This is a genomic window from Photorhabdus tasmaniensis, assembly GCF_011189505.1.
Taxonomy (GTDB): Bacteria; Pseudomonadota; Gammaproteobacteria; order Enterobacterales; family Enterobacteriaceae; genus Photorhabdus; species Photorhabdus tasmaniensis.
Map to the genome: position 1 here is coordinate 1 of NZ_PUJU01000028.1, position 57,671 is coordinate 57,671.

The window sequence follows — 57,671 nt, forward strand, 5'->3', positions numbered from 1 at the left end:
ATCCCCCACCGCGCGTTGGGTGTTTCTGGCCTTTGAAGGGATCAGCACCTTTGAATTTCAAGAACATAAAATGGTGACAGGAATGCAATCTTACCACCATGAGCTTTTGAGTTTATTAGGTGCACAATATAAAGCGGTTTATTCCTGAATTAGGTGCGGAATGAAGGATAAATAGTTATCTGTCAAAATACATATAATAAAACCGGGAGAATATTAATTCTTCCGGCCTTATTCATGATCTATCTTGGCGAATACCCATGATAAGCCAGCGCTGATTGGAGTTTACTAATGACATACTTAATCTAATACGCTTCCTCGTCATTCACCGCACAGGCCTGTATTTCAAACCAACACAGCCGCTTAACCCGTTGGGCCAGTACCAGCACTTCAATGCTGGTCAACTGGAAGTAACAAAAACATGAGATTATATTAAAACATTTAACAGAGTTAACCGCATAGCAAAAAAATAACAGCAGCGTTTATCGGTATTAAAAATGATTAAAGAAATGGACTTTGATTTTAATATCATTAGTATATCCATTACCCCCTTTGGTTCTAAACCAAAAAATCAAATACAGGAAAAACAGGAAAACGCTTGGAATAAGAATGGCTTTACTCGACATCACCCTTTTAACAGTGGTCGGATTTAACTATAAGTGCAGTTCTTTAAAAAGACATTAATCAAATTTAATCGAAATCCATTAACCATTAACAGAAAATTGAAAAAATCAGTGAAAAAAGAAAAGAGGGTGACTTATGAAAACTGTTTAAAATTTCCAGTAAAACAGCATCAGAAAAGATAAAAAGCAAGTATGATTAACGTTGATTAAACGTAAAACATAATATACCTGATGATTAAACTTAATGAAAATCAGGTGTTAAAAATAGTGAAAACAATGGTTAAAACATTATTATACTAATCAAAATCATCGATTAAAAAATGGTTTTTAATCACTATTTAAAACCTACCCATTATAAACCAATCTGTGAAAAATGAAAAAAATCGGCCTGATTAATGCTTATATACCGCGTAAAAAAATAAATAAAAATATGGAATAAGTTAATCAGACAATGTATTTTAAAAAAGGATCCGACTTTAATAACGTTTTCAACCGAGGAATAAATTTTTTCATCAGCCAATTAAATAATCGTTAATGAAAAAATGGAATAATATACAGACTAAATAATTTATTAATTGAATTAATATTAATTCTATAATCTCTATTTTTCATTGAAATAATTAGTGGCGATAATTATGGGAAAATGATAAATATAATCCTTTTTATATATTTTACTAATATCTTAAAATTGAATTATGTTAAATGGATGATCTATTTTTACTACGCGATATTAAATATCACCGAATGTCATATAAATCACATTGTTTTATTATTTAAAAATGATATATAATTTATTTATTTGGTTTTAAATTGTTTATTGATGGTGTTAAATATAGTGGAAATTATATTTTATTATAATCTAATTATTACGAGGCAATATGTCATCAAGTCATTTTTAATTTGTATTTTCCTGTTTATGATATTTGATCTGGCGGTGTTTTTTCTATTTAAAACAATGTGTTATGAATTATTTTAATCTGATGTTATGTTTTACATAATTAAATTTATAGGATTGTATTGTCAATGTTGAATAAGTTGTATTTGGCGTTTCGCATCCGTTAACTCTTGGCAAAAAAGGTCTATTATATAGGCGATTATCAAAGTAATTTTTTGATAATTTAAGATGAATTATTTTGCCTTTAAAAATGCTTAATGTTTTTTTGAATAATTTTAATTTGGTATTAATGTGAGAGGGTGAAATATAACATTAATTTGGTATTTATTTAATAATAAATGCAGTTAACAATTCAATTTTAATTGTTGAGTTCAATATCAGCTAATAAGAGCTGTAGAAAACCAAAGGCGCTTACCTTAAAATAGAAATGAGAAATAATATCTTATTCCGGCTCATAAGATGAATTATTTACTCTATTGTCAAGGAAATTAGTGCCAAAGAATTGCTAATTATATGGCTATTAACCGGGCTATGACATCCCGTATCCAAGTATATTGAATTAATGTTTATTTCTTGAGGGTAAGAAGTAAGAGAACAACATTGATGGTAACTGTCGGCAATGACGGTTTTTCAAATTTCTAACAGATTCGTTGAGGTAAATAGATGAAAGATAACGTTGCTAAAATGGGAAGTGCTTGTAAAGTGGAACTCCTCTCTCAAACGTCAGAAAACATAACCGACGCGCCACAACCGACTCAAAATACAGACAATATCCTCCAGGCGTTCACCCTCAGTGAATCATTTTGGTATGAGCGTCTTGCCGCTTTGCAGCCATTCCAGTTACCTTTCGAAATAACCGGGGATCAGGCAGAACCCAGATGGATCATGAGTGCCTGGCAGTCTCCGTTGCTAAAAAAAGGTGAAGAGAACCCATTACAGGTACTATTACAGGCATTCGTTATCTATCTTGCGCGTTTGACTCAGCAGACCGAATTCCAAATCGGTTGGGGAGTGAATACGTTAAATGAGACACCGGCAGATTTGGCACCTGTGGTGCCTATGGCTGTTGAGGTGGCATTTGATAAGCCGTGGGGGGCGGTTGCTGACTGGATTAATGACGAGCTTGCCCGGCTGGTGCAGCACCGGACATTTAGTCATGATCTCCTTACCCGCTTGCCTTCATTGCAGGCTATCCCGGCGCTGACAACCCACCGGCCGTGGCAGATCACCGTCTCGGCGATACAGGGTGACAGACAGGATGAGCAGGCGATACTCGGTGAATTGTTGACGCTCCAGGTGAATACACAGGGCGGTTTTCGCTGGATATACGATGCAAACCGTCTGAGCGAGGAGGTGGTTCAGCGGATGGGTGAGCATTTACAGGTATTAGTCTCGTCAAAAAGAGGGGATGAAATCCCTGTCTGGCAGCTAAATTTATTGCCAGAGGCTGAACGTACATTATTGCTGGAAACCTGGAACACCACAGAAACTCCGTACCCTGATGCGTTATGTATTCATCAGCTGTTTGAACAACAGGTAGAGCAAGCTCCACAGGCGACGGCATTGGTGTATCAAGAGCAGATCCTCAGCTATGCCGAATTAAATGCTTGCGCCAACCGTCTGGCCCATCAACTGATAGCGCTGGGTGTCACTCCGGATCAGCCGGTGGCAATTTGTGTGGCACGCTCCCCGACAATAGTGGTGGCTTTGCTGGCGGTGTTGAAAGCCGGCGGTGCTTATGTGCCGCTGGATTCAACCTATCCGGCAGAACGGCTGGCGTATATCCTGAATGATACAGCTCCATCCGTGGTGTTGGCTGATGTGACTGGCCGGATGGCGCTGGGCGAGGAAGCGCTGGCCGGGTTGACGGTACTGGATCCGCATACCCTGCCAGACCAGTCGGTCAGTAACCCACAGCTCCCGGCGTTGACCCCCCAGCATCTGGCTTACATCATCTATACCTCCGGTTCAACCGGCCAGCCGAAAGGGGTGATGGTCGAACATCAGGCGATTTATCAACGTTATCTGGGTTTTAATGAGACTTACACCGTCACCGCACAAGACCGGCTGTTGCAGTTTTCCACTTTTGCCTTTGATGTTTCCGTAGAAGATTTCTTCTCGTCATTATGCAACGGGGCCACGTTGGTGATGCGGGATGATAGTTGGTTGGCTTCGGTGCCAACGTTTATTGCTTTAACCCGGCAATATCGCATTACGGTAATGTCACTGCCGACCTTATTCTGGTCTGAACTGGCAGCCAGAGATAATGAATTACCGTTACCAGATTGTCTCCGGCTCATTATTATTGGCGGTGAGGCGGTCAAAAAGAACGCGGTTCAGGACTGGTTTACCCTGGAAGGCCACCAGCCCCGGTTATTGAACGCGTATGGCCCAACGGAAAATACCGTGACGGCGACCTGTAAGGAAATTTTGTCCCTGGAGGATGCCCGTTCCATCGGCTGGCCGCTGAAGAATACCTGTATCTATCTGTTGGACAGAGAGGGTCAACCGGTACCAATAGGTTGTGTTGGCGAAATGTATATTGGTGGCGTCGGGGTGGCACGGGGTTATTTGAACCAGCCGGCGTTGAGTGCGGAACGTTTTATGTTGGATCCCTTTAGTCCGGTAGAGGGTGCACGGATGTATCGCTCCGGGGATTTGGCCCGTTACCTGCCGGACGGCGATCTGGAATTCCTGGGCCGTAACGATGAGCAGGTGAAAATCCGTGGTTTCCGGGTGGAGCTGGGGGAAATTGAAACCCGGTTGATGGAACATCCGGCGGTGCAAGAGGTGGCGGTATTGGCGCTGGATGGCAGGCAAAGCAAACGTTTGGTTGCCTATGTGGCAGCGCAAGTGCATGAGGGATTGGCTGCCGATTTGCGTGCACACTTGAGTGCCATTTTGCCTGACTATATGGTGCCAGCGGCTTTTGTGCATCTGAATACCTTTCCGCAGACCCCAAGTGGCAAGTTGGATCGTCGGGCATTACCGGCACCGGGGGAAAACGATTTTGCCCGTCAGATCTATGAAGCCCCGCAAGGGGAAGCCGAGATAACTCTGGCGGCTCTCTGGCGTGAGTTACTGGGCATTGAGCAGATCAGCCGGCATGACAGCTTCTTTGCGCTAGGCGGGCACTCACTGCTTGGCGTGCAGATGATTGAGCGCTTGCGTCACTTGGGGTTGACCCTGGCGGCGCGTGATCTGTTCCAGTCGCCGGTACTGTCAGATTTGGCCCAAACGTTGGGGCAGCATCAGGCCGTGATAGTACCACCTAATGTTATGACCCCGGCAACCACGGTGCTGACGCCTGAGATGTTGCCGTTGATTGATTTGACTCAGGCTGATATTGACCACATTGTCGAGCAGGTACCGGGCGGGATCACCCATATTCAGGATATCTATGCGCTGTCGCCGTTACAGGACGGTATCCTGTTTCACCACGTGTTGGAACAGGAAGGCGACCCGTATCTGGTGCTCTATCCGGTGGTCTTTGCTAACCGCGCTCTGCTGGATCGTTATTTGGCGGCAGTGCAACAGGCGGTTGATCGCCACGATATTTTGCGTACCGCCTTTATCTGGCAAGGATTGTCTGTGCCGGCGCAGGTAGTCTGGCGTCAAGCAACCTTGCCAGTGACGGAACTGACGTTGGACCCGGTTGATGGCCCGGTCATTGACCAGTTAACCCGGCGTTTTGATCCGGGGCAATATCGTATTGATTTGAGTCAGGCTCCGTTACTGCATTTTGTCGTCGCCCAGGAAACCGATGGCCGCTGGTTTTTACTGGAATTACAGCATCACTTGATCGGCGACCATGAAACGATGGAAGTGATGAAACATGAAGTTCAGGCCTGTTTTTCCGGGCAGGCGGAGAGCCTGCCGGTCCCGGTGCCGTTCCGCAATCTGGTGGCACAGGCCCGGTTGGGAGTGAGTTGGGAAGAACACACCCGTTTCTTTACCGACATGTTGGCCGAAGTGGATGAGCCGACGCTGCCGTTCGGGCTGACGGCGGTGCATCGTGATGGCTCGCGGGTGACGGAATCCTTCAGGCTGCTGACACCGACGTTAAATGATCGCCTTCGCCATCAAGCCCGGCGTTTGGGGGTCAGTCTGGCGGCGTTGTGTCATTTAGCTTGGGCACAGGTCCTGTCGCGTACCTGCGGACAGGAGCAAGTGGTGTTTGGCACCGTACTGTTTGGGCGGATGGCGGCGGGAAATGGCGCGGACAGTGGGATGGGGCTGTTTATCAATACTTTGCCGCTGCGGTTGGATATGGATGAGACCCCGGTCCGAGACTGCGTGCAGGTGGTGCATCTGCGGCTGGCCGGGTTATTGGCGCATGAACATGCTTCACTGGCGCTGGCCCAGCGGTGCAGTGGCGTTGCCAATGGGACGCCCCTTTTTAGTGCCCTATTAAACTACCGGCATAATAAGCAGCCGGATCTACTGGATGAAACGATGGTCGGGATTGAATTCCTGGGCGAACAGGAACGGACTAACTATCCGTTTGGGCTGTCGGTGGAGGATGGCGGTTCTTCTTTGGGGCTGACTGCTTATGTAGTGCAGCCGTTTGATCCGGAAAGAATATGCGGTTATATGCAACAGGCGCTGGAGAGTTTGGTCGCGGCGCTTGAGAAGGCCCCGGAGACCCCGGTACGGGCGCTGAATATCCTGCCGGAAACGGAACGCACGTTGTTGCTAAAAATCGGGAACACGACGGAAACCCCTTATCCTGAGCCGTTATGTATTCATCAGCTGTTTGAGCAACAGGCAGAGCAAACCCCGAATGCCACTGCGTTAGAGTATCAAGATCAGATCCTCAGTTATGCGGAATTAAATGCCCGCGCTAACCGGCTGGCTCATCAACTGATGGCGCTGGGGGTGACACCGGGCCAGCGAGTGGTGATTGGTGTGGCCCGTTCACCGGTGATGGTGGTGGCGCTGCTGGCGGTGCTGAAAGCCGGTGGCGCTTATGTGCCACTGGATCCGGCTTATCCCAGAGAGCGGCTGGTGTATATCCTGAACGATACCGCCCCGTCGGTGGTTCTGGTTGATGAGACTGGCCGGAAAGCGCTGGGTGAAGAGGCGCTGGCCGGGCTGACGGTGCTGGACCCAAATATCTTGCCGGACCAGCCAGATCGCAATCCAACGCTGATTGGATTGACGCCACAACATCTGGCGTATGTGATTTACACCTCCGGTTCAACCGGGCAGCCGAAAGGGGTGATGGTCGAACATCAGGCGGTGTATCAACGTCATCTGGGGGTGAATGAGGCCTATACCATTACGGCACAAGACCGGGTGTTGCAATTTGCCTCTTTTGCCTTTGATGTTTTAGTCGAAGAATGTTTCTCGTCATTGTGTCGTGGTGCCACGCTGGTGATGCGGGATGATAGCTGGCTGGCATCTATGCGGGAATTTATTGACTTATCCCGGCAATACCGTATCACCGTGATGTTTCTGCCAGCGTCGTTTTGGTCCGAACTGATGATCGCAGATGATGCGTTGTCGCTGCCGGATGGGCTCCGTTTGATGGTTTTTGGTGGTCAGTCGGTCAAAAAGAGTGCCATTCAGGCATGGTTTACCCAGGAAACCCACCGGCCCCGACTATTGAACGCGTATGGCCCGACAGAAAATACGGTGACGGCGACCTGTAAGGAAATATTGTCTCTGGAAGATGCGGGTTCTATCGGACGGCCACTTAAGAATACCTGTGTCTATCTGTTGGACAGAGAGGGGCAACCGGTACCATTAGGCGGCATTGGCGAAATGTATATTGGTGGTGTCGGGGTGGCTAGGGGTTATCTTAACCGGCCAGCGTTGAGTGCAGAACGTTTTATGCCGGATCCCTTTAGCCCGGTATCCGGAGCGCGTATGTACCGCACCGGGGATTTGGCCCGTTACTTGCCGGATGGCGACCTGGAATTCCTGGGCCGAAACGACCATCAGGTGAAAATCCGCGGCTTCCGGGTTGAACTGGGGGAAATTGAAACCCGGTTGATGGAATACCCGGCAGTGCAGGAAGCGGTGGTGCTGGCGCTGGATGAAGGACGAGACAGACGGTTGGTCGCCTATGTGGCGGTAGAAGCAAATGACGGGTTAGTTGCCCGTTTGCGCGAACACCTGAGTGCAGTTTTACCTGATTATATGGTACCGGCGGCTTTTGTGCGTCTGGATGCCCTTCCGTTGATGCCAAACGGCAAGTTGGATCACCGGGCGTTACCGGCACCGAGAGAAGAAGATGTTGCCCGTCAGATTTATGCCGCCCCGCAAGGAGAGGCTGAGATGGCCCTGGCCGCCATCTGGGGTGAGTTATTGGGCATTGAGCAGGTCAGCCGGCATGACAGTTTCTTTGCGTTGGGCGGTCATTCACTGCTCGCCGTGCGCATGATTGAACGCTTGCGTCATCTGGGGTTGACCCTGACGGCGCGTGATCTGTTCCAGTCGCCGGTGCTGTCTGAACTGGCGCAAACATTGGGGCGGCATCACGCGGTGAGGGTACCTGCCAATGTTATTACGCCAGCCACCACGGTGTTAACACCGGCGATGTTGCCGCTGATCGATCTGACTCAGCCAGAGATTGACGATATTGTCGGGCAAGTGCCGGGTGGGGTTGCCAATATTCAGGATATCTATGCGTTGTCACCGTTGCAGGACGGTATTTTATTTCACCACTTACTGGCAAGCGAAGGTGATCCGTATTTATTAGCCGGTCAGATGGCTTTTGCTGATCGGTCTCTGCTGGACCGTTATCTGGTCGCGGTGCAACAAGTCGTTGATCGCCACGATATTCTGCGTACCGCCTTTATCTGGCAAGGATTGTCTGTGCCGGCGCAGGTGGTCTGGCGTCAGGCCCCTTTGTCAGTGACTGAATTGACACTGGACCCGGTTGATGGGCCGGTTTGTGATCAACTGGCTCAACGTTTTAATCCCTGTCATTATCGCCTTGATTTGAGCCAGGCCCCTTTGCTGCGTTTTGTGATTGCTCAGGAGACCGATGGCCGCTGGTTTTTACTGGAATTGCAACATCACTTGCTTGGCGACTATACCACAATGAAAGTGATGCACCGTGAAGTGCAGGCGTATCTTGCCGAACGTGAGGACAGTCTGCTTTCCCCGGTTCCGTTCCGTAATCTGGTGGCACAGGCTCGGCTGGGAGTGAGTCAGGAGAAGCATACTCGTTTCTTTACCGACATGCTGGCGGCGGTGGATGAGCCAACGCTGCCGTTCGGGCTGGCGGAGGTGCATCGTGATGGCTCAAGAGTAACGGAAGCCTACCGGATGCTGACGGCTGGGATAAGTGATCGTCTGCGCCGTCAAGCTCGGTGTTTAGGCGTCAGTCTGGCAGCGTTGTGTCATCTGGCCTGGGCACAAGTCCTGTCGCGAACCAGCGGGCAGGAGCAAGTGGTGTTTGGCACTGTGCTGCTTGGGCGGATGGCGGTGGGAGAAGGGGCTGACAGTGGGATGGGGTTGTTTATTAATACTCTGCCGCTGCGGCTGGATATGGATGGAACCCCGGTACGGGACAGCGTGCGGGCGGTGCATCTGCGGCTGGCCGGGTTGCTGGAGCATGAACACGCCTCACTGGCGCTGGCCCAGCGATGCAGCGGGGTTGCCAGCGGTACACCCCTCTTTAGTGCCCTGTTGAACTACCGGCATAATGAGCAGCCGGATCCACTGGATGAAACGATGGCCGGGATTGAATTCCTGAATGAACAGGAGCGCACTAACTACCCCTTTGGCCTGTCGATAGAGGATGATGGCACCACATTGGGGCTGATCGCTCATGTGGTACAGCCGTTTGAACCGGATCGGGTATGCGGTTATATGCAACAGGCGCTGGAGAGTTTGTTGGACGCCCTGGAGCAGGCCCCGGAGACCCCGGTACGGGCGCTGAATATCCTGCCAGCAACGGAACGCACGTTGTTGCTAAAAATCGGGAACACGACGGAAACCCCTTATCCTGAGCCGTTATGTATTCATCAGCTGTTTGAGCAACAGGCAGAGCAAACCCCGAATGCCACGGCGTTAGAATATCAAGATCAGATCCTCAGTTATGCGGAATTAAATGCCCGGGCTAACCGGCTGGCTCATCAACTGATGGCGCTGGGGGTGACACCGGGCCAGCGAGTGGTGATTGGTGTGGCCCGTTCACCGGTGATGGTGGTGGCGCTGCTGGCAGTGTTGAAAGCCGGTGGCGCTTATGTGCCACTGGATCCGGCTTATCCCAGAGAGCGGCTGGTGTATATCCTGAACGATACCGCCCCGTCGGTGGTTCTGGTTAATGCGACTGGCCGGAAAGCACTGGGTGAGGAGGCGTTGGCCGGGCTGACGGTGCTGGACCCCAATATCTTGCCGCACCAGCCAGACCGCAATCCACCGCTGACTGGATTGACGCCTCAACATCTGGCGTATGTGATTTACACCTCCGGGTCAACCGGTCAGCCGAAAGGGGTGATGGTCGAACATCAGGCGGTGTATCAACGTCATCTGGGGGTGAATGAGGCCTATACCATTACGGCACAAGACCGGGTGTTGCAATTTGCCTCTTTTGCCTTTGATGTGTTAGTGGAGGAGTGTTTTTCGTCATTATGTCGTGGTGCCACGCTGGTGATGCGGGATGATAGCTGGCTGGCGTCTATGCGGGAATTTATTGACTTATCCCGGCAATACCGTATCACCGTGATGTTTCTGCCCGCGTCATTTTGGTCCGAACTGATGACCGCAGAGAATGCGTTGTCACTAGCCGATGAGCTCCGGTTAATGGTTTTTGGGGGGCAAGCGGTCAAGAAGAACGCTATTCAGGCGTGGTTTACCCAAGAAACCCACCGCCCCCGGTTATTGAACGCGTATGGCCCGACAGAAAATACCGTGACGGCGACCTGTAAGGAGATCTTGTCTCTGGAGGATGCCCGTTCCATCGGCCGACCGTTGAAGAATACCTGCGTCTACCTGTTGGACAGAGAGAGTCAACCGGTACCATTAGGCGGCATTGGCGAAATGTATATTGGTGGCGTCGGGGTGGCGCGCGGTTATCTTAACCAGCCGGCATTGAGCGCGGAGCGTTTTATGCCGGATCCCTTTAGCTCGGTATCCGGTGCGCGTATGTACCGCACCGGAGATTTGGCCCGTTACCTGCCGGATGGCGACCTGGAATTCCTGGGCCGTAACGATCATCAGGTGAAAATCCGCGGCTTCCGGGTTGAGCTGGGGGAAATCGAAACCCGGTTGATGGAACATCCAGCGGTGCAAGAATCGGCAGTGCTGGCGTTGGATGATGGGCAGAGTAAACGGCTGGTGGCCTATGTAGCTGCGGAAGAGAAAGAGGGGTTGACTGTCCGTTTGCGCGAACACCTGAGTGCAGTTTTACCTGATTATATGGTGCCGGCGGCTTTTGTGCGTCTGGATGCCTTCCCGTTGATGCCGAACGGCAAGTTAGATCACCGGGCGTTACCGGCCCCGGGGGAAGAAGATGTTGCCCGTCAGATTTATGCCGCCCCGCAAGGAGAGGCGGAGATGGCCCTGGCCGCCATCTGGGGTGAGTTATTGGGCATTGAGCAGATCAGCCGGTATGACAGCTTCTTTGCGTTGGGCGGTCATTCATTGCTTGCCGTGCGCATGATTGAATGCTTGCGGCGTATCGGTTTGGGCATATCGGTACAAACGCTATTTCAGCATCCAACACTCTGTGTTCTGGCGCAGTCTCTGGTTCAGCACAATGAAATTCTGGTGCCTGATAACCGTGTTACCCCGGATACGGTGGCGTTGACCCCGGACCTGTTGCCGTTGATTGATCTGACCCAGCCTGAAATTGATCTCATTGTTGGGCTGGTGCCTGGGGGGATCAATAATATTCAGGATATCTATGCGTTGTCGCCGTTGCAGGATGGCATTTTGTTCCACCATTTGCTGGAGAGTGAAGGCGATCCGTATCTGTTGATCAGTCAGATGGCTTTTGCCGATCGGACGTTGCTGGATAATTATTTGACGGCGGTTCAACAGATAATTGATCGGCACGATATTTTACGTACCGCCTTTATCTGGCAAGGATTGTCCGTGCCGGCGCAGGTGGTTTGGCGTCAGGCCCAATTATCCGTCACTGAATTGACGCTGGATCTGGCCGACGGGCCGATCAGTGACCCGTTAATCGGGCATTTTAACCCAGGTCATTATCGTCTTGATTTGGGCCGGGCACCTTTGCTGCATTTTGTGATTGTGCAGGAAGGCGTTGGGGGACGCTGGATCCTGTTTGGATATCAGCATCATCTGATTGGTGACCATACCACGCTGGAAGTGATGCACCGTGAAGTGCAGGCGTATCTTACCGGTCAGGAGGCGAGCCTGCCTGCGCCGGTGCCGTTCCGCAATCTGGTGGCGCAGGCCAGATTCGGTATCAGTCAGGAAGCGCATACCCGTTTCTTTACCGAGATGTTATCGGAGGTCGATGAACCCACCCTGCCGTTCGGGTTGACGGAGGTGCATCATGATGGCTCGCAGGTGACGGAATCCCATCGGATGTTGACGAGCACACTGAATGACCGTTTGCGTCGTCAGGCCCGGTGTTTAGGCGTCAGTCTGGCAGCGCTGTGTCATCTGGCTTGGGCGCAGGTGTTATCGCGTACCTGTGGTCAGCAGAAAGTGGTGTTCGGCACCGTACTGTTTGGGCGTATGCAGGCGGGAGACGGTGCTGACAGCGGGATGGGATTGTTTATCAATACTTTGCCGTTACGGTTGGATGTGGATGAGACCCCGGTACGAGATAGCGTACAGGCAGCCCATAACCGACTGGCTGGATTATTGGCTCATGAACATGCCTCACTGGCGCTGGCCCAGCGTTGCAGTAGTGTGTGCGGTGAGATCCCCTTGTTTAATAGTCTGTTGAACTATCGACATAATGCCTTGCCGGATACGTCGGATGAACTGATCAGCGGTATTGAATTTATTAGCGGACAGGAGCGGACCAACTATCCATTAGCGCTCTCGGTGGAGGATTTTGGTGGATCCTTGGGGCTGACGGCTCAGGTAGTGCAACCATTTGATCCGGACAGGATATGCGGTTATATGCAGCAGGCGCTAGAAAGTCTGATCGAGGCGTTGGAACAAGCTCCGGAGACCCCGGTACGGGCAATGAATATTTTGCCGGAAACGGAACGCACGTTGTTGCTGAAAACCTGGAATACCACGGAAACCGCGTATCCTGAGCAGTTATGCATTCATCAATTGTTTGAACAGCAAGCGAAGGAAAACCCAGAAGCTACGGCTTTGGTGTATGAAAACCAGCCCCTCAGTTATGCCGAACTGAATGCCCGGGCTAACCGGTTGGCTCATCAATTGATGGCGCTGGGTGTAGAGCCGGAACAGCGGGTGGCGATTTGTGTGGCCCGTTCCCCGGCAATGGTGGTGGGATTGCTGGCGGTATTGAAAGCCGGTGGCACTTATGTGCCACTGGATCCGGCCTATCCGGGTGAACGTCTGGCAAATATTCTGATCGATGCCACACCGGTTATCTTGTTGGCGGATAATGCCGGATGTGTCGTACTGGGTGAGAAAGTACCGGCAAGTCTGACGGTACTTGACCCGAATTTACAGCCAGACCAGCCGGACAGTAACCCACAGCTACCGGCATTGACCGCACGACATCTGGCGTATGTGATTTACACCTCCGGTTCGACTGGCACGCCAAAAGGGGTGATGGTTGAGCATCATAGTGTGGTTAATCTGGCTTTGGCACAAATTGCCCGGCTTGACGTGAGTGTAACCAGTCGGATCTTGCAATTTGTTTCCTTTGGTTTCGATGCCAGTGTCGCGGAAATGATGACTGCATTGGGCGCTGGGGCCAGCTTGGTTATTCCTGCCGACACGGTTCGTCAGGATCCGTTACGCCTTTGGCATTATCTGGAAGAACAGCAAGTGACGCACGCTTTCCTGACATCAGCTCTGCTCCAGGAAGGGGGCGATTTACCGGCGATGACGATCAAACCAACATTGATACTGGGAGGTGAAGTACCCAGCACAGCGCTGTTCCAGAAATTGTGTGGTTGGGTGAATCTGTTTAATGATTATGGTCCGACAGAAAGCACGGTGTGCGCCACCGCCTGGCATTGTCCACCAGACTATGCGGATACAGGGGTTCCTATCGGTCGCCCGACAGCCAACACACGGGTTTATCTGTTGGATGCCTTCGGTCAGCCAGTAGCACTGGGAGCGGTGGGGGAATTGTATATTGGCGGCGCGGGTGTGGCGCGGGGTTATCTAAACCGCCCTGACTTGACGGCGGAACGTTTCCTTCTGGATCCGTTTAGCGATAAACCGGGTGCACGGATGTACCGAACTGGGGATTTGGCCCGCTACCTGCCGGACGGTAATCTGGTATTTGTTGGTCGTAATGACCAGCAGGTTAAAATCCGTGGTTTTCGTATTGAGCCGGGAGAAATCGAAGCGCGGCTAACAGAGCACCCGGCAGTACGTGAAGCGCGGGTATTGGCGTTGGATGATGGGCAGGATAAACGGCTGGTTGCTTATGTGGTGGCACCAGAGGAAAACGGGCTGGTTAACAGTTTGCGTTGCCATCTGAGTACAATTTTGCCTGACTATATGGTGCCATCGGCCTTTGTGCGTTTGGATGTCTTCCCATTAACCCCGAACGGCAAGCTGGATCACCGGCTGTTTCCGGCTCCGGGAGAGGGGGCGTTTGCCCGTCAGATTTATGCCGCCCCGCAAGGGAAGATAGAAACAATGCTGGCGGCAGTCTGGTGTGAGTTGCTGGGAGTTGAACAGGTTAGCCGGCATGACAGTTTCTTTGCGTTGGGTGGTCATTCACTCCTTGTTGTACGGATGATTGAACGATTGCGGCGTATCGGTCTGGGCGTATCGGTACAAACGTTATTCCGGCATCCAACACTTCATGTTTTGGCACAGTCTTTGATTCAGCATGATGAAATTCCGGTGCCAGATAACCGTATTACACCGGATACGGTGGCGTTGACCCCGGACCTGTTGCCGTTGATTGATCTGACTCAGCCTGAAATTGATCACATTGTCGGGCTGGTGCCTGGGGGGATCAATAATATTCAGGATATCTATGCGTTGTCGCCGTTGCAGGATGGCATTTTGTTCCACCATTTGCTGGAGAGTGAAGACGATCCGTATCTGTTGATCAGTCAGATGGTTTTTGCTGACCGGACGCTATTGGATAATTATTTGACGGCGGTTCAACAAATAATTGATCGGCACGATATTTTACGTACTGCCTTTATCTGGCAAGGATTGTCTGTGCCAGCGCAGGTGGTTTGGCGTCAGGCCCAATTATCCGTCACTGAATTGACGCTGGATCCGGCCGATAGGCCGATCAGTGACCCGTTAACCAGCCGTTTTAACCCAAGTCATTATCGTCTCGATTTGAGCCGGGCACCTTTGCTGCATTATGTGATTGTGCAGGAAAGCACTGAGGGCCGCTGGATCCTGTTTGAATATCAGCATCATCTGATTGGTGACCATACCACGCTGGAAGTGATGGATCGCGAAGTCCAGGCGTATCTTACCGGTCAGGAAGCGCATTTGCCTGCGCCGGTGCCTTTCCGCAATCTGGTGGCGCAGGCCCGGCTCGGTATCAGTCAGGAAGCGCATACCCGTTTCTTTACCGAGATGTTATCGGAGGTCGATGAACCCACCCTGCCGTTCGGGTTGACGGAGGTGCATCGTGATGGCTCGCAGGTGACGGAATCCCATCGGATGTTGACGAGCACACTGAATGACCGTTTGCGTCATCAGGCCCGGCGTTTGGGGATCAGTCTGGCAGCACTGTGTCATCTGGCCTGGGCGCAGGTGTTATCGCGTACCTGTGGTCAGCAGAAAGTGGTGTTCGGCACCGTGCTGTTTGGGCGTATGCAGGCAGGAGACGGTGCTGACAGCGGGATGGGATTGTTTATCAATACTTTGCCGTTACGGTTGGATGTGGATGAGACCCCGGTACGGGACAGTGTGCAGGCAGCCCATAACCGACTGGCTGGATTATTAGTACATGAACATGCCTCACTGGTACTGGCCCAGCGTTGCAGCGGTGTACGGGGTGAGATCCCTTTGTTTAATAGTCTGTTGAACTATCGGCATAATGCCTTGCGGGACACGTCGGATGAACTGATCAGCGGTATTGAATTTATTAGCGGACAGGAGCGGACCAACTATCCATTGGCGCTATCAGTGGAGGATTTTGGTGGATCCTTGGGGTTGACGGCTCAGGTAGTGCAACCGTTTGATCCGGACAGGATATGCAGTTATATGCAACAGGCGCTGGAGAGTTTGGTCGTGGCGCTTGAGCAGGCCCCGGAGACCCCGGTACAGGCGCTGAATATCCTGCCTGAAACGGAACGCACGTTATTGCTGAAAACCTGGAATGCCACGGAAACCGCGTATCCTGAGCAGTTATGTATTCATCAATTGTTTGAACAGCAAGCGGAGGAAAACCCAGAGGCTACGGCTTTGGTGTATGAAGAGCAGACTTTTAGTTATGCCGAATTAAATGCCGGTGCCAACCGGCTGGCACATCAGTTGATCGCACAGGGTGTCGTACCCGACCAGCGGGTGGCAATTTGTGTGACCCGTTCCCCGGCAATGGTGGTGGGATGGCTGGCAGTATTAAAAGCCGGTGGCGCTTATGTGCCATTGGATCCGGCCTATCCGGGTGAACGTTTGGTGCATATTCTGATGGATGCTGCGCCGGCTATTTTGTTGGCGGATAATATCGGGCGTACAGCGTTGGGTGAGAAGGCACTGACAGAGCAGGTTTTGCTTGACCCGAATAGCCTGTTTGACCAGCCGGACAACAACCCACAGGTACCGGCATTGACTGCACGACATCTGGCGTATGTGATTTACACCTCCGGTTCGACCGGCAAGCCGAAAGGAGTGATGGTCGAGCATCATAGTGTGGTTAATCTGGCTTTGGCACAAATTGCCCGGCTTGACGTGAGTGTAACCAGTCGGGTATTGCAATTTGTTTCCTTCGGTTTCGATGTCAGTGTCGCGGAAATGATGACTGCATTGGGCGCTGGGGCCAGTCTGGTCATTCCAGCCGACACGGTTCGTCAGGATCCGTTACGCCTTTGGCATTATCTGGAAGCACAGCAAGTGACGCACGCTTTCCTGACACCGGCTTTGCTCCAGGAAGGGGGCGATTTACCAGCGATAACGATCAAGCCAACATTGGTATTGGGGGGTGAAGCGCCCAGTACGACGTTGCTCCAGGTGTTGTGTGACCGGGTAAATCTGTTTAATGATTATGGCCCGACAGAAAGCACAGTGTGCGCCACCGCCTGGCATTGTCCACCAGACTATGCGGATACAGGGGTTCCTATCGGGCGTCCGACAGCCAACACGCGGGTTTATCTGTTGGATGCCTTCGGTCAGCCAGTAGCACTGGGAGCGGTGGGGGAATTGTATATTGGCGGCGCGGGTGTGGCGCGGGGTTATCTAAACCGCCCTGACTTGACGGCAGAACGTTTCCTTCTGGATCCGTTTAGCGATAAACCGGGTGCACGGATGTACCGAACCGGGGATTTGGCCCGTTACCTGCCGGACGGCAACCTGGTGTTTGTTGGCCGTAATGACCAGCAGGTTAAAATCCGTGGTTTCCGTATTGAGCCGGGAGAAATTGAAGCGCGACTAACAGAACACCCGGCAGTACGTGAAGCGCGGGTATTGGCGTTGGGTGACGGGGCGGATAAACGGCTGGTCGCCTATGTGGTGGCCCCGGCGGAGGACGGGCAGATTGACAGCCTGCATTCCTGCCTGAGAGCTGCTTTGCCTGACTATATGATACCGGCGGCTTTTGTACGCTTGGAGGCTTTTCCGTTAACTCCTAACGGTAAGCTGGATCGTCGGGCATTGCCGGCTCCGGGGGAAGAAGCCTTTGCCCGTCAGCGCTATGAAGTCCCGCAGGGGGAAGCTGAAATTGCGCTGGCCGCTATTTGGCGTGAGTTGCTGGGGATTGAACAGATTGGCCGGTATGACAATTTCTTTGCGCTGGGTGGCCATTCGCTGCTGGCGGTGCGGATGATGAACCGGGTAGCGGCGTTAGGTATCGAACTGCCACTGAACACGTTATTTGAAGCCCCCACTTTAATCGCCTTTGCTGAGGTAATGCGTGCCCAGTTTGATGAACAGCACAAAGTATTGCCTGTCATCATGCCGATATCCCGTGAGGGGGGGCTACCGCTATCATTTGCCCAACAGCGTCTGTGGTTCCTTGCCCAGTTTGAGGGGGTTAGTGATACCTATCATATTCCGATGGTACTGCGCTTGTGTGGTCAGTTGGATATCGTTGCCTGGCAGCAGGCGCTCGACACGTTGTTTGCCCGCCATGAAGCGTTACGTTCGGTCTTTGTCTCCGTTGACGGTCAGCCACAAGTACAACTGTTGGCGGCGGATCGTGGCTTGCCGTTGTCTCAATATGACCTGCGTGGGACACCGGATGCTGAAACCGTGCTTGAACGCCTGAGTGTCGGGGAAGTCCGCACGTCATTTGACCTCTGTCATGGTCCGCTTATTCGTGCTTCTCTGATCCGACTCACCGATGATGAACACCAGTTCTTGCTCACCCAGCATCACATTGTGTCAGACGGCTGGTCTGTAGGCGTGTTGATGAGTGAGTTAAGTGCTCTCTATACCGCTTTTCTTGCTGGGCAATCTGACCCGCTACCGCCATTGGCGATCCAATACCCTGATTACGCTGCCTGGCAGCGTCAGTGGCTGTCAGCTGAACGGGTTCAAGTCCAATCTGACTATTGGCGTACCATGCTGGCTGACGCGCCGGTGTTGCTGGATTTGCCAACCGATCGACCACGTCCTCCCCGGCAATCATTTGCGGGGAATATGGTGCCCATCGATCTGGATGCGGAATTGACGCAATCCCTTAAGCGCTTGAGCGAACAGCAAGGCGTCACGTTATTCATGACGCTGTTGTCAGCCTGGGCGGCGGTCCTGTCGCGCTTGTCAGGTCAGGAGGATGTGGTTATTGGCACACCGAGTGCAGGCCGCAGTCGCCAAGAGGTGGAATCCCTGATTGGTTTCTTTGTCAATACGCTGGCTTTACGTATTGATTTATCGGGGGCACCAAATGTGATTGAGTTGCTGGCGCGTATGCGGCAAACCGCATTGGCGGCACAAGAGCATCAGGATTTACCGTTTGATCAGGTGGTGGAAATTGTACAACCACCGCGCAGACTGGCACATACCCCGCTGTTCCAGGTGATGTTTGCCTGGCAAAATAATGAGAGCCCGGCATGGGAACTGCCCGAGTTAGCTGTCTCATCGGTTGATCCGGTTCTTGATATAGTCAAGTTTGATCTGGAACTGGAACTGTCTGAGGAGGAAGAGCGGATTGTGGGTACACTGAGTTACGCTACCGCCCTGTTTGATCAATCCACAATCGAGCGCTATGTGGGGTATCTGCACACGGTACTGCGAGTCATGGTGGCTCATCCTCAACGGCCGGTTGGGGAAATCGATATTTTAGCTCCGGCAGAGCGCAGGCTGCTGATGGCAACCTGGAACGCGACTGAAACAGCTTATCCTAACCTGTTGTGCATTCATCAGTTATTTGAACAACAGGCAGAGAAAACGCCAGATGCGACGGCACTGATGCATGAAGACCAGACTCTCAGCTATGCCGAACTGAATGCCCATGCTAACCGGCTGGCACATCAACTGATGGTGTTGGGCGTGGAACCGGATCAGCGGGTAGCGATTTGCGTGTCACGTTCCCCGGCAATGGTGGTGGGATTGTTGGCAGTATTAAAAGCCGGTGGCGCTTATGTTCCATTGGATCCGGCCTATCCGGGTGAACGTTTGGTGCATATTCTGATGGATGCTGAGCCGGCTATTTTGTTGGCGGATAATATCGGGCGTACAGCGTTGGGTGAGGAAGCACTTACAGGATTCACTGTGCTTGACCTGAATGCATTACCAGCCCAGCCGGACAACAACCCACAGGTACCGGCATTAACTGCACAGCATCTGGCCTATGTGATTTACACCTCCGGTTCGACCGGCACGCCGAAAGGGGTGATGGTGGAGCATCATAGTGTGGTTAATCTGGTTTTGGCACAAATTGCCCGGCTTAACGTGAGTGTAACCAGTCGGGTATTGCAATTTGTTTCCTTCGGTTTCGATGTCAGTGTCGCGGAAATGATGACTGCATTGGGCGCTGGGGCCAGTCTGGTCATTCCAGCCGACACGGTTCGTCAGGATCCGTTACGCCTTTGGCATTATCTGGAAGAACGGCAAGTGACGCACGCTTTCCTGACACCGGCTTTGCTCCAGGAAGGGGGCGATTTACCGGCGATAACGATCAAGCCAACATTGGTATTGGGGGGTGAAGCGCCCAGTACGACGTTGCTCCAGGTGTTATGTGACCGGGTAAATCTGTTTAATGATTATGGCCCGACAGAAAGCACGGTGTGTGCCACCTCTTGGCATTGTTCACCAGACTATACGGATACAGGGGTTCCTATTGGTCGCCCAACGGCCAACACGCGGATTTATCTGTTGGATGCCCAGGGTCAACTGGTACCTTTGGGGAGCATCGGTGAGCTGTATATTGGTGGCGCGGGTGTGGCGCGAGGTTATCTAAACCGCCCTGACTTGACGACGGAACGTTTCCTCTTGGATCCATTTAGCGATAAACCGGGCGCACGCATGTACCGAACCGGGGATTTGGCCCGTTACCTGCCGGACGGTAATCTGGTATTTGTTGGTCGTAATGACCAGCAAGTTAAAATCCGTGGCTTCCGTATTGAGCCGGGAGAAATCGAAGCTCGGCTAACAGAGCACCTGTCAGTGCGTGAAGCGCGGGTGTTGGCGTTGGGTGATGGGCGGGACAAACATCTGGTGGCTTATGTGGTGGCGGAGGTGAATGACAGATTAGCAGCCAATTTGCACGCCCATCTGAGTACACAATTGCCTGATTATATGGTGCCAAGTGCTTTTATGCGTCTGGATGCCTTCCCGCTGACCCCGAATGGCAAGCTGGATCGTCAGGCATTACCGGCACCGGACGAAAAAGCTGTTGCCCATCAGGTTTACGTTTCTCCGTATGGGGAAACAGAAACGGCATTGGCGGCGATTTGGTGTGAATTGCTGGGGGTTGAGCAGGTCAGCCGGCACGACAGCTTCTTCGCACTGGGCGGTCACTCACTGCTTGCCGTGCGCATGATAAATCTTGCCGCCAGTCAGGGGATGATTTGTACATTGAATGCCGTGTTCCAATGCCCGGTATTGTCAGAATTGGCGGCGAAGATCACCTCAGATTTGCAGTCTCAGTCACAAAGCAGTGCCATACCGGTGCGAACAGGTGGAACAGAGTTGCCGTTGTTCTTTGTGCCCAGTGGAATGGAAGACTATTCTTATGTCTTCACGCTGGCTCAACATATCCAGTCAGGCTATCCGATTTATACGGTATCCTGGTCGTCCATCAGTGATGAAACGGTGCCAACGATGGAAGAGCAGGCGGCCAGCATGATCAACTTGATGAAAGCGGTTCAATCGGCAGGTCCGTATCGGATATGTGGTTACTCTTCCGGCGGTATATTGGCTTATGCCATTGCCCAGCAGCTTTTGCATACTGGTGAGACGGTGAACTTCCTGGGATTGATTGATACGCCAGCACCTCATTATGTCAGCGAACAGCCTGTGCAGCCTAAACATCAGTTCTTTGCTCAGTTGGCAAAGCAGTCTGGGGAGGAACGCCCAGAAGAGGTTGCGGCGTTGTACCGGCGAATTGATGAACTGAATTTGGTGCAATTTATTGCAGCAGCGCAAGAATTAGCATTATACCCCGCCAATCTGCGCCCTGATTTAGTTGCAAAAAGTTGGCAGCAGATAGAGCGTTATGCGCAAATAGTCGGAAATTATGAGCCGCAAGGACTAGCGGTAACGCTGCATCAGTTTTATGCGACGGAACTTCCCCGTGCGAGTCCTTTTGTTACGGATGAAAAACCGAAACTGTTAACTGTCGATCGATCATTAGGTTGGGGACAATTCATGCCTGATTCTTTACTCCAATTGATTGCTGTTCCGGGTGACCATTTTAGTTTATTGGAGAATAAGGCGCATAGAATTGCTTTAGCTCAAGCGTTGAATAAGGTGTTGGCAATCGGTTGTGATGAGGAGACACTGTAATACGGGTATATTAAGGAATATTGAATAATTTAACGTTGGTGTGATAATCCGGTATACATTGTTTATACCGGATTTTTTCGAGTTAGAACAGAATAGGGAAAGGGATCATTTCCATAAATAATTGTCTTTGGATCGTCTCTTATCTGTTTTTCTACCCAAGTAAATCATTAGGATAAAGCAGAATATGATCAAGTTGTTACAAATAATCCAGCCAGACAGTGATCTGTTATTGCTTGAAATCCAAGAAAGTTCACACATGGCTAATCTTCTTGGCAGGATAGTTAATTTTGTATTAAGTTGTCGTCAGATTGTTCACTTATTTTGATGATAGATTCCCCCGGTTTTTACAAAATTAAATTCCGTCAAATTTTATTTTACATTTGAGTAGATAAATTTCTGGCGTTATTAATGAATAATTATTTATTTATTTTTTTCAGCTATATGTATCAGGTCTAATGTATTCACTATTTATTCATTTATTATTCACTTAATGTGCATAAATTGTGCATAAAAATACTTATTGGAATTTTGAACGAGATCAAAAAGTATTTTTTTTGTTTATAACTTGTATTGACTTTGTTAAGCGTGAGCAACAGTATCTGTCCAATGGTTGAGCAACTATTTTTCGAAAATAGTGATGAGGATTAATAAGAATAATACTAACGAGATCCTGTAATTTTATTATTTTTAAGGTTTTTTAGGTTTCAACTCAGTAAGCCTTTTATCTCGGCATTCATTAATAATTTGTGTAAGTATGAGATGAAAAATGGTGCGGGGCATATTGCTTTCACTCATCCGAATACGCTCTATTTTAAGGGGAAATGATCTATGTCAGAAAATATTCAGAGAAGTTGGTTTGATCACTATATGGTACCTTGTTTTTCTCCTGCCAAGTTCATACCTGTTCGGGCGGAAGGTTCGAGAGTATGGGATCAGGATGGCAAGGAATATATTGATCTTGCTGGTGGAATTGCGGTTAATTCATTAGGTCACGCCCATCCCGAATTAAAGGCTGAGTTAATTTCTCAGATTGAAAAAATATGGCATATAGGAAATGGTTACACTAATGAGCCGGTGCTGAAATTAGCAAAGAAACTCGTGGAAAATACGTTTGCTGATAAAGTGTTTTTCTGCAATTCAGGGGCAGAAGCTAACGAGGCGGCATTAAAATTAGCCAGAAAATATGCCGCTGATAAATATGGAAAAAATAAGAACGAGATTATCTCATTTAAAGATTCTTTTCATGGCAGGACATTATTTACTGTTACGGTAGGAGGACAACCAAAATATTCACAAGATTATGCTCCTCTTCCTCAAGAAATTACGCATCTTCCTTATAACGATGTGTCTGCGATCAGAGAACACATTTCTGAACATACTTGTGCGGTTATTGTCGAGCCGATTATCGGTGAAGGCGGCGTTATTCCCGCCGATCCTGCATTTTTGCAGGAATTACGTACATTATGTGATCGTTTTCAAGCGCTGCTCATTTTTGATGAAATTCAGACTGGCATGGGTCGTACCGGCTATCTTTATGCTTATCAGGAATATGGTGTTGAGCCTGATATTCTTACCAGTGCCAAAGGTCTCGGAGGGGGGTTCCCTATCGGTGCCATGTTGACAAAACAACCTATTGCAGAAGTTTTTCAACCTGGAACACACGGCACGACGTTTGGCGGTAATCCTTTGGCCGCCGCTGTTGCCAATAAGGTGTTTTCTATTATTAACCAGACAGAGCTCCTCACCGGAGTTCAGCAGCGTCATGAATATTTCATGGATAAGTTATCGAAATTGAATCAGCGCTATCAACTATTCAGTTGTTTGCGGGGCAAAGGGTTGCTTTTAGGCGCTGAATTGAATCAAGCCTGGCAGGGTAAGGCGAAACAATTAACCAATATAGCCGCAGAGGAAGGATTAATTGCCTTGATTGCCGGCCCGGATGTATTGCGCTTTGCGCCGGCATTAAACATCGAATTTGCTGATATTGATGAAGGTCTGGTTCGCCTTGAAAGCGCCATCATGCGGTTCGTGGGTTAATGGTAAGTTGAAGGTGACGTTATGATGCTTTTCCGAACTGTCCGGCATAGTGACTTAAATGGTATTCAGTCCTTATCTGAACGCGCTGGTATAGGTCTGACATCTTTACCAAATAACCTGGAGCAATTACGTTCACGTATTTCTCGTAGCGTGGATACTTTCGATGGAAAACTGACCAGGGCCCAGCATGGATTCCTTTTTGTGCTGGAAAATACCCGCGAGAATCGTGTCGTGGGTGTCAGCGCCATAGAAGCGGCAGTAGGGCTGGAGGAACCGTTTTATAACTTTCGTGTACAAAGAACCATTCGTTCGTCACGTGAGTTAGGAATCTATAAAGTTATTGAAGCGTTATCGCTGGAACAAGATCAGACCGGTAACAGCGAATTATGTACCTTGTTCTTGGATCCGGAATATCATAAAGGGAAAAACGGCACGTTTCTTTCTAAAGCGCGTTTCCTGTTTATTGCGGCATTCAGGGATCTATTTTCTAAAATAATATTCGCTGAAATGCGTGGCGTCGCAGATGAGAACGGAAATTCACCTTTTTGGAATGCGCTGGGACAGCACTTTTTTGGTATTCCTTTTTCCCAGGCAGACTATTTAACGGGTATTGGATCGAAAACCTTCATTGCCGAATTGATGCCCCTTCATCCTGTTTATATATCCCTATTACCCGCTGAGGCACAGCGGGTAATAGGGCAGGTTCATGAAAAAACGGTCCCGGCCCGTACGATCCTTGAAAAAGAAGGTCTGGCCTATGAAGGCCATATCGATATTTTTGATGCGGGCGCTTTACTACAAGCCGAGATTGACCGGATACGCGCAGTAAAAGAGAGCCGGCTTGTTCCTGTCAGCCGGGTTAAGTCAATTGCCAGAACCGGTGGGGTACCTTGCATCATTGCTAATCAACGCTTTAGTGACTTTCGGGCGCTATTACTGAATGTTGCGTATGACAGCGATGAGATTTCTTTAACATCAGCGGAAATGGATGCACTCCAAATCAATGACCAAAATCAGGTACGACTCGTCACTCTTTTTCCAAGGGAACACTAAGATATGAATCATAAAGTACATTACATTGGGGGCGAATGGGTTAAGGGACAAGGTGAGTTGATGACTAAATTCGCCCCAATAGATCAGAAAATTCTGTGGCAAGCTAACAGCGCTGATCCTTCTCAAGTTAGAGCAGCTTGCCAGTCTGCCCGTAAAGCGTTTTATTCGTGGTCACATTTGCCGGTTAGCGAGCGAATTAAGATTGTCCAGAAGTTTGCTGCTTTGCTCAATGACGAGACAGAGGCTTTGGCGCGGGTTATCAGTCAGGAAACCAGCAAGCCATTATGGGAAGCGCGTACTGAAATACAATCTATGATAGGTAAGGCGGCGATTTCTATCGAAGCATGGGAACAACGCACCGGAGAGTCAGAAATCATTATGCCGGACGGCCGGGCCTTACTGCGCCATCGCCCTCACGGTGTAATGGCGGTTTTTGGTCCGTATAATTTTCCGGGTCACTTACCGAATGGTCATATTATCCCTGCGCTTATTGCCGGTAATACGCTGGTGTTTAAACCGAGTGAACTGACACCGATGACTGCGGAAGAGACGGTAAAACTGTGGGAAAAAGCCGGTTTGCCCGCCGGTGTGCTTAATCTGGTTCAAGGGGCACGCAATACCGGCACGGCGCTGCTGGAGGACAAACAGATCGATGGGGTACTGTTTACCGGGAGCGCCAATACTGGCTTTCACTTTCACCGCATGTTTGGCGGTCAGCCAGAGAAAATGCTGGCCCTTGAAATGGGGGGGAACAACGCACTGATCGTAGATGCCTGTGATGATATTGATGCTGCTGTTTACACCATTGTGCAGTCAGCATTTATCTCCGCCGGCCAACGTTGCACTTGTGCCCGCAGATTACTGGTAAAAAATGGCGTGCACGGGGATGCGGTGATTAAGCGTCTGGTGGCGGTGACTGAACAGATTGTTCCAGCTCATTGGGATGCACAACCCCAACCTTTTATGGGTGGCGTCATTTCTTTACAGGCGGTTCAGAATCTGTTGGAAGCGCAAGATCAGCTGCAAAAACTCGGTGGGATTTCGCTGGTTTCGTTGGAACAACGCGATCCTCAATCAACGTTGCTGACACCCGGAATTATTGATGTTAGCCAGGTCGCTGATGTGCCTGATGAAGAGTACTTTGGCCCGCTACTCACTCTTATGCGTTATGACACGTTTGATGAAGCACTGGCAATGGCGAATAACACCCGGTTCGGATTGGCTACGGGTTTGATTTCGCCGGATGCTTCGCTGTTCCAACGCCTGTCAGAAGATGCGAGAGCCGGAATTGTCAACTGGAATAAGCCGTTGACGGGGGCTTCCAGTAAAGCGCCTTTTGGTGGCATTGGCGCTTCGGGAAACTTCCGTCCCAGCGCTTATTATGCCGCTGATTACTGTGCTTGGCCTATAGCATCTCTGGTTACTGACAAACTCGCTTTACCTGAAACGCTTGCGCCGGGGATCCATTTCCCTGATTAACTTATACAATCTTTCCAGAGGTATCTATGTCCGGTTTTGAAGCAAACTTTGATGGTTTGGTTGGTCTGACTCATCATTACGCAGGGCTTTCAGTCGGCAATAAAGCGTCTATACATAATCGGGACCGGGTGTCTAACCCACGCAAAGCTGCGCTTCAAGGGCTGATGAAAATGAAAGCGCTGGCTGATGCGGGGTTTGTTCAGGGAGTACTGCCACCACAACAACGTCCCAATATTCCAGCCTTACGTAATTTAGGTTTTACGGGCAGTGATGAACAGATACTTGATAAAGCCGCTCAATATTCTCCAGCGTTATTATCAAAATTGAGTTCTGCTTCATCAATGTGGACAGCTAATGCGGCAACGGTGTCCCCTTCGGCGGATAGTGCTGACCGACGGGTACATTTCACCGTGGCAAATTTAAATAACAAACTGCACCGTTCGCTGGAAGCAGAAACCACGGCAGCCGCGTTAAAAGCCACTTTTGCTAATCAAAATCATTTTGTCCATCATCAGTCGCTTGTGCAGCATGAAAATTTCGGTGATGAAGGGGCGGCAAACCATAATCGCCTCGGGGGTGAATATGATACGCCAGGCGTGCAGGTATTTGTCTATGGCCGTAGCGCGTTTCGTGGCAGTCCGGTGCCCCAGCGCTATCCCGCACGGCAAACACTGGAAGCAAGTGAAGCCATTGCACGGCTGCATCAGCTTAATCCGGCACAAACCGTTTTTGTGCAGCAAAACCCGGTCGCCATTGACAGCGGTGTTTTCCATAATGATGTGATTGCGGTGAGCAACCGAAATGTCCTTTTTCATCATCAGTATGCTTATCTGGATCAGGATCAGGCTTTGGCTGAAATTAAAGAGAAAATGGCGGTATTGGGACATGATTTTGTCGCAATTGAAGTCTCTTCCGAGCAGGTCAGTATCAAAGATGCGGTCGATTCTTATCTCTTTAATAGTCAATTACTGAGTAAAGCTGATGGAAAAATGATGATTGTTGTGCCGGAAGAGTGCCGCCAGAGTGCAGTTGTCTGGGCCTATTTACAGTCACTGACTGCGCAAACGTCATCACCCATTAATGAAGTCTGCGTTTTTGATCTGCGGGAAAGTATGCGTAATGGCGGCGGCCCGGCCTGTTTACGTCTGAGGGTGGTGCTAAATGATGCTGAATTTAACGCGGTCAATCCTGCGACAATAATGAATCCCCGGCTTTATAAGAGCCTGACTCAATGGATAGAACAGCACTATCGTGATGAGTTATCTGCTGGCGATCTGGTTGATCCCCAATTACTGCGTGAAGTTTATACCGCTTTGGATGAGCTTACGCAGATCCTGCATTTGGGGTCGATCTATGAATTTCAACGCTAAATTGGAGCAGATATGGATCTGTTAACCGCATTGCTTGAAAAGAAACTGGCCGACCACTTGACGTTTCCAGAAACAATGAATGCGAGCTGGCTGGCAGAAGGGGTATTGCAACTCATTCCCCATGTTCCCCATGAAGGAAAAAACCGGTCTCTGGTTATTTCCGCAGGTATTCACGGTAATGAAACCGCGCCCATTGAAATACTGATTCAATTACTGGCACAGTTGGCAGATGGCACCTTGCTACTAAAAAATAACCTGCTGATTATCTTTGGTAACTTGCCGGCTATGCGGGTGAATCGACGTTATCTGCATAACGATTTGAATCGTATGTTTGGTGGCCGTTATCTGGATTTTCCTCTGGGAAATGAGCGATCACGCGCGGCTGAACTTGAAAATATTATCAGTCGCTTTTTTGCTGAATCCTCCGTGTCCTCGACAAATATGCGCTGGCATATTGATCTGCATACCGCTATACGTGCTTCTCATCATGAACAATTTGCATTGTTACCGGCTCAAAGCCGTCCATTTTCTGCCGAATTTATGCAATGGTTGAATGACAGCGATATTGATGCGCTGGTTTATCATCGTTCAAAAGGAGGAACTTTCAGCCATTTTCTGCATGAAAAATTTGGGGCGGATAGCTGTACGATGGAAATGGGTAAGGCAATGCCTTTTGGTCGAAATGATTTAAAACGGTTCCAAAAAATGGCGGATTCCCTTTATGGCTTAATCTCTTTATCGCCAATAGCCGCACGAATTAAACCTGAACTGAAACATTACCAGATAATGGATGCCATTATTAAGAGCGATGAAAGTTTCCAGCTTCATATTCCCGCAGACACCATGAATTTCACTGAATTGCCAGAGGGATTTGAAATTGCCAGCCAGCATGATCGCCATTGGCAAATTAAATTTCCGGCGAAATTTATTTTATTTCCTAATGCTGAGGTTGCTAATGGATTGCGGGCGGGATTGTTACTTGCCTTAAATGAAAAAAATAATTAAATAAAACATAACTCCATTTTCTTTCTAAAGCAGTGGCAACGTCTTCTTCAGAAAGATTCAGCGGTCTGTTTCTTCGCTTTAATGACGAACGGGTATTATCATGATAAAAAATAATAAAAATCAACAAAACATTTCGGCAGAAAAATGTTCTGGCTCACAAGAGCTTCATCGGGGATTGAGTGCACGCCATATTCAGTTAATTTCCATTGGTGGTGCTATTGGTACAGGCTTATTTATGGGGTCAGGAAAGACCATTGCCGTATCCGGTACATCGATCATTATTACCTATGCGATTGTGGGTTTTTTTGTCTATATGGTGATGCGGGCAATGGGGGAATTACTTCTCACTAAACTGAATTATCGCTCTTTTGCTGATTTCGTGTCTGATTATTTAGGGACGAAAGCCAGCTTTTTTCTTGGCTGGACTTACTGGATGAGTTGGATTGTATCCTGTATTGCTGATGTTGTTGTTTGTGGTGGATATATTCAATATTGGTTCCCGGGTGTTTCTCTTTGGGTACCTGCGTTTTTGACTCTGGGTTTACTTTGTACTTGCAACCTGCTTTCTGTACGGTTATTTGGCGAAGCTGAATTCTGGTTCGCCATTATTAAGGTGGTTGCGATTTTGGCGTTGATTATTGTGGGTATCGGTATGGTAATGATAGGTTGGCAATCACCTGATGGTATGACGGCATCGGTTAATAACCTGACTGATCCATCAGTATTTCTGCCGAATGGCATTTTTGGTTTTTTTGCCGGTTTCCAGATAGCGATCTTTTCTTTTACGGGTGTTGAGCTGGTGGGTACCATGACAGCGGAAACAAAAGATCCGGAAAAGATATTGCCGAAAGCGATTAATAATATTCCGATAAGGATCATTATCTTTTATATTTTCTCCATGTTAAGCATCATTGCGGTGACTTCTTGGGGGAGGATTTCATCTGAAACCAGTCCTTTTGTGACCTTATTTGCTTTGGCTGGTTTACCTGCCGCAGCCGCTATTGTGAACTTTGTTGCATTAACGTCGGCAATGTCCTCCGCTAACAGTGGGTTATACGCCTGTACGCGTATGCTTTATGGTTTATCAACTGAAAGAAATGCCCATCGGAAATTTAAAATTCTGTCTCGTAATACCGCGATTCCTGTACATAGCCTGATATTTTCTGGCTTCTGTATGATCGTTGGTACGTCACTTTTATTTATCATGCCGAATGTCATGAGATTATTTACTATTGTATCAACCGTTGCCTCTATTATGGTTATTTATAGCTGGTGTATGATATTGATTGCTTATTTAGCTTATCGTAAACATCATCCTGATCTGCATCAGCGCTCAATATTTAAGATGCCTCTGGCGGTACCAATGACCTGGATAACATTGGTTTTTTTCGCCCTGACCATCGTCGTCATGGTTTTTGATCCGGATACACTGGTTGCACTCTGTGGCACCCCTTTATGGTTTATTGCGTTAAGTCTTTTATGGCGTATAAAGAAGAAAAATGAAGCGCGGGAAGAACAACGCTATCAGGTAGCAAAAGAGGGTTTTCGTTTATAGGCAGATGGTGGGATTATTATTTTATTATTTACGTAAGCTATATTGGTGGTAATATATGAACCAAGAATTTGTGCATATATTACCATCTTATATTTAAGATTCACTCCTCGTTTCATGATCACGATAATCTTTATCCGGAGGATTACAGGTTATTTTTGAAGTAAGATTGTAATTTCCATTTTTGGATACTCTGACAAAATCTACGCTTACTTGTAGAGCATAATTTATTGCAGTACCGAGTATAGTAAGTAGACCTGTTAGCTCTTTTGAAGAAGTTGTGGCTCCATCAAGTACGAAATTGTAATAATTATTTTCTTTGTCTACCAATGTGAATGACACAGATACCTCACCATCGCCGATAGTAACAGGAAAAGTATAGTATTTAATGACGCCAGATACTCTTTCATTTATTTTTAAGATATTGGTGTTTTTCATGTATCCTCCATATATTTTCCCACGCAACGGATTTTATTGTACGCAAATCAATTGTATATTTTTAGGTGTAAATCTTTCTTATACTTTATGTATACCCAGCCGGAAATTTTGTATGGGTATATAAAAATAATAGAGTTTTGGATTTAGTATTTAATTCATACGCCTCCGAATTGATTAACAGCGGCATTGTAATGTTTTTTTAACAAACTGGTCTCAGTGTAATTAACTGATCTTGATTGAATATCAATTGTCGTATCCTTTCCTGGATTTTTCTTACCTTTTCCTTTCCAATTTACAATTTGAAGCCTCCAATCGACTACTGCTTCACCAATAGCATCAACGTTATCGCCATCAGGGTTAAGGGCGATTTGGATGGCTGTTGTTTTTTGACCAGAGTCGAAATCTGCTTTGTCATCCGAGCTCAATCCGGCAAGCCAACCACTCATAATAGACTCCATGCTTTTCTTATCAAGTGGAGAAATCAGTGTTGCTGATGTTATATACGCGGCTTTAACAAATGCCTCTTTGATTGCATCCACAGTTGAATAATAAGCCTTGTTATGAGATATCATGGAGACCTGACCAGGGAAATCCTTGTATTGGGTTTTAAGCCAGTTAAAAATTTCTTCATTTTTGGTAATGTAATCTAGCTGTCTCATTTCATGTAGCGCTCCATCAGGCTCCCAAAGCCCCTTGGATATTGCGACGACGGAGTCATGAAGGTGATTAATTCCGAATGCTTGGTACGCTCCATTATATAATTGTGATCTGACATCTGTAATGTATTGCTGAAGTTTATCTAGGGTTGTATCTTCGCAGGTAAGACCAAGGATAGTTAACGTGTTTTTCAAACTTTCGGCAGTGACTTGATCTGGGGTGATGCTGTATAGCTTAAAGGGGAATCCGCCTTCTTTGATAACCATAATTTTCTCCATATAATTTAATGGGATGTTTTTATTAATATATAATTTGATGATAAACCCTATTTTCACTATTCTTTTTAATTAAGCTCAGAGACAACTTCGGTGGTTATTTCCATGATCCTCTTGGAAAAGAGGGATAACGAAATTATATTCTCATTTTAATAATTCAAAATGCATCAAAACCACATCAATACTGAGATTTAATTATTATAAGTATTAGGCTATTAATTATTAATAGCAAACTCAATTTTGTGTTTAAAATCACATTTTATAAAAATAAATAGATTCTCACCCAATTTCATTTTTACTGTAATCGTGAATATAGCTGAGTAAGTTCTCTCTGAATTATTTTCTCACATTGAATGAATCGGGTATTATTTACCAAAGAATGAAACCGTACCGGTAAAGTAAAAAAAAGAATGATGTGATATTTATCAATATATTAATTCTTAAGTGCTTATATATTATTTCCATTGACAGTTATTTTACAAGAGATATAAATAATTATTTTACTTTATTATTAAAATGTTTTTTTATAAAAGTAACTGTAGATATAGTATTTAGATTGTCATGGCATAAAAAACAATGATTATTCTATTGTGTGTATAAGATTTCACGATGACATATAAAAAACACCACCTATCTTGGGAAGGTTATATGGGAGATTTCCTAAAAGGTCATGTTGGGGCTAATCAATTAAAACCCCAGCATGAGTTCTTTGATGATATTGGTCTTGAGAAGCAGTTAAGAGAGAATACAACGTATATTGCACTGCTATCATTGGAAGAAGCGAAAAGTGTTCTGGAAGATATTGATTCTCCAAAACCAAAAAGTCCATTTATGAAGCGTGTGTTCTCGGTTGCAGATCCAATATCGTCATATGCAGGTAATATACGTGATGCTTTTGATTTTACAAATGTAGTAAGGGAATTTAAGAGATTAGGGATTAAAGCGACAGAGTATGTTGGTAAAAATGGGGAGAAATGGATTAAAATATCAGGTTATGCGGGATTCAGGAAAATTATTACTGCTTCACGATACGGCGCTTCTAATATGAAGATGATATCTATGGGGATTGGGCAGCAGGGAATAAATAGTGGCATAGCTAAAGGATTAAAATTCGGTATATTATTTTCCGCAGCTTATAGAACTATTGAACTTATATTTAAAGATAAATACACACTGGCTGATTTTTTAGGTAATATTGCTGTAGATTTGGCTAAGGCAGCAGTAGCAGCCTTTGTTGCTTGGGCTACGGGGGCTTTTCTCTCAGCTTTGTTTGTGACAGGTGCTAGCGTAATTGTTGTGGCTGGTGCTATACTTCTTGTGGGAGTGTTAACGGTATATACACTTGATATTATAGATAAGAAATTTAAAATTAGTGAAACTGTCATTAATTTACTCAAAAAAGAAATGGAGAGAAAGCTAAGAGCACCAGAAGCTAATTTCAATCAATTTCTTTATAACTGGGGTCGCTATGGGAAATAGAAAGAAAGTTATACATATTATCGGTGCTTTTGCTGTTTTTATTTTAGCGCTATCAGGTTTCTTTTTGACCGGAGAAAATTTAATTTCTTTAGTTAAAATGGATGAGAAAATAACATTTTCAAGTGGTGTTTTTATGATATTTTTTTCTTTTCCTTTGCTTTCATACCTTATGATTTTTGTTATTTTTTTTAATGTAACAAGACGTTGCCCAAAACATCATGATAGTTTTATTAATTATTTTGGATTTATTGCTATTGTTTCAATTTTTTTAAGTTTCCCAATATCTTTATACGTGAATTATAAATTAAAAAGTGATAATTATTTGGTATGTGAAAAAATATCCTGGATGTCCCCTAATACTTATGTAAAAGATATTAAGCTATGTGATTAATATTATTTACTTACCTATGATAACCTAGCCTATGTAATTATTAGCCCTAAATTTTTTCGAATAAATATAAATGCGAAGTGCCTCATATATGCGGCACAATTAAATTGTTTTTTGCAGTTCATTGAGCGCAGCCTGAGCCAGAAAACCACTTCTGCTGCCATGTTCAGGATGATCATGAACAATCATGTCAATACGGTATAACAAACGATGTGGAAGAGTAATATTGATACGTTCTGTTCTGCTATCGAATTTATCCACATTGATATAAATTAAGATCGGCGGATTCACATGATAAGTGCTACATCGATACTTTATTTATTTTTTTGATCAGATTGGTAAATGTATCATATTTTTCGGCGTATAAGGTCTGATTGAAAGTGAGACATGATGATGAAAAGCTATTTAAATAGCTTGCATTATTAATAATTCAGGTTATTTTTAAATATTTGATAATATACGGAATCATTATGGATTGGGACATAATAGGAATATTGGCAACTATTGCTTTTCTAGCAGGTTTTTTTGATGCAATAGCTGGTGGAGGAGGATTAATAACATTACCTACTCTATTCCTTGCAGGGATAGAACCAATCAGTGCTATGGCTACTAATAAATTTCAGGCAACTTCGGCAAGTATATCAGCTACTGTAACTTTTGCACGTAAAGGGTTAATCGAGTGGAGGAAATCAATATTTTTAATATTTTTTAGCTTATTAGGGGGAGTTGGTGGGGCTTTGTTGGTAAGTATTATCAGTAAGAGTGTATTAGAAGCTTGCGTGCCAATATTATTAATTGTCGTTGCAGTTTATTTTATTTCCTAACCTAAATTGAGTAATAAAAATAATAAAAAAAGAATATCTATATTGTTATTTTCATTTTTAATCGCTCCTGTACTTGGTTTTTATGATGGTATATTTGGTCCAGGAACGGGTTCTTTTCTCATGATGAGTTTTATGTTCTTCTGTGGCCTGGATATGATGAAAGCAATGAGTTTTACTAAGTTAGCAAATGCTTCATGTAATATTGGTGCATTGTTTATTTTTATCACTAAAGGCGTCATTATATGGCCATTGGCTTTAGCAATGGCTATAGCATCTTTTATTGGAGCACAGCTAGGTGCACGTTGTGCTGTTAAAGTAGGTCCTCGTTTAGTAAGACCGATGCTGATATTGGTATGTTGTGTGTTAGCGATTAAACTTATTAACGCTGAAGACAATCCGTTACGGGTTATGATCCTTAATCTTCTATAATTGCACCAAATTAAAATAAACTATTCGGTAGGTTGAGGATTGGGGTATGTATCTATAGCGCTAGTGTTAATACTGGCGATATTGACTTTATGTATTTTAAGCAAAGCGATTGACTGATCTCGTTGTTTTCTTTCTGCGGATGATTTAATAACATAGGCTGGTACACCGTTTTGTGTGACCAGAATGGGTTCAGATAATTCAAGAGCATCGACGTTCTTTTTTATAAAACTGATCGTTTTAATTCTCATTGTGACCTGCTAATCATTTTTGTAACTAAATAGTATGCTTCCTCAAGTCTGGTGTGTCAGCGCTTGCCACTACCGTTCATGATGTGATTAAGGACTGAATCTTGTGTGGAATTCAGTCCTTAAATGAGTTTGATGTGCCAGAAGTCGTTATTCTTCTTCTTGTGCCGATTGAATCGCCGTCAGTGCAATAGTGTAAACAATATCGTCTACCAAAGCGCCACGGGACAAGTCGTTAACCGGTTTACGCATCCCTTGCAGCATCGGCCCGATTGAAACCAGATCCGCAGAACGTTGTACTGCTTTATAAGTGGTGTTACCAGTGTTCAAATCAGGGAAGATGAACACGGTAGCTTGACCGGCAACCGGTGAGTTTGGCGCTTTGGATTTCGCCACATCTGCCATGATAGCGGCGTCATATTGCAATGGGCCATCAATGATCAGGTCTGGACGTTTTTCCTGTGCCAAACGGGTTGCTTCACGAACTTTTTCAACATCACTACCCGCACCGGAGTTACCGGTAGAGTAGGAGATCATCGCAACGCGAGGCTCAATACCAAATGCTTTAGCTGAATCTGCCGATTGAATGGCGATTTCAGACAGTTGTTCAGCTGTCGGATCCGGGTTGATCGCACAGTCACCGTAAACCAGAACTTGTTCTGGCAGCAGCATAAAGAATACGGATGATACCAGTGAACTACCAGGTGCGGTTTTGATTAACTGCAATGGTGGACGGATCGTGTTTGCGGTGGTGTGTACCGCACCGGAAACCAAGCCGTCAACTTCGCCCTGTTCCAGCATTAGTGTACCCAGAACAACGTTGTCTTCCAGTTGTTCGCGTGCGACGACTTCGGTCATGCCTTTGTTTTTACGCAGTTCAACCAGACGTGGGACATAGCGCTCACGTACAGCAACTGGATCAACAATTTCAATACCGGTACCCAGCTCTACTCCCTGAGCAGCCGCAACACGACGGATCTCTTCTGGATCGCCTAGCAGCACACAGCGCGCAATACCTCGGTCAGCACAAATAGACGCCGCTTTCACGGTACGAGGTTCATCACCTTCAGGTAGAACAATCCGCTTACCTGCTTTGCGTGCCTGCTCAGTGAGTTGATAACGGAATGCCGGTGGCGACAGGCGGTGTGGACGTTCAGAGTTCGCTGTCAGCGAATCGATCCACTCTTTGTTGATGTGGTGTGCAACGTAGTTTTGCAGTTTTTCGATACGTTCATGGTCATCTGCCGGTACTTCCAGGCTGAAACTTTGCAGGCTCAGGGAAGTCTGCCAGGTGTTGGTATCAACCATAAAGACGGGCAGGCCTGTGCCGAAAGCACGTTCACACAGTTGCTTAATAGGTTCATCAATGGCATAGCCGCCGGTTAGCAGAATCGCACCGATTTCAACGCCGTTCATAGCCGCCAGACAAGCTGAAACCAGAACATCTGGACGATCAGCGGAAGTCACCAGCAGGGATCCCGGACGGAAGTGCTCCAGCATATGTGGAATGCTGCGTGCACAGAAGGTCACGGATTTCACACGACGGGTTTTGATGGCACCTTCGTTGATAATGCGGGCGTTCAGGTGTTTTGCCATATCGATTGCACGCGTCGCAATCAGATCAAAATTCCACGGAATGCAGCCAAGGATTGGCAATGGGCTATTTTTAGCCAGTTTGTTTGGATCGATGTTAGCTACGATGGCTTTTGAGGATTCATCAAAGATCTCTGACAGATCAGGACGAGTACGGCCCTGATCATCAACCGGTGCATTCAGTTTGTTAATAATAACACCGGTAATGTTCTGGTTTTTGTTGCCACCAAATTCAGCACGGGCCAGCTCAACGCGTTCTTTCAATTGTTCTTGGGAATCGTTACCCAGCGCCAGTACGAACACAATTTCAGCGTTCAGGGTCTTGGCGATTTCATAGTTCAGCGATTGGGCGAACGGATGTTTACGGGTTGGAACCAGACCTTCAATCAAGATAACTTCTGAGTCTTTGGTGTTTTCGTGGTAAAGAGCCACGATCTTTTCCATCAGGACATCTTTCTGATTCGTGGTCAGTAAAGATTCTACATAGGCCATATCCAGTGGTTCAGCGGTTTTAATGCTGGAGTGAGAACGGATGATTGCCGTGGTTTGATCTTGTGCGCCACAGCAACGGGACTGGGCAATGGGTTTGAAAACACTCAGGCTGACGCCTTTTTGCTCCATTGAGCGGATAACTCCCAAACTAACACTGGTCAGGCCGACGCTGGTGCTGGTAGGGATCAACATAATTGTGCGGGACACGGAAACCTCTTTACGGTTGCTCGTTGGTCAAAATAGTACCGCCAGCAGTTGCTGGCGGTGCGCAAAGTCTTACGCGGTCAGGCGCGCAGCATCTTGAGCAATGACTAATTCTTCATTCGTCGGGATCACCAGAGCAGGACGGCTGTTGTCAGTCGTGATAGTACCGGATTTACCGAAACGGGCAGCCAGGTTACGTTCGTGATCATATTCAAAGCCTAACAGAGCCAGTTTTTTTAGTACCAGCTCACGTACCAGCAAAGAGTTTTCACCGATACCACCGGTAAAGATAATAGCATCCAGGCGGCCTTCCATCAGGGCAGAGTACGAACCAACGTATTTAGCCAGACGATGGCAGTAGACATCCATAGCACGTTTAGCATCGGCTTTGGTTTCGTAGTTATCTTCTATATAACGGCAGTCGCTGGTGACTTCTGTCAGACCCAGCAGGCCAGATTCTTTGGTCAGCAGTTTGTTGATCTGTTCAACGCTCATACCCAGAGCGTCATGCAGGTGGAAAATGATAGCAGGATCGATATCACCGCTGCGGGTACCCATAACCAGACCTTCTAGTGGCGTCAATCCCATAGAAGTATCAACACACTGACCATTAACGATCGCGGAGATAGAACCGCCATTACCCAGATGGCAGACGATAACATTCAGCTCTTCAACCGGTTTGTTCAGCATTTTCGCTGTTTCACGGGAAACGAAGAAGTGGCTGGTTCCGTGTGCGCCATAGCGACGGATACCATGCTCTTTATACAGGTTGTATGGCAGTGCATACAGGTAAGCTTCTTCCGGCATCGTTTGATGGAAAGCGGTGTCGAAAACGGCAACGTTTTTGTCCGCCAGATGTGGGAAGCCTTTTTTCGCTTCTTCAATACCAATCAGGTGAGCAGGGTTGTGCAGTGGTGCGAATGGAACCGCATCTTTAATACCCTGAATAACCTCATCATTGATGGTAACAGAAGAGGTGAACTTTTCACCGCCATGAACAATGCGGTGACCGATGGCGGTGATTTGAGCAGAAAGTTCTGGTTTTTCCGCCAGAATAGTATTAACAATAAAGTTCAATGCTTCACTGTGGGCTGCACCAGCACCTAAAGCGGCTTCATGTTTTGCGCCATCCATTTTCCACTTAATGCGGGCTTCAGGCAGGTTAAAACATTCAGCTAGACCAGAAAGATATTCTTCACCGTTAGTCGGATCGATGATAGCAAATTTCAGAGAAGAGCTACCGCAGTTGAGAACCAGTACCAGCTTACTTGACATGGAAATACCTATATCTTGTTTGTCATTGAGTCTTACAGATAAGACATGTGATTAATAAAACATCAATTACTCATCAGCATAGCGTATAATAGTGATGACGTTAAATGATTAACATCATGCCAGGTGTAAAGAGCATGATGATAAGGTTTACATTTTTTTAAGAACCTTTTTTTTACCCGCCTGATGTTAAATTACAGGGTGATTTGTTAACAAAATGAGCTTAAATGTAGTAAAAAAGGTAAAATATGCTGTTTTACTGCTATGGACAGTATAAAAGTGGGTGTAGGATACCGATAGCCAGCAGTAAAGACAAAATATACTTAATCCTACAAAAAATATTTTATCGTTTACAGACTTTTTTTAAAAATTATGTTTTTAATTGATCGAGGTCATAATGAGCACAATGCCTCCTGCCAGTGGCGGATGGATGAGAAGGATGCAACTGGGACAGCAATATATGAAGACTTGGCCGATTGAGAAACAACTTGCGCCCATGTTTCCTGAAAACCGGATGATTAAAGTAACCCGCTTTGGTATCCGGTTTATGCCGCCGTTGGCTATTTTTACGCTGACGTGGCAAATCGCACTGGGTGGTCAACTGGGTCCGGCGGTTGCGACTGCGCTGTTTGCGTGCAGTTTACCTATGCAAGGGTTATGGTGGTTGGGGAAACGGGCATCAACACCTTTGCCCGCGACGTTGCTGAAATGGTTTCATGAGATCCGTGATAAATTTGCTAAAGCCGGTATCGCAATGGCACCGGTGCAACAAACGCCGACTTATCAATCTCTCGCAGAATTGCTGAAACGGGCGTTTAAACAACTCGATCGGTCGTTTCTTGATGATATTTAGCTGGAAGAGATTGAAAAAGCCGCAGATGACATGACGATTCACGACAACAAACAGATACATTGTTGATCGCAAGCGGGGATTTTCCCTCAATAAAATGGTCTACTAATCACGTTTTCGACACCATATCTTCTTTATTCGTTGATAGAGGCCATTTTGAATAGCGAACTCTTGTGGGTTCTGACCCTGTTATTGATAGCTATCGTTCTTTTCACTACCAATAAACTCCGTATGGATATTGTCGCGTTATTGGTGATTATCGCATTTGTCATGAGTGGAACCTTGACACTGGGTGAAGCAACCAGTGGTTTCAGTGATCCCAACGTTTTGTTGATAGCCGCTCTGTTTGTTATTGGTGAAGGGCTGGTGAGAACCGGTGTCGCTTATCAAATGGGGGACTGGCTGGTAAGGGTTGCCGGCAACAGTGAAACCAAGATGTTGGCGTTACTGATGATAACAGTTGCCGGTCTTGGTGCTTTTATGAGTTCTACGGGGGTGGTGGCGATTTTCATTCCAGTGGTGCTGAGTGTTGCGGCCAGAATGAAAATTTCGCCGGGGCGGTTGATGATGCCCCTGAGTTTTGCCGGGCTTATCAGTGGCATGATGACGTTGGTCGCGACGCCACCCAATATGGTCGTTAACAGTGAATTGATACGGGAAGGGCTGCCCGGTTTCAAATTCTTCTCTATTACCCCTATCGGTATTCTGATTCTGTTTGTTGGTATTGGCTATATGCTGATTGCGCGTCATTGGCTGGCTGGCAACCAGCCTGATAACGGTGATGATAAATGGAATCGCCGTACTTTCCGTGATTTTATCCGCGACTATAAATTATCAGGTCGTGCTCGTCGCCTGGCAATTCGGCCAGGTTCCCCGCTGATTGGCCTCTCTCTTGATGAATCGAATTTGCGTGCCCGCTATGGGGCTAATGTCGTTGGTATTGAGCGCTGGCGGCGTTTCCGACGCGTTATGGTCAGCGCGATCGGTAATACAGAATTGAGAGAGCGGGATGTCTTGCTGATTGATATGTCAGACAGTGAAGTGGATCTGCGTGAATTTTGCAGCGAGCAATGGTTGGAGCCAATGGTGCTGCGCGGGGAATATTTCTCCGAACAATCCCGTAATGTGGGTATGGCCGAAGTCTCTGTGATCCCAGAGTCCAATTTATTGGGTAAATCCCTGCGGGAAATAGGTTTTCGTACCTGCTACGGTTTAAATGTTATCGGCATTCGGCGTGATAGTGAACCGTTGTTGGGTAAACTGGTAGATGAACCACTGCAACTTGGGGATATTTTACTGGTTATTGGTGATTGGAAACTGATCCACGTCCTGCAAACTAAAATGCGCGATTTTATTGTCCTCAATTTACCCGTTGAGATTGAGGAAGTCGCGCCGGCAACGTCTCAGGCTCCGCACGCACTTTTTAGTTTGGCGCTGATGGTTGCCATGATGCTTACCGATGAAGTACCCAATGTGATTGCTGCGTTGATAGCTTGTCTGTTGATGGGGAAATTCCGCTGTATCGATATGGAAAGCGCTTACCGTTCTATTCATTGGCCCAGTATTATCCTGATTGTCGGGATGATGCCGTTTGCACTGGCATTACAGAAAACGGGTGGGGTTGATCTGATTGTCTGCGGCCTGATGGATATTGCGGGTGAGATGGGGCCGAGGGTAATGCTGTTATGTCTGTTTGTACTTTGTGCCGTCATTGGTTTGTTTATTTCCAATACGGCAACGGCGGTATTAATGGCACCAATAGCCATTGCCGCAGCGCGTGAAATGGCAGTGTCACCCATGCCATTCGCCATGATTATTGGTGTGGCTGCTTCTGCCGCATTTATGACCCCGGTTTCATCACCGGTGAATACACTGGTTCTTGGCCCAGGTGGTTATAAGTTCTCTGATTTTGTCCGTTTGGGCGTGCCGTTTACCATTTTAGTGATGGTGATTAGTGTGCTGATTATCCCTTGGTTGTTCCCATTTTAATCTGGGATATCAAGGCTAATTTCATCCAGCGACAGGCTGAATCCCGGCACAAAAACTGCCATAAAGTAATCCATCTCTTGGCTGTGGCGAGCAGCCAGGGTTTTTTCAAGCCGGGTTTTTGCCAGATTGAATTCACTGTTACCGGCTGATAGCTCTTCCAGACATTTGAGATAAGCGCACAGGGCATCGGCCTGTTTAACAATAAAAATTTCTTCTTCTGTATGCTGACTGTCATCCAATATCGGACGAAAATCTTCTTGCAACTCTGCGGGTAGCATCTCCAGTAATTTTTTCTGCGCGATTTTTTCTATCTTTTTATATTCCCGTGCAATATGCGGGTTGTGATATTTGATAGGGGTGGGTAAATCCCCGGTGATAATTTCGCTGGCGTCGTGATACATCGCCAGCAACGCAATGCGTTCAGCATTCACATTGCCGCTAAATTTGCGGTTTTTGATAATGGCTAAAGCATGTGCGACAAAGGCCACTTGCAGGCTGTGTTCAGAAACATTTTCTGTACGCACATTGCGCATAAGAGGCCAGCGGTTAATCAGTTTCAGACGGGAAAGGTGGGCAAAAAAGTGGCTCATATTCATCTCTTACCGTGGAAAATTGTTTTTATTGTGAGCGGTTGGCAGGGGGATGTAAACCTTAACGTCGCCCTTTAATTTTTATCCCTTAGTTGCAGCAGAAAAACTCTGTTTCTCTGACACATTAACAATATTTGCCAACGGCAGCCCAAGGCGTATAACGTCAGTAATATGACCGACTAATTTACATTTACTATTAACTGGCAATGTTATAATCGTAATAGGTATATTTTTTTAAAGAAATCTATTTTTCCACTCCATTTTATATACAAAACGCATACAAAAATTTCATATAATTTACAATAGCTCATTATTCATTCAATCGATCTCCTTTATCAAGTTTAATAAATGCGATGTTTAATTCTTTTCTATCCCGCCAATGCCTTATATAATCGCCATAAATTCTCCGGTGAAAATAAAAAAAACGAGTCTATGTTACCGGTAAAAATGAAAATTGACTGACCTTAACTTTGTAAAGTGTCGTCATTTGATATCAATAAAGTAAAGTAATGGAAATGGTTACCAGAGATTTCTGGCTGACTGGTGATGTGTTCACTAGTGAAGACAAATCGGTCAGATTCATTTATCAGTGTAATCGGTGTAGAAAAAAGTCGGTTTTCTTCTGCACCGATAGAACTCATGGTATAAATAATGTCTGTTATCAGTAGCATCCGCTTATCGAATGGTTCTTCTTATTTTTACTGATGATATTTGCCAATAAATCGGGCGAATTTCTGAATGGCCATTTCCAATTCATCAAGCCTTGGCAGTGTTACGATGCGGAAGTGATCGGGTTCCGGCCAGTTAAATGCCGTTCCCTGCACGAGCAGGACTTTCTCCTGTAATAAGAGATCAAGCACCATCTTCTGGTCATCATGAACGTTAAAACGCTTCGCATCAATTTTCGGGAACATATATAAGGCCCCCTTAGGTTTTACGCAGGAAACGCCAGGGATTTGATTGATTAATTCCCACGCGCGGTTACGTTGTTCATACAAACGACCACCAGGTAAAATGAATTCACTGATACTCTGGTAACCGCCTAACGCGGTTTGAATAGCGTGTTGCATTGGCACATTGGCGCATAAACGCATTGATGCCAGCATCTCTAAACCTTCAATATAGCTCTTGGCGTGCTTCTTCGGACCGTTTAATACCATCCAGCCCTGACGAAAACCGGCAACCCGATATGTTTTAGATAATCCGTTAAATGTTACCGTTAACAGGTCAGGGGCAAGTGCGGCAATTGAATGATGCACTGCATCGTCATATAAGATTTTGTCGTAAATCTCATCAGCAAAAATAATCAAATTATGCTGACGGGCTATTTCAACAATTTCCAGTAACAGCGCCTTGCTATATACAGCACCCGTTGGATTATTGGGGTTAATAATCACAATCCCGCGTGTGCGAGGGGTAATTTTGTTACGGATATCATCTAAGTCAGGAAACCAATCTGACCCTTCATCACACATATAATGTACAGCTTTTCCGCTGGAAAGTGAAACCGCCGCAGTCCAGAGAGGATAATCGGGGGCAGGAACCAGCATTTCATCACCGGTATTCAGTAATGCCTGCATTGCCTGAACGATTAATTCAGAAACACCATTACCGATATAAATATCTTCAACACTCACATCCAGCATATTCCGGGCTTGATAATGTTGCATGATCGCTTTACGAGCAGAATATAGACCTTTTGAATCTGAATAACCCTGTGCTGTTGGTAAGTTGCGGATAACATCTACCAAGATTTCATCGGGTGCTTCAAAACCAAAAGGGGCTGGATTACCGATATTTAATTTGAGGACTTTGTTACCTTCTTCTTCAAGGCGTTTAGCTTCCTTGAGTACGGGGCCGCGGATGTCGTAACAAACATTATCCAATTTGCTGGATTTTTTAACTGCTAGCATAGAGAGTCTTACCTTAATTTTGGTAAAAAGGGGTGCCTGGCATAGAGCGTCTGACATTTAATGTACTCTTCCCTCCAGGTGTTTTGAAGATGCATTGATATATTTGGTTAAAATGGTTGTTTTAGTAGGGGTGTTGTTATTCTAGTATCTTTTTATGTAAATTATGTCAGTGTTAAACTCTTAAATTTATCGTGATATTGAATTTATAATCTGAATTGTTCTTGTTTTTTAGTGTAGATATGAAGCATTTTTAACATCACAGCGGCGGGGTTGTGGGGTTATGGGGGGGAAAATGAGCACAACTCAATTTGCCAATAAAAATGATTGTATTTGTATAATTTATTCTTATGTATAAGATTTGTCTTGAATTAGCAATTTAGAACTATATATTTTAGAAAGATCGAACAATATTTTTGAGCATTTCTGGAAACTAATTGTAAATTTATCTGAATAGGATTATCAAACATTAGTAATATTGTAGATTTTTACTTTATATTTAGTTTTTCTGATATAACTTATGTTATTCTTTGAAGTGAGTCAGAAAACAAAATAACCAAACTAGAAATCACATATAGGGTGTTGTAAATAGGGATTGTCCTCAATTTATTTAGGAATCCGAGTAACTTTGACTAAGAGAGAGGAGAAAATAAAACCCACTATGGGTTCAATAGGTAAAAAAACAGCAGTAAATCTTTGCCCTATTTAATAGAGTAGAGTACTGTCTAATTGATGTTATTTAATTTGATAGTGCTTACGTAAAAACACCAGGTTAGTTAGTAATTAAAATCAAAAAAAAGTGATGAATAAACAATGATAAATGCAAATCGTCCGATAATGAATCTCGATCTCGATCTGCTAAGAACTTTTGTTGCTGTTGCTGATTTAAATACGTTTGCAGCAGCAGCAGCAGCAGTCTGCAGAACGCAATCGGCTGTAAGTCAGCAAATGCAACGTTTGGAGCAGTTGGTGGGCAGAGAGTTATTTGCCCGCCACGGCCGTAATAAGCTTCTTACAGAGCATGGTCTTCAACTTCTTGGCTATGCGAGACAAATCCTGCGCGCTAATGATGATGCCAGTGCATCATTAACCTATAGCGATGCAGAAGGTGAGTTAAGAATCGGTGCATCCGATGATACTGTGGATACACTGCTCCCTTTTTTGTTAAATCGCGTCGCTTCGGTTTATCCGCGGATGGCAATAGATGTTCGTATAAAGCGAACTCAATTTATTGAAAGTATGCTGGATAGCCATGAGATCGATTTGGCGTTAACCACGGCAAAGATCAGTCATCATCCAAGGACTGTTCTGCGCTCAACACCGGTATTATGGCATTGTGCTCCTGATTTTCAGCTACAGCCAAACGAGCCTGTGCCGCTGGTTGTGATGGATGAAACAAATCCATTCCGCCAGCTGGCGCTGGATACGCTGGATGAAGTCGGGGTATCGTGGCGTATTGCTTATGAAGCTGCTTCTCTGTCGGCTGTTCGCACGGCAGTGAATGCAGAAGTCGGTATTACTGCCCGTCCTTTGGAAATGCAAAATGCTGATCTGCGTATTTTAGGTGAGAGTGAAGGGCTTCCTCGTTTGCCTGAAACTCAGTTCTCTCTATATAGACATAGCAATGAACAGAATGAATCTGTTCTGACTGTTTTTAGTGCGATAGAGAATAAGAAAACCCCGTACACTATATCGGGTGTTTCTGAAGAACCGCTTTCTGATGATAGCGGCATTATTGAAGAGTAATATCTAAAGCACTTAATCTTTTGCTAATACCTCCATTATGGATGAAAGGAGGTATTAGCCTTCCAGATATATTTATAAGTAATCATCAACTAAATTCACCTTATTTTGCCGTTATCATGATCATTGAATATACGGTGGCTTTTTTCCTACCCCCGCCCTGCTTTGGTTAACAAATTGTTATATTGTTAACAAAGTAATAATTTGCAGAATTGATAAAATAAGCGTTTCTGTAGTTAACCGTGATTTTTTTCTTATCTCACGGATGAAAAATATAATTTCCTCAGATTTGAATGAATTATCATCAGCACCAACATTTTTTTCTGCCAAACTGTGTACTTGATCAAAGAAATACCCCCTATGAAACAGTGGAAAGGCCGGTTTTTCCTGAGATAATGATGTAGTAAAAGCGAGTTATCGGTTAAACTGGATCCCGATGCTGTTTGCATGTCAAGTGACTGACACGTTTTAGCAGTGTGGTAGCACGATCCGTTAAGATTAAGTTTGTTGTTTGTAAATAAATGTTAGATTAATTTTGTCATAACAGACAAAATATTGTTGAGAGGAGTAAAAACCAAGAAGATTCACTCCATCAATCATTGATTAGCAGTGTTTCAGATTTGGTTGTTACCCCTTCCCTTGAATCGATGTGGTGCAACACTGCCAGACAAAAGAGCAGACATTTTTGACACCACTTTTGATGAGTAAGCAATGAGTATGTCAACATCCACTGAACTCTTTGCCCATCACTGGGCATTCGCGGTATTTCTTTTAGGTGCTTTCGGTCTGTGTGCTTTGATGCTGTTAGGGGCGTTTTTTCTGGGCGGGAGAGCAAAAGCCCGGGCAAAACATATCCCTTATGAATCTGGTATTGATTCTGTCGGCAGTGCTCGTCTTCGTATGTCGGCCAAGTTCTATCTGGTCGCCATGTTCTTTGTCATCTTCGATGTTGAAGCCCTGTTTTTATATGCATGGTCAGTCTCTATCAAAGAGAGTGGCTGGTTAGGCTTTATCGAAGCAAGTATTTTCATTTTGGTGTTATTGGCAGGCTTGTTTTACCTGGTGCGTATTGGTGCGCTGAATTGGACGCCATCCCGATCAAGTCGCCAGGTCAGTAAACCAAGCGTTGTGATTAACATTAACAATAGTCATCCGCAGTAATAGCGAGGCATAAAGATGGATTATACACTCACCCGCATAGATCCGAACGGTGAGAATGACCGTTATCCCCTGCAAAAACAGGAAATTGTCGCTGACCCACTGGAGCAAAATGTCCATCGCAGTGTTTACATGGGCAAACTGGAACACGCTCTGCATGATTTGGTGAACTGGGGACGTAAAAACTCCCTGTGGCCTTATAACTTCGGTCTTTCCTGTTGTTATGTGGAAATGGCGACATCATTTACTGCCGTTCATGACGTCGCCCGTTTTGGCGCTGAAGTTTTGCGTGCGTCACCTCGTCAGGCGGATTTTATGGTGGTCGCTGGCACCTGTTTTACCAAAATGGCACCGGTAATTCAGCGCCTTTATGACCAGATGCTTGAGCCGAAATGGGTTATCTCGATGGGAGCCTGTGCCAACTCTGGTGGTATGTACGATATCTACTCTGTGGTTCAGGGGGTTGATAAGTTTATCCCCGTTGATGTTTATATCCCTGGTTGTCCTCCTCGTCCTGAAGCTTATATGCAGGCTCTGATGTTGTTGCAGGAGTCGATCGGCAAAGAGCGTCGCCCATTGTCTTGGGTCGTGGGCGATCAAGGGGTTTACCGTGCCAATATGCAGTCAGAAAGAGAACGTAAGCACGGGGAACGTATCGCAGTGAAAAATCTGCGTACACCAGACGAAGTTTAGGGCTTTTAGCCGTACAGCGTAACCAGAGCAATGTGTTGCGATAACAATACCTGATCAAAACAAACACTGATCAAAGCGTTGTGGTGAAGAATGATGATAGATCAGATCGCGCAAGAAAGCGCCCGGCCTGCGTGGCAAACTCATGACCATCTTGATGATCCGGTCGTGAGTGAACTGCGTAACCATTTTGGCCCGGATGCCTTTACTGTTCAGCCAACCCGCACTGGTATACCGGTGGTCTGGGTGAAGCGTGAACAATTACTGGAAGTAATCACTTTTCTGAAAAAACTGCCTAAGCCTTATGTCATGCTATTTGATTTGCATGGCATGGATGAACGCCAACGTACTCACCGCCAAGGGCTACCTGACGCGGATTTTTCTGTGTTTTATCATTTGCTTTCTATTGAACGTAACCGCGACATTATGTTGAAGGTTGCCCTCAGTGAGAAAGATTTGCATCTCCCGACGGCAACGCCTTTATTCCCAAATGCCAACTGGTATGAACGCGAAACATGGGAAATGTTCGGGATTGTCTTTAACGGCCATCCGAACCTGCGCCGCATCATGTTGCCGCCAACCTGGGAAGGGCATCCGCTGCGTAAGGACTATCCCGCCCGTGCGACAGAATTCGATCCTTTCGAGCTAACCCGGCAGAAAGAAGATCTGGAAATGGAAGCGTTGACTTTCAAGCCAGAAGAGTGGGGAATGAAACGGGGTACCGATAATGAGGACTTTATGTTCCTCAACCTGGGTCCTAACCATCCTTCTTCACATGGCGCATTCCGTATCATTCTTCAACTGGATGGCGAAGAGATTGTCGATTGTGTACCGGATGTCGGCTATCACCATCGCGGTGCGGAAAAAATGGGTGAGCGCCAGTCTTGGCACAGCTATATTCCCTATACCGACCGTATTGAATACCTCGGTGGTTGCGTCAACGAAATGCCTTATGTGCTGGCGGTGGAAAAGCTGGCGGGTATTGAGGTGCCTGACCGGGTGAAAACCATTCGTGTCATGTTGTCGGAATTGTTCCGGATTAATAGCCACTTGTTGTATATCTCGACCTTTATTCAGGACGTCGGTGGGATGACACCGGTGTTCTTCGCCTTTACTGACCGCCAAAAAATTTATGATCTGGTGGAAGCGATTACCGGTTTCCGTATGCATCCGGCCTGGTTCCGTATTGGCGGTGTGGCGCATGATCTGCCGCGTGGTTGGGATAAATTGCTGAGTGATTTCCTGGACTGGATGCCGAAGCGCCTTGATTCCTATGTGAAAGCAGCGCTGAAAAACAGCATCCTGAAAGGCCGTTCGATTGGCGTCGCTGCCTATAATACCAAACAAGCTCTCGATTGGGGCACGACCGGGGCCGGTTTGCGGGCGACGGGTCTCGCATTTGATGTGCGTAAATGGCGCCCATACTCTGGTTATGAAAATTTTGAGTTCGACGTACCGATTGGCAATAACGGTGACTGTTATGACCGTGTGATGCTGAAAGTGGAAGAAGTGCGTCAAAGTATGCGGATCTTGAAACAGTGTCTGAAAAATATGCCGGAAGGCCCATTTAAGGCTGATCACCCACTGACAACACCGCCGCCGAAAGAACGCACTTTGCAGCATATTGAAACCATGATTAACCACTTCCTGCAAGTGTCATGGGGGCCGGTCATGCCAGCAAATGAGTCTTTCCAGATGATTGAAGCAACTAAAGGCATCAACAGTTACTATCTGACCAGTGACGGCAGTACCATGAGTTATCGTACCCGTGTCCGTACACCGAGTTTTCCTCATTTACAGCAGATCCCTTCGGTGATCCGCGGTGGCTTGGTTTCTGACCTGATCGTGTATCTGGGCAGTATTGATTTTGTTATGTCTGATGTGGATCGCTAACTATGCAAAGTGAAATTAACGCGAATGCTCAACAGGCGCGCCTTGATGTGGTTTACGTGACAGAGTCTCAGGCAAAAGCAGATTTTGTACTGAGTACCGCAGAGCACGATGCGATTGAGCAGGAAAAACACCACTACGAAGATCCGCGCGCCGCTTCTATCGAAGCATTGAAAATTGTACAGAAGCATCGTGGTTGGGTACCGGATGGTGCCATTTACGCGATTGCAGATGTGCTTGGTATTCCCGCCAGTGATGTGGAAGGTGTGGCGACGTTCTACAGCCAAATTTACCGCCAGCCAGTGGGCCGCCATATTATCCGTTACTGTGACAGCGTGGTTTGCCACATTACCGGTTATCAGGATGTCCAGGCCGCTATTGAAAGGCATTTGAAAATCTGTCCGGGCCAGACGACGCAAGACGGGCGTTTTACGCTGCTGCCAACCTGTTGTCTGGGTAACTGTGATAAAGGTCCGACCATGATGATCGATGACGATACTCACAGTTCGGTCAAACCTGAAGAGATTGAGAAGTTACTGGAGCAGTATCCATGACAACACATTCAGGAATAAAAGAAATTATCTGTACTGAGGAAACCCATCCTCTTACCTGGCGCTTGCGTGATGACAAACAGCCGGTATGGCTGGATGAGTACCGCAGCAAAAGTGGTTATCGCGGCGCTGAAAAAGCGCTGAAAGGCATGGCTCCGACGGAAGTGGTTTCTCTGGTAAAAGACGCTGGGCTGAAAGGCCGTGGAGGCGCCGGTTTCTCCACCGGTCTGAAATGGAGTCTGATGCCAAAAGACGAAAGCATGAATATCCGTTATCTGCTGTGTAACGCAGATGAAATGGAGCCGGGTACTTACAAAGATCGTCTGTTAATGGAGCAACTTCCCCACCTGCTGGTGGAAGGGATGCTGATCAGTGCGTTTGCCCTGAAAGCTTATCGTGGCTATATCTTCCTGCGTGGTGAATATGTAGAAGCGGCAGTGCATCTGCGTAAAGCCATTGAAGAAGCGAAAGCGGCGGGCTTGCTGGGTAAAAACATTATGGGCAGCGGCTTTGATTTTGAGCTGTTTGTTCATACTGGCGCAGGGCGTTATATCTGTGGTGAAGAGACCGCGCTGATTAATTCCCTGGAAGGCCGCCGGGCTAACCCTCGCTCAAAACCGCCATTTCCAGCCACTTCCGGTGCCTGGGGCAAACCCACTTGTGTCAATAACGTTGAAACCTTATGCAACGTTCCCTCAATTCTTGAATTCGGTAAAGAGTGGTATATCGGTTTGAGTGCAGGCAAGAGTAAAGATGCCGGTACTAAACTGATGGGATTCTCCGGTCGGGTGAAAAATCCGGGGTTGTGGGAATTGCCATTCGGGGTGACAGCCCGTGAAATTCTTGAAGATTATGCTGGCGGCATGCGTGACGGCCTGAAATTCAAAGCGTGGCAACCGGGTGGTGCAGGAACAGACTTCCTGACCGCTGACCATCTGGATCTGCCAATGGATTTCGAAAATATCGCGAAAGCGGGTAGCCGTCTGGGCACTGCATTGGCAATGGCTGTTGACCACGAAATCAACATGGTTTCTCTGACCCGTAACCTTGAAGAGTTCTTTTCCCGTGAATCCTGCGGCTGGTGCACGCCATGCCGTGACGGACTGCCGTGGAGCGTGAAAATTCTGCGGGCATTAGAACGTGGCGAAGGGCAACCGGGGGATATCGAAACGCTGGAGCAGCTCTGCCGTTTCCTTGGGCCGGGTAATACATTCTGTGCTCACGCCCCCGGGGCGGTGGAACCCTTACAGAGTGCCATCAAATATTTCCGTGATGAATTCGAAGCTGGAATTGTGACCAAAAACTATGGGAATTCCCACCTGATTGCGGGTATCCAACCAAACCTGCTAAAGCAGCGTTGGTAATGGGTTCTTCACGAAATTAGCAGAATTTTTGATTAACACTTGCTGAAAAGCAGGTCACTTGGAAGCATGCTGACTATGGCTACGATACATGTAGACGGCAAAAAATATGATGTAAACGGGGCTGATAACCTGTTACAAGCTTGCCTCTCTTTGGGGCTGGATATTCCTTATTTTTGCTGGCATCCAGCGCTGGGAAGCGTTGGCGCTTGCCGCCAATGTGCGGTAAAGCAATACCAAAATGCGGATGATACGCGCGGTCGTCTAATTATGTCCTGTATGACTCCGGCAATGGATGGCACCTTTATCTCTATTGATGATGAAGAGGCTAAACAGTTCCGTGAGAGTGTGGTTGAGTGGTTAATGACTAACCACCCGCATGATTGCCCGGTGTGTGAAGAAGGGGGCAACTGCCACTTGCAGGATATGACGGTGATGACGGGTCATACATTCCGTAAATATCGTTTTACCAAGCGTACTCATAACAATCAGGAATTGGGGCCATTTATTTCTCATGAAATGAACCGCTGCATTGCCTGTTATCGTTGTGTGCGCTACTACAACGACTATGCTGACGGTACGGATTTTGGTGTCTATGGCGCTCACGATAATATCTATTTCGGTCGTACTGAAAGCGGCACTTTGGAAAGTGAATTCTCCGGTAACCTGGTCGAGATCTGCCCAACCGGGGTATTCACGGACAAAACCCATTCTGAACGTTATAACCGTAAATGGGACATGCAGTTTGCGCCAAGCATCTGCCAGCAGTGCAGTATTGGCTGTAACACCAGCCCGGGGGAGCGTTATGGCGAATTACGCCGTATTGAGAACCGTTATAACGGCACAGTAAACCGCTACTTTATGTGTGATCGCGGTCGTTTTGGTTACGGTTATGTCAACCGTCAAGATCGGCCCCGCCAACCACAACAACTGCGTGGTGATCACTGGATCTCGCTTAACGCAGAACAGGCTATGCAGGGTGGCGCGGATATTTTGCGTCAGGCCAAAAATGCCATTGGTATTGGTTCACCCCGTGCCAGCCTGGAAAGCAACTTTGCCTTGCGTGAATTAGTGGGCGCGGAAAACTTCTATAGCGGGATTGCCGCTGCTGAACAGCAACGCCTTGATATGATGCTGGAAATTCTCCAGCAGGGTGGTGTTTATACACCGTCGCTGCGTGAAATTGAAAGCTATGATGCGGTGCTGATCTTAGGTGAAGACCTGACTCAGACTGGTGCCCGTATGGCACTATCCGTTCGTCAGGCGGTGAAAGGCAAAGCCCGCGAAATGGCGGCGGCTCAGAAAGTTGCTGACTGGCAGATTGCCGCAGTGATGAATATCGGCCAGCGTGCTAAATATCCCCTGTTTGTGACCAACGTGGATGATACCCGTCTGGATGATATCGCGGCGTGGAATTACCGTGCGCCGGTTGATGATCAAGCTCGTTTTGGTTTTGCTGTCGCTCATGCATTGGATAACACGGCACCGGCGGTTGAAAATTTACCTGACGAACTGAAAGCCAAAGTGGAAATGGTTGCACAGGCACTGATTGGCGCGAAGAAACCACTGATTATCAGCGGCAGTAACGTGGGCAGTGATGCGATTATTCAGGCGGCAGCTAATGTTGCCTGGGCGCTGAAGGATAAAGGCTCAGATGTCGGTCTGTCGTTTGTCGCGATCTATGCGAACAGCATTGGATTGGGGATGATGGAGGCTCAACCACTGGATGTGGCTTTGCAACGTATCAGCAGTGGTCAATCAGATACAGTTATCGTGATGGAAAATGATCTCTATCGACATGCGGCAGCTGATAAGGTCGATGACGCACTGAACAAGCTGAAAAACCTGATTGTGGTTGACCACCAGCGCACGGCTATCATGGATAAAGCCCATCTGATCCTTCCAGCTGCCAGCTTTGCAGAAAGTGACGGCACGCTGGTGAATCAGGAAGGCCGGGCGCAGCGTTATTTCCAAGTTTTCGAACCCTCTTTCTATGACAAATCCGTGGTGATGCTGGAGAGCTGGCGTTGGCTGCACTCCCTGCACGTGACTCATACCGAACGTCATTTGGATTGGACTCAGCTTGACCACGTTATTAATGCCTGTGTTGACGTGATGCCACAGCTTAAGGGCATTGTTGATGCCGCGCCTGATTCCACATTCCGCATCCGTGGTCAGAAACTGGCGCGTTCACCGCACCGTTACAGTGGCCGTACTGCGATGCTGGCGAATCTCAGTGTTCATGAGCAGCGTCAACCTCAAGATATTGACTCCCCATTTGCTTTCTCAATGGAAGGCAACAATAGCCCTGATGCCTATCGTCAGCAGGTTCCGTTTGCCTGGGCACCGGGCTGGAACTCACCGCAAGCGTGGAATAAATTCCAAGCGGAGGTGGGGGGCCATTTGCGCTTTGGTGATCCGGGGGTACGCCTGATTGAAACAACTGACGGGGGTCTGAACTACTTTGATCAGATTCCGGCTGAATTTTCTGTACAGGATAACCAATGGGTCGTCGCGCCTTACCATCACCTGTTTGGCAGTGAAGAATTAACCCAGCGTTCCGATGTGATTCAGGAACGTATGCCGGAGCCTTATGTGATGCTCAATAACAAAGATGCGGATCAACTGGGTGTAAAAACAGGTTCTGTTCTGGAGTTTGATTGTTTTGGTCAGCAACTGCGTTTGGCGGTCCGTCTGAGTAAAAAGCTCGCTCAGGGTCAGATTGGTTTGCCAATGGGAATGCCGGGTATTCCTCCGGTACTGGCGGGTGTTTCAGTGAATAATCTGCGGGAGGCGGCACAATGAGTTGGTTAACCTCCGACGTTATTGATGTACTGATCGCTATTCTGAAATCGGTGGTGATCTTGGTGGTGGTGGTTGCCTGTGGGGCATTGATGAGCTTTGGTGAACGACGTTTGCTGGCGCTGTTCCAGAACCGTTATGGGCCAAACCGCGTCGGTTGGGGAGGATCATTACAGATCGTGGCCGACATGCTCAAAATGTTCTTTAAAGAGGACTGGGTACCACGTTTTGCTGACCGGTTGATCTTCACCTTAGCGCCTGTTATTGGTTTCTGTTCTCTGTTGCTTGCTTTTGCCATTGTGCCGATCACTCCTAACTGGATGGCTGCGGATCTCAACATCGGCATTTTATTCTTCATGATGATGGCGGGTCTGGCTGTCTACGCGGTCCTGTTTGCCGGATGGGCAAGTAACAACAAATACTCCCTGCTGGGGGCAATGCGTGCTTCTGCACAGACACTGAGTTATGAAGTGTTTCTTGGCCTCTCTTTTATGGGTGTTGTTGCTCAAGCCGATTCTTTCAATATGGTCGATATCGTCAACGCACAGGAACACATGTGGAATATCATTCCGCAATTCTTTGGCTTCCTGACTTTTGCTATCGCGGGTGTGGCCGTGTGTCACCGTCACCCATTTGATCAGCCGGAAGCAGAACAGGAACTGGCTGATGGTTACCACATTGAATACTCCGGGATGAAATTTGGTCTGTTCTTCGTTGGTGAATATATCGGTATTGTCACGGTTTCTGCCCTGATTGTGACAATGTTCTTTGGTGGTTGGCATGGTCCATTCTTGCCGCCGTTTGTCTGGTTTGCGCTGAAAACGGCGTTCTTCATGGTGATGTTTATCCTGATACGTGCATCTTTACCGCGCCCGCGTTATGACCAGGTAATGGCATTTGGCTGGAAAATTTGTTTGCCGCTGACCTTACTAAACCTGCTGGTGACTGCGGCAGTGATTTTGTACAACGCTCAATAAAGGGGGAATGAACCATGACATTGAAAGAGTTAGCGGTTGGTTTCGCCACCCAGGTACGCAGTATTTGGATGATTGGCCTGCACGCCTTTCATAAACGCGAAACCCAAATGTATCCTGAAGAACCGGTTTATTTGCCACCCCGTTACCGTGGCCGTATTGTGTTGACACGCGATCCGGACGGCGAAGAGCGTTGTGTTGCTTGTAACCTGTGTGCGGCAGTTTGCCCGGTTGGTTGTATCTCATTGCAAAAGGCCGAACATAAAGATGGCCGCTGGTATCCAGAATTTTTCCGCATTAACTTCTCACGCTGCATTTTCTGCGGTCTGTGCGAAGAGGCTTGCCCGACCACCGCAATCCAGTTAACACCGGATTTCGAAATGGGAGAGTTTAAGCGCCAGGATCTGGTGTATGAAAAAGATGACCTGACGATTTCAGGGCCAGGTAAATATCCTGATTATAACTTTTACCGTAAGACAGGTATGGCGATTGACGGCAAATCAAAAGGTGAAGCCGACGACGAAGCAAAACCTATCGACGTTAAAAGCCTGTTGCCGTAAGGAGCGATATTCATGGAATTTACGTTTTATACCGCCGGGCTGGTTGCGATATTGGCAACCATCAGGGTGATTACACACACCAATCCGATACACGCGCTTTTGTATTTGATTGTTTCTCTGCTGGCGCTTTCAGCGGTATTTTTTTCGCTGGGGGCTTATTTTGCTGCGGCGCTGGAGATCATCGTTTACGCCGGGGCCATTATGGTGCTGTTCGTTTTCGTGGTAATGATGCTTAACCTTGGTAAATCTGTGGTTGAACAGGAGCGTATTTGGCTGAAACCGCGAACCTGGGTTGGTCCGGGTCTGCTGTCAGCCGTGTTGCTTATCGTGCTGGTGTATACCATTATCAACGTTTCTCATGGTGATATTGCTGACAATATCACCGGTGAAGTTGTCAGCGCCAAAGAAGTGGGCATCAGCCTGTTTGGTCCCTATGTGCTGGCCGTTGAACTGGCCTCTCTGTTGTTACTGGCCGGTATGGTGGTGGCTTATCACATTGGCCGTGAACACAAACAGGGTGAAGTGCTCAGTAACCGAAATGCGGAGGAACAACCATGATACCTCTTCAACATGGACTGATTTTGGCGGCAATCCTATTTGTTCTGGGCCTGACCGGGCTCATTATCCGTCGTAATCTGTTGTTTATGTTAATTGGGCTTGAAGTGATGATTAATGCAGCGGCCCTGGCTTTTGTCGTGGTAGGCAGCTATTGGGGGCAGCCAGATGGTCAGGTGATGTTCATTCTGGCGATTAGTTTGGCGGCAGCCGAGGCGAGTATTGGCCTGGCGCTGTTATTGCAGCTTTATCGTCGTCGCCAGAGTTTGAATATTGATACAGTCAGTGAGATGCGCGGATGAACTTACTCTATTTAACAATTCTGCTGCCACTGCTGGGATTTTTGCTGTTGGCATTTTCCCGTGGCCGCTGGTCTGAAAACACCTCAGCCACCGTTGGGATGGGTTCTGTTGGTCTGGCTGCGCTGGTGACTTTGTGGGTTGCTATTGATTTCAACAGCCAGAATGTGGCGGGTGATCTGGTTTACAGTCAAAACTTGTGGAACTGGATGGAGGTCGGGGATTTCAGTATTCCTTTCACTCTGGTTCTTGATGGTTTGTCTCTGACCATGCTGAGTGTGGTCACTGGTGTCGGTTTCCTGATCCACATGTATGCCTCATGGTATATGCGCGGAGAAGAGGGTTATTCCCGTTTCTTCGCTTATACCAACCTGTTTATCGCCAGCATGGTGATACTGGTTCTGGCAGATAACATGATGCTGATGTACCTTGGCTGGGAAGGGGTGGGGCTGTGCAGTTATCTGCTGATTGGCTTCTACTATACCAACCCGGCAAATGGTGCTGCGGCCATGAAAGCCTTTGTCGTTACCCGTGTGGGTGATGTCTTCCTGGCTATCGGCATGTTTATTCTGTATGACAACCTGGGAACCCTGAACTTCCGCGAGTTGGCGGTTTTGGCTCCGCAACATCTGGAAGCCGGTTCTTCGGTGATTACCTGGGCGACCCTGATGATATTAGGGGGAGCAGTCGGTAAATCCGCTCAATTGCCGTTACAAACTTGGTTGGCTGATGCGATGGCTGGCCCGACGCCGGTTTCTGCGCTGATTCACGCCGCAACGATGGTGACCGCAGGGGTTTATCTGGTTGCCCGCAGTCACGGCCTGTTCTTGATGGCCCCGGAAATCTTGCAATTGGTTGGGACTATTGGCGCTATCACGCTGGTGTTGGCCGGTTTTGCTGCGTTGGTGCAAACCGATATTAAACGTGTACTGGCTTACTCAACGATGAGTCAGATTGGCTACATGTTTCTGGCGTTGGGGGTTCAGGCGTGGGATGCGGCAATCTTCCATCTGATGACGCACGCATTCTTTAAGGCATTGTTATTCCTGGCATCGGGCTCCGTCATTCTGGCCTGTCACCACGAGCAGAATATTTTCAAAATGGGTGGATTACGTAAATCCATTCCGTTGGTTTATGCCTGCTTCCTGGTCGGTGGTGCGGCGTTATCGGCATTGCCGATCATCACTGCCGGTTTCTACAGTAAAGATGAAATCCTGTGGGGAGCAATGTCACATGGTCATCTCAACCTCATGTTGGCTGGGCTGGCAGG

General features: G+C 47.1%; 31 protein-coding genes and 4 pseudogenes (1 of these 35 running past the window's edge). 25 read left to right on the forward strand and 10 right to left on the reverse strand.

Features of this window, described 5'->3' with window-relative positions; all coding sequences use genetic code 11:
* Positions 1-302 precede the first annotated feature (302 nt).
* Entirely contained in the window at positions 303-401 is a 99-nt protein-coding gene (locus tag C5471_RS25325) for a DUF7706 family protein (protein WP_422630924.1), read from the reverse strand.
* Positions 402-2,574: 2,173 nt separating this feature from the next.
* Between C5471_RS25325 and C5471_RS13735 the strand changes: the two are divergent.
* The 8 genes and pseudogenes from C5471_RS13735 to C5471_RS13765 form a co-directional block, all read left to right on the forward strand.
* Positions 2,575-20,853 (forward strand): annotated as a pseudogene (locus tag C5471_RS13735) (amino acid adenylation domain-containing protein); the annotation flags it as partial.
* A gap of 81 nt (positions 20,854-20,934) precedes the next feature.
* A pseudogene (locus C5471_RS25490) lies at positions 20,935-21,687 on the forward strand (thioesterase domain-containing protein); the annotation flags it as partial.
* An 828-nt stretch (positions 21,688-22,515) separates the two neighbouring features.
* Positions 22,516-23,724 carry an aspartate aminotransferase family protein gene (locus C5471_RS13740; RefSeq protein ID WP_133815947.1) on the forward strand — a complete coding sequence of 403 codons (1,209 nt, stop codon included), beginning with the start codon at positions 22,516-22,518 and terminating at the stop codon, positions 23,722-23,724.
* A 21-nt stretch (positions 23,725-23,745) separates the two neighbouring features.
* Positions 23,746-24,777: an arginine N-succinyltransferase gene (gene astA / locus C5471_RS13745; RefSeq protein WP_133815948.1), complete on the forward strand. Its 1,032-nt coding sequence runs from the start codon at positions 23,746-23,748 to the stop codon at positions 24,775-24,777.
* Positions 24,778-24,780: 3 nt separating this feature from the next.
* On the forward strand, positions 24,781-26,256 hold the full coding sequence (gene astD, locus C5471_RS13750; RefSeq protein WP_133815949.1) for a succinylglutamate-semialdehyde dehydrogenase: 1,476 nt from the start codon (positions 24,781-24,783) through the stop codon (positions 26,254-26,256).
* A gap of 26 nt (positions 26,257-26,282) precedes the next feature.
* Positions 26,283-27,626: an N-succinylarginine dihydrolase gene (gene astB, locus C5471_RS13755; protein WP_133815950.1), complete on the forward strand. Its 1,344-nt coding sequence runs from the start codon at positions 26,283-26,285 to the stop codon at positions 27,624-27,626.
* A 12-nt stretch (positions 27,627-27,638) separates the two neighbouring features.
* On the forward strand, positions 27,639-28,631 hold the full coding sequence (gene astE / locus C5471_RS13760; protein WP_133815951.1) for a succinylglutamate desuccinylase: 993 nt from the start codon (positions 27,639-27,641) through the stop codon (positions 28,629-28,631).
* A gap of 100 nt (positions 28,632-28,731) precedes the next feature.
* Positions 28,732-30,186 carry an amino acid permease gene (locus tag C5471_RS13765; protein ID WP_133815952.1) on the forward strand — a complete coding sequence of 485 codons (1,455 nt, stop codon included), beginning with the start codon at positions 28,732-28,734 and terminating at the stop codon, positions 30,184-30,186.
* Between the two features lie 93 nt (positions 30,187-30,279).
* Here the strand turns inward: C5471_RS13765 and C5471_RS13770 are convergent, their stop codons facing one another.
* Together C5471_RS13770 and C5471_RS13775 are read right to left on the reverse strand one after the other, a co-directional pair.
* Positions 30,280-30,621 (reverse strand): hypothetical protein, encoded by a 342-nt coding sequence (locus C5471_RS13770; RefSeq protein WP_133815953.1) that lies wholly within the window; start codon positions 30,619-30,621, stop codon positions 30,280-30,282.
* A gap of 155 nt (positions 30,622-30,776) precedes the next feature.
* A complete protein-coding gene (locus C5471_RS13775; RefSeq protein ID WP_133815954.1) occupies positions 30,777-31,544 on the reverse strand; it encodes a hypothetical protein in 768 nt (255 codons plus the stop codon).
* A 618-nt stretch (positions 31,545-32,162) separates the two neighbouring features.
* Here C5471_RS13775 and C5471_RS13780 point away from each other — a divergent pair.
* Both C5471_RS13780 and C5471_RS13785 read left to right on the forward strand, forming a co-directional pair.
* The gene (locus C5471_RS13780; RefSeq protein ID WP_166296001.1) at positions 32,163-33,032 is read left to right on the forward strand and encodes a hypothetical protein; all 870 of its coding nucleotides are present in this window, start codon (positions 32,163-32,165) and stop codon (positions 33,030-33,032) included.
* Positions 33,022-33,423, forward strand: a complete 402-nt coding sequence (locus C5471_RS13785) for a DUF1240 domain-containing protein (RefSeq protein ID WP_133815955.1) — start codon at positions 33,022-33,024, stop codon at positions 33,421-33,423. The genes C5471_RS13780 and C5471_RS13785 overlap by 11 nt, the downstream gene beginning before the upstream one ends.
* Before the next feature lie 99 nt (positions 33,424-33,522).
* Here C5471_RS13785 and C5471_RS13790 read toward each other — a convergent pair.
* Positions 33,523-33,699, reverse strand: a pseudogene (locus C5471_RS13790) (type II toxin-antitoxin system HicB family antitoxin); the annotation flags it as partial.
* A gap of 191 nt (positions 33,700-33,890) precedes the next feature.
* Between C5471_RS13790 and C5471_RS24425 the strand changes: the two are divergent.
* Positions 33,891-34,673, forward strand: a pseudogene (locus C5471_RS24425) (TSUP family transporter).
* A 20-nt stretch (positions 34,674-34,693) separates the two neighbouring features.
* Here C5471_RS24425 and C5471_RS13800 read toward each other — a convergent pair.
* From C5471_RS13800 to ackA, 3 genes are all read right to left on the reverse strand, one after another.
* Positions 34,694-34,921, reverse strand: coding sequence for a hypothetical protein (locus C5471_RS13800; RefSeq protein WP_133815956.1), 228 nt, complete (start codon positions 34,919-34,921; stop codon positions 34,694-34,696).
* 147 nt (positions 34,922-35,068) lie between these two features.
* Entirely contained in the window at positions 35,069-37,195 is a 2,127-nt protein-coding gene (pta, locus tag C5471_RS13805; RefSeq protein ID WP_207627342.1) for a phosphate acetyltransferase, read from the reverse strand.
* Positions 37,196-37,279: 84 nt separating this feature from the next.
* Complete coding sequence (ackA, locus tag C5471_RS13810) at positions 37,280-38,482, reverse strand: acetate kinase (protein WP_133815958.1); 1,203 nt, start codon at positions 38,480-38,482, stop codon at positions 37,280-37,282.
* A gap of 394 nt (positions 38,483-38,876) precedes the next feature.
* Between ackA and yfbV the strand changes: the two genes are divergently transcribed.
* Together yfbV and C5471_RS13820 are read left to right on the forward strand one after the other, a co-directional pair.
* Positions 38,877-39,332, forward strand: coding sequence for a terminus macrodomain insulation protein YfbV (gene yfbV, locus C5471_RS13815; protein WP_133815959.1), 456 nt, complete (start codon positions 38,877-38,879; stop codon positions 39,330-39,332).
* A 153-nt stretch (positions 39,333-39,485) separates the two neighbouring features.
* Positions 39,486-41,318 (forward strand): SLC13 family permease, encoded by a 1,833-nt coding sequence (locus C5471_RS13820; protein ID WP_133815960.1) that lies wholly within the window; start codon positions 39,486-39,488, stop codon positions 41,316-41,318.
* On the opposite strand, the gene yfbR is transcribed toward C5471_RS13820, so the two are convergent.
* The 3 genes from yfbR to C5471_RS13835 all read right to left on the reverse strand — a co-directional run bounded on the left by yfbR (position 41,315) and on the right by C5471_RS13835 (position 43,821).
* Positions 41,315-41,908 carry a 5'-deoxynucleotidase gene (gene yfbR / locus C5471_RS13825; RefSeq protein WP_133815961.1) on the reverse strand — a complete coding sequence of 198 codons (594 nt, stop codon included), beginning with the start codon at positions 41,906-41,908 and terminating at the stop codon, positions 41,315-41,317. The two genes, C5471_RS13820 and yfbR, sit on opposite strands and share 4 nt — an antisense overlap.
* Before the next feature lie 464 nt (positions 41,909-42,372).
* Complete coding sequence (locus C5471_RS13830) at positions 42,373-42,579, reverse strand: hypothetical protein (protein WP_133815962.1); 207 nt, start codon at positions 42,577-42,579, stop codon at positions 42,373-42,375.
* 27 nt (positions 42,580-42,606) lie between these two features.
* Entirely contained in the window at positions 42,607-43,821 is a 1,215-nt protein-coding gene (locus C5471_RS13835; protein WP_133815963.1) for a pyridoxal phosphate-dependent aminotransferase, read from the reverse strand.
* Positions 43,822-44,631: 810 nt separating this feature from the next.
* Here C5471_RS13835 and hexA point away from each other — a divergent pair.
* The 12 genes from hexA to nuoL all read left to right on the forward strand — a co-directional run.
* The gene (gene hexA, locus C5471_RS13840; RefSeq protein WP_133815964.1) at positions 44,632-45,564 is read left to right on the forward strand and encodes a transcriptional regulator HexA; all 933 of its coding nucleotides are present in this window, start codon (positions 44,632-44,634) and stop codon (positions 45,562-45,564) included.
* Positions 45,565-46,272: 708 nt separating this feature from the next.
* A complete protein-coding gene (locus C5471_RS13845; protein WP_023045489.1) occupies positions 46,273-46,722 on the forward strand; it encodes an NADH-quinone oxidoreductase subunit A in 450 nt (149 codons plus the stop codon).
* A gap of 15 nt (positions 46,723-46,737) precedes the next feature.
* The gene (locus C5471_RS13850; protein WP_133815965.1) at positions 46,738-47,412 is read left to right on the forward strand and encodes a NuoB/complex I 20 kDa subunit family protein; all 675 of its coding nucleotides are present in this window, start codon (positions 46,738-46,740) and stop codon (positions 47,410-47,412) included.
* A 90-nt stretch (positions 47,413-47,502) separates the two neighbouring features.
* Complete coding sequence (gene nuoC / locus C5471_RS13855; RefSeq protein ID WP_207627341.1) at positions 47,503-49,302, forward strand: NADH-quinone oxidoreductase subunit C/D; 1,800 nt, start codon at positions 47,503-47,505, stop codon at positions 49,300-49,302.
* A gap of 2 nt (positions 49,303-49,304) precedes the next feature.
* Positions 49,305-49,853, forward strand: coding sequence for an NADH-quinone oxidoreductase subunit NuoE (gene nuoE / locus C5471_RS13860; protein ID WP_133815966.1), 549 nt, complete (start codon positions 49,305-49,307; stop codon positions 49,851-49,853).
* Positions 49,850-51,214 carry an NADH-quinone oxidoreductase subunit NuoF gene (nuoF, locus tag C5471_RS13865; RefSeq protein WP_133815967.1) on the forward strand — a complete coding sequence of 455 codons (1,365 nt, stop codon included), beginning with the start codon at positions 49,850-49,852 and terminating at the stop codon, positions 51,212-51,214. The genes nuoE and nuoF overlap by 4 nt, the downstream gene beginning before the upstream one ends.
* A 75-nt stretch (positions 51,215-51,289) precedes the next feature.
* Entirely contained in the window at positions 51,290-54,016 is a 2,727-nt protein-coding gene (gene nuoG, locus C5471_RS13870) for an NADH-quinone oxidoreductase subunit NuoG (protein WP_133815968.1), read from the forward strand.
* Entirely contained in the window at positions 54,013-54,990 is a 978-nt protein-coding gene (nuoH, locus tag C5471_RS13875; RefSeq protein ID WP_133815969.1) for an NADH-quinone oxidoreductase subunit NuoH, read from the forward strand. Before nuoG ends, nuoH begins: the two co-directional genes overlap by 4 nt.
* A 14-nt stretch (positions 54,991-55,004) precedes the next feature.
* The gene (nuoI, locus tag C5471_RS13880; RefSeq protein WP_036843389.1) at positions 55,005-55,547 is read left to right on the forward strand and encodes an NADH-quinone oxidoreductase subunit NuoI; all 543 of its coding nucleotides are present in this window, start codon (positions 55,005-55,007) and stop codon (positions 55,545-55,547) included.
* Between the two features lie 12 nt (positions 55,548-55,559).
* The gene (gene nuoJ / locus C5471_RS13885; protein ID WP_133815970.1) at positions 55,560-56,105 is read left to right on the forward strand and encodes an NADH-quinone oxidoreductase subunit J; all 546 of its coding nucleotides are present in this window, start codon (positions 55,560-55,562) and stop codon (positions 56,103-56,105) included.
* Positions 56,102-56,404, forward strand: a complete 303-nt coding sequence (gene nuoK / locus C5471_RS13890) for an NADH-quinone oxidoreductase subunit NuoK (RefSeq protein WP_036843392.1) — start codon at positions 56,102-56,104, stop codon at positions 56,402-56,404. The genes nuoJ and nuoK overlap by 4 nt, the downstream gene beginning before the upstream one ends.
* On the forward strand, positions 56,401-57,671 hold the 5' portion of the coding sequence (gene nuoL, locus C5471_RS13895) for an NADH-quinone oxidoreductase subunit L (RefSeq protein WP_133815971.1). 577 nt of this gene lie beyond the right edge of the window; only the first 1,271 of its 1,848 coding nucleotides appear in the window; it begins with the start codon at positions 56,401-56,403; its stop codon lies beyond the right edge, outside the window. The genes nuoK and nuoL overlap by 4 nt, the downstream gene beginning before the upstream one ends.

Coding starts and splice junctions, on each gene's coding strand:
- C5471_RS13740 (WP_133815947.1), top strand. CDS start 22,516: ATGTCAGAAAATATTCAGAGAAGTTGGTTTGATCACTATATGGTACCT.
- astA (WP_133815948.1), top strand. CDS start 23,746: ATGATGCTTTTCCGAACTGTCCGGCATAGTGACTTAAATGGTATTCAG.
- astD (WP_133815949.1), top strand. CDS start 24,781: ATGAATCATAAAGTACATTACATTGGGGGCGAATGGGTTAAGGGACAA.
- astB (WP_133815950.1), top strand. CDS start 26,283: ATGTCCGGTTTTGAAGCAAACTTTGATGGTTTGGTTGGTCTGACTCAT.
- astE (WP_133815951.1), top strand. CDS start 27,639: ATGGATCTGTTAACCGCATTGCTTGAAAAGAAACTGGCCGACCACTTG.
- C5471_RS13765 (WP_133815952.1), top strand. CDS start 28,732: ATGATAAAAAATAATAAAAATCAACAAAACATTTCGGCAGAAAAATGT.
- C5471_RS13770 (WP_133815953.1), bottom strand. CDS start 30,621: ATGAAAAACACCAATATCTTAAAAATAAATGAAAGAGTATCTGGCGTC.
- C5471_RS13775 (WP_133815954.1), bottom strand. CDS start 31,544: ATGGTTATCAAAGAAGGCGGATTCCCCTTTAAGCTATACAGCATCACC.
- C5471_RS13780 (WP_166296001.1), top strand. CDS start 32,163: ATGACATATAAAAAACACCACCTATCTTGGGAAGGTTATATGGGAGAT.
- C5471_RS13785 (WP_133815955.1), top strand. CDS start 33,022: ATGGGAAATAGAAAGAAAGTTATACATATTATCGGTGCTTTTGCTGTT.
- C5471_RS13800 (WP_133815956.1), bottom strand. CDS start 34,921: ATGAGAATTAAAACGATCAGTTTTATAAAAAAGAACGTCGATGCTCTT.
- pta (WP_207627342.1), bottom strand. CDS start 37,195: ATGTTGATCCCTACCAGCACCAGCGTCGGCCTGACCAGTGTTAGTTTG.
- ackA (WP_133815958.1), bottom strand. CDS start 38,482: ATGTCAAGTAAGCTGGTACTGGTTCTCAACTGCGGTAGCTCTTCTCTG.
- yfbV (WP_133815959.1), top strand. CDS start 38,877: ATGAGCACAATGCCTCCTGCCAGTGGCGGATGGATGAGAAGGATGCAA.
- yfbR (WP_133815961.1), bottom strand. CDS start 41,908: ATGAGCCACTTTTTTGCCCACCTTTCCCGTCTGAAACTGATTAACCGC.
- C5471_RS13830 (WP_133815962.1), bottom strand. CDS start 42,579: ATGCTACTGATAACAGACATTATTTATACCATGAGTTCTATCGGTGCA.
- C5471_RS13835 (WP_133815963.1), bottom strand. CDS start 43,821: ATGCTAGCAGTTAAAAAATCCAGCAAATTGGATAATGTTTGTTACGAC.
- hexA (WP_133815964.1), top strand. CDS start 44,632: ATGATAAATGCAAATCGTCCGATAATGAATCTCGATCTCGATCTGCTA.
- C5471_RS13845 (WP_023045489.1), top strand. CDS start 46,273: ATGAGTATGTCAACATCCACTGAACTCTTTGCCCATCACTGGGCATTC.
- C5471_RS13850 (WP_133815965.1), top strand. CDS start 46,738: ATGGATTATACACTCACCCGCATAGATCCGAACGGTGAGAATGACCGT.
- nuoC (WP_207627341.1), top strand. CDS start 47,503: ATGATGATAGATCAGATCGCGCAAGAAAGCGCCCGGCCTGCGTGGCAA.
- nuoE (WP_133815966.1), top strand. CDS start 49,305: ATGCAAAGTGAAATTAACGCGAATGCTCAACAGGCGCGCCTTGATGTG.
- nuoF (WP_133815967.1), top strand. CDS start 49,850: ATGACAACACATTCAGGAATAAAAGAAATTATCTGTACTGAGGAAACC.
- nuoG (WP_133815968.1), top strand. CDS start 51,290: ATGGCTACGATACATGTAGACGGCAAAAAATATGATGTAAACGGGGCT.
- nuoH (WP_133815969.1), top strand. CDS start 54,013: ATGAGTTGGTTAACCTCCGACGTTATTGATGTACTGATCGCTATTCTG.
- nuoI (WP_036843389.1), top strand. CDS start 55,005: ATGACATTGAAAGAGTTAGCGGTTGGTTTCGCCACCCAGGTACGCAGT.
- nuoJ (WP_133815970.1), top strand. CDS start 55,560: ATGGAATTTACGTTTTATACCGCCGGGCTGGTTGCGATATTGGCAACC.
- nuoK (WP_036843392.1), top strand. CDS start 56,102: ATGATACCTCTTCAACATGGACTGATTTTGGCGGCAATCCTATTTGTT.